A 57,671-nucleotide genomic window follows, 5' to 3' on the forward strand; every position below is an offset into this window, starting at 1 on the left:
AGTATGTTTGCCGAGATCGATACCGATCAGTGCTGACTCGCTCATGATGATGGCCTCCGAAAACAAAACACCCCGTGAAAGCGTAGCCCTCACAGGGTGTTGGGGGTGACCATCTCATTAACCGGCCACCAAGGACCGGTTTTTACATCCCCCGTCAAAACCATCCTGACGCGAGATCAATATCTGAGTGGAGCGGGTGAAGGGAATCGAACCCTCGTTATCAGCTTGGGAAGCTGGAGTAATGCCATTATACGACACCCGCTCAGAGCGGCTGACTTTGTACCAGATGTGCGCCGCGATTTGAAGTTTTTCTTTGAGAAATGTGCAGGTTGCGCGTGTTTGCGTAGGCAACGAGCCGACCGACTGTAGGAGCGGGCATGCTCGCTCCTACAGTCGGCTGTGTTTCAGAGCGCAAAGGCATGCTGCGCCTGGCCCTGGTGATAGCGCAATCGGCTGGTCTGCCGCGCGGGCTTCAGAAAGCCGACCACGGCGTCGCGGCTGTCGCGGCAGGCCGCTTTGTGCTCCATGTCCAGAAAATGCCCGGTCGCCTGGATCGTGCTGAAGCTGCTGTTTGGCACGTATTGCCCGAACTGCTGGGCATCCTCGGCGCTGGTGTATTCGTCCCATTCACCGTTCATGAACAGCACCGGCACGGTGATCTGGCGCGCGGCCTTGAGGTAGCACAGCCGGTCGCTGTTGAGTACGTGGCTGATGTGGAAGTGCATCTGCCCGTATTCGTGCTCGGCCAGGCTGCTGACGTGGCGGTAGTTGAAGCGCTTGAACAGCGACGGCAGGTGTTTGCCGATGGTGCTGTTGACCAGGTGGCCGACGCGGTCGCGGTCGAGCTTGCCGAGGTAGTCGACGCCGCGTTCGAGGTAGTCGCGCATGGGCGCGTTGATCACCGGCGAGAACGAGCTGATCACCGCCTTTTCCACGCGGCGCGGGCGCTGGGCGAGGGCGACGAGGGTGGCGGCGCCGCCCCAGGAGAAGGACAACACGTGTTCGGCGGCGAAGTGGTCGATGAGTTCCAGGAGGATCTGGCCTTCGACTTCCTTCGTCAGCATCTGCTCGTGGCGGTTATGGATTTTGGAGCGACCGGCGTAGGGCTGGTCGTACAAAACCACATTGAACTGCGGGTACAGGCTTTTCACGGTTTGGGCGAAGGAGGCCGTGGTGGCCATGGAGCCGTTGACCAGGATGATGGTCTTTTCAGCCGCGTCCGCGCGATAGAACTCCGTGTAAACCCGATACTGACCCTGTATATCCAACACAGCGATTTCTGGCCTCATGTCGTAAGACTCCTGGCAAGCGGGTAGGGCGCGCAGATCACTCTGCACGAGCTTTGTGACAGGTAGGCATACGCCTTGAAGATGAGCGCCCATGTCGCGCCGATGACGGCTGGCCGACGGGTGTTACCAGGGCGGGTTGTTTGCCGGGAAGGCCCGTGGATCAAGCGCGGGCGCGGCAAGGTGTTTCTTGGAGGTTATAGGCGACTTGCCAGTCATCTTTTGGCTGACGTTTTGATTCAAGCAGTCGGTTCGGGATGTCGCAAGTCGCAGGGATGGGTTTTAGCCATCACCGGCCGAACGGTCGTCAGACCTGGCGGATTTCATCGGCGCTCAACGCTCGATACTCACCGGGCGCCAGCGCGTCATCCAACGCCAGCGGCCCCATGCGTTCCCGATGCAAGCGCAGCACCTTGTTGTCGAAGTGCCCGAACATGCGTTTCACCTGGTGATAGCGACCTTCGATGATGCTCAAGCGTGCCAGGCGAGGCGCCAACAGCTCCAGCTGGGCCGGTTGAGTCGTCAGGTCTTCAAACGCGAAATACACGCCCGCCGCGAAGGTGGCGGCGTATTCCGCGCCGATCGGTTGTTCGGTCTCCACCAGGTAGACCTTGGGCAGTTTGGTCGTCGGTTGCGTCAGGCGTCGCGACCACTGGCCGTCGTTGGTGATCAGCATCAGCCCGGTGGTGTTGAAGTCCAGGCGGCCGGCGATGTGCAGCTCGTCCTTGTCCGGTTCGTCCAGCCAATCCAGCACGGTCGGGTGCTGGGGATCGCAGGTGGCGCTGACGCAGCCCTGGGGTTTGTGCAGCATGAAATAGCGCGCCGGTTTACCCGCCTGCAGCACCTCATCGTCCACGCACACCCGGCTGAATTCGCGCACCTCGTGGTGAGGATCGCTGACGGGCACGCCATCGACGCTCACCCGCCGTTCCACCAACAGCAGGCGCACTTGCTGGCGATTGAAGCGCGGCAGGTTGCTGAGGAATCGATCAACCCGCATTACAACGGCTCAGCCCCGCGCAACTGTGCGTCGACCTGGGCACAGCGTGGGCACAGGCAGGCTTGGTTGCGCAATGCATCGGGCAGGGCTTCGAGCACCGCCGGGTCGATGGTGACGCTGTAGCACCAGCAGGCCTGGTCGGCGGTGCGCGGGTCGGCCAGGGTGCAGTCGTTGCGGGCGCCGCAGGCGGGGCAGAGGGTGGCTGTGGTCATCGTTCGGTTCAGGCTGGATCGGGCAGGGCGCCGAAGGTCCCTGCACGATACAGCGCCGCTCAGTCCCGTTCCAGCACCACGACCCGCTGGCCGGCGCCAATCGCGCTGCCGGGCTGCACGGTGATTTCCCGCACCACTGCGGCGAACGGCGCCGGCAGCGCGATCTCCATTTTCATCGACTCCAGCACCACCAGCACATCGCCGGCCGCGACGCGTTCGCCCACCGCCACCCGGACCTGCCACAGATTGCCCGCGATATGGCTGTCGATGCTGTGCTCATTGGCCTTCAGCGGCGTGTCCTGCGCGAGCGGCGCTGGCGCTTCCTCGCTGTCGAAGTGCGCCTGGCCGCTGGCGATCCAGCGTTCGCGCTCGGCATTGAACGCCTGTTGCTGGTGGTCACGAAACGCATCGATACCGGTGGCTTCACGCGCCAGAAAATCCTGGTAGTCCGCCAGGTTCAACACGCTGTCCTCGATGTGCAACGCAAAGCGCCCCAGCGGAAAGTCCCGACGAATCTTTACCAGTTCTTCGGCACTCACCGGGTAGAAGCGGATCTGGTCGAAAAACCGCAGCAGCCACGGCTTGCCGTCGAAGGCCGCGACTTCGCGATAGCGGTTCCACATCTGCAACGTGCGCCCGACGAACTGATAGCCGCCGGGGCCTTCCATGCCGTACACGCACAAATACGCGCCGCCGATGCCCACCGAGTTCTCGGCGGTCCAGGTGCGGGCCGGGTTGTATTTGGTGGTCACCAGGCGATGACGCGGGTCCAGCGGCGTGGCCACCGGGGCGCCGAGGTAGACATCGCCCAGGCCCATCACCAGATAGCTCGCTTCGAACACGGTGTGGCGCACCGCGTCGAGGTCGGCGAGGGCGTTGATGCGGCGGATGAACTCCAGGTTGCTCGGGCACCACGGCGCGTCCTTGCGCACGGTGGTCATGTATTTGTCGATGGCCAACTGGCACGCCGGGTCATCCCAGGACAGCGGCAGGTGGACGATGCGCGAAGGCACTTGCAGGTTGGGCGTGGCGCACACGGCCGTCCATTCGCCGCTGATCAGCGCCAGCAGGTCGGCCAGGGGCAATTGTTCCGGCTGGTAGTGGACCTGCAGCGAGCGGATGCCCGGCGTCAGGTCGATCACACCGTGCCGTGCGTGGGTTTCGAGGGCCTGCATCAGCGCGTGGGCGCGAAAGCGCAGCACCAGGTCGAGCTCGGGCGCGCCGATTTCCAGCAGCAGGTGGGTGTCGCCGGCCAATCGGGCAACCAGACGCGTATCTTCCTGGCCGATATCCAACACCACAGGCGACGCGGGCCAATGTGGGCGCGGGCTTGCTCGCGATGGCATCGCCTCGGTGTTGCTGTGAGCGCGCGTCGCCTGCATCGCGGGCAAGCCTGGCTCCGGCATTTGATCCCATTTCAGCGCGAGATCGCGGGCGGTCTCGAGGCTCACCGGTTCGAAGCGCAGCTTGTCGCCGGCCTTGAGTTGCCCGAGTTGCCACAGGTCGGCTTCGATCACCGTCACCGGGCACACGAACCCACCCAGGCTCGGCCCGTCCGGCCCGAGGATCACCGGCATGTCCCCGGTGAAATCCACCGCGCCGATCGCATAAGGGTTGTCGTGGATATTCGACGGATGCAGCCCGGCCTCGCCGCCATCGGTGCGCGCCCACAACGGCTTGGGGCCGATCAACCGCACGCCGGTGCGGCTGGAGTTGAAATGCACTTCCCACTGTGTGGCGAAGAAGGTGTCGATGTACTCGGGCCGGAAGTATTCCGGCGCGCCGTGGGGGCCATAAATCACCCGTAGCGTGCGGACCTGCGCCAGCGGTTGCGCGACCAGTTGCCGGCCTGCGGTGACGTCGACCAGCGGCAACAGATGCAGCACGTCGCCCGCGCGCAACGCGCGCCCGCCATGCCCGCCGAACTGGCCCAGGGTGAAGGTGCTTTGGCTGCCCAGGTAGTCCGGCACTTGCAGCCCGCCGCGCAGGCACAGGTAACTGCGCGCGCCGGCCCCGGCGAGGGTGCCGAGGCTCAACAGCGATCCGGCTTCGATCCGCAGCGTGGTGTTCATCGGCACGGGGTGATCGTCCAGCAGCAGCGGAATATCCGCCCCGGTCACCGCCACCACGGCGGCGCAGTTGAAGCGCAACAGCGGCCCGCTCATGGTGATCTCCAAGGCTGCCGCGCCTTCGCGATTGCCCAGCAGACGATTGCCCAGGCGCAGCGCGCGGCTGTCCATCGGCCCCGACGGCGGTACGCCCACGGCCCAATAACCGAGGCGTCCGGGATAGTCCTGCACGCTGGTTTGCGTGCCCGCGCTGAGCACTTCGAACGTGTGGGCAACGTAGACCAGATCTTCCAGGCAGCGCGTCCACGGATGGCCACCGGCAAAGGGCGCGGCCAGCAGGATCTGGCGCAGGTAATCGCGGTTGGTTTCCACGCCGTAGAGCTGGCTGTCGCTCAAGGCGCGATGCAAATCCAGGCGCGCCTGTTCGCGGGTGGGCGCCCAGGTGATGAGCTTGGCGATCATCGGGTCGAAGTACGGCGGGATCTCACAACCGGCTTCAACCCAAGTGTCGATGCGCAAGCCTTCGGCCTGCGGAAAATCCACGCAGGTCAACAGCCCCGGGCTTGGCTGGAAATCGCGGCCTGGATCTTCCGCATACAAGCGTGCCTGGATCGCGTGGCCCTGGGGCTTCAACGCCAGCTCACTCAATGGCCGCATGTCTCCCGCCGCCAGTTGCACCATCCAGCGCACCAGGTCCACGCCCCACACTTGTTCGGTGACGCCGTGTTCCACCTGCAACCGCGTGTTCACTTCCAGGAAGTAGAAGCGACTGTCTGCGCTATCGAAGATGAATTCCACGGTGCCGGCGCTGCGGTAGTTGACCGCCTTGGCCAGGGTGATGGCGGCCGAGCACAGGGCCTCGGCCATGCCTTCGGGCAGGTTCGGCGCCGGGGTTTCTTCGAGGACTTTCTGGTTGCGCCGCTGCACCGAACAATCGCGCACGCCAAGGGCGATCACCTCGCCCGCGCCGTCGCCGAACACCTGCACCTCCAGGTGGCGAGCGTGCTCGATGTACTTCTCGATAAACACGCCGGCATCGCTGAAGTTGTTCTGGCCCAGGCGCTTGACGGCGTCGAAGCACTCGTTCAACTCCGCGGCGTGGCGGCATACGCGCATGCCGATGCCGCCGCCGCCGGCGGTGCTCTTGAGCATGACCGGGTAGCCCACGCGGTCGGCGGCGAGCATGGCGGCGTCGAGGTTGTCGAGCAGTTCGCTGCCTTCGAGCAAGGGGAGGTGGTGTTGCTTGGCCAGCGCCCGTGCGGTGTGCTTGAGGCCGAATACGCGCAGCTGGTGCGGGGTCGGCCCGATAAAGGCGATGCCGGCGTTTTCGCAGGCTTGCGCGAAGGCGGCGTTTTCCGAGAGAAAGCCGTAGCCGGGATGAATCGCCGTGGCGCCGCTGGCCTTGGCGATGGCGAGGATTTTGTCCACCGCCAGGTAGGTGCCGGCCGCGGCGCCTTCACCGAGGCTGTAGGCTTCGTCGGCGTGCTGGATGTGCAGGCTGGCCGCATCGGCTTCGGCATACACGGCGACGCCCTTTACATGCAGCTCGCGCAAGGTGCGCAGGATGCGGCAGGCGATGGCGCCACGGTTGGCGATCAAGAGTTTTTCGAACATGGCAAAACCCTGCGGGCCGTCCCGCAAAGTGAAGGAGCACTACGGTCGTCCGCAGTGCATGTCGTGAGTGTGGGAGGGGGGCTCCCGATGGTGGTGAGCCAGTGGGTGCGTGTTTGGCTGACTTGCCGCCATCGGGGGCAAGCCCCCTCCCCCCGGGGTTCAGTGGTTGCGCAGGCACTGCCCGCTGCGGGCCTGGCACAGGGCGAACAGCCAACTGCGCAAGCGCTTGAGTGTCAGTTCCATACGAGTAACTCCGCAGGCGTCGGGTTGTAGGCGTTGCACGGGTTGTTCAATTGCGGGCAGTTGGAGATCAGCACGATCACGTCCATCTCGGCGCGCAGGTCGACGTACTTGCCGGGGGCGGAAATGCCGTCTTCGAAGGTCAACCCGCCGTCGGCCGTGACCGGCACATTCATGAAGAAATTGATGTTCGGGCCGATGTCGCGTTTGCCCAGGCGACCGTCATGGGCGCAGGCCCGCAGGTAGTTGTCGCGGCAGCTGTGCATGTAGCGTTTTTCCAGGGCGTAGCGCACGGTGTTGCTCTCTTGGGCGCAGGCGCCGCCGAGGGTGTCGTGGCGCCCGCAGGTGTCTGCGACGAGGGTCAGCATCGGCTGGCCGAGGTTGGAATAGAGCACGCTGCCGGCGCCCAGGTACACGCTGTTCTGGCGGCGCAAGGTGCGTTGCACGTCGTAGCGCTCGCGCGGGTTTTTCACGCTGTAGAACAGCGTGTCGACCGCCTGGTTGCCCTCCAGGTCAAGGATGCGCAGGGTCTGGCCGGCCTTGACCTCCATCAGCCACGGCTCGCCGGCGGGAATGGTGGCGCGGTACACCGCCGTGTCGGGTTGTTTCAGTGCGATAGACATGGCAGCTCCTCAGGCGAACAGACGGTCGGTGTTGATAAAGCCGCGCGCGTTTTCCGGGCGCGAGGTGCGGCAGTGTTCGGCGACGCTTGGGTCGGCGTTCATCCAGCTCAGTTTCAGCGGTTGCGGGGCGTAGTCGGGGTTGGGGTCCATCGGATGCTGCAGCGCGGTGAGCACCACCAGGGTGTCCATCGGTGCGTAGAGTTCGATGTAGTCGCCCGCCTTGGAATTGCCCGGTACGAAGTGCAGGTCACCGTTGTCGTCCACGCTGACTTTGCTGAACAGGTTGAGGGTCATCAGCAGGTCGGACAGCCCCAGGCCCCACTTGCCCAATTCCACCAGCAGGTTGTCGGTGCCGTTGCGATAGAAACCGTTGCGCAGTTCCTGGTAGCGCCCCTGGCCGTACTTCTCGGCCACCTCGGCCGCGCACAGCACGCCGCCGATGCTGTCACTCCAGCCGCAGGTGTCGGCGGTGATGGCGGCCAGCACGCGGCCCATGTCCGAGTACAGGCAATGGCCGCGGGTGAGCTTGGCGGTGTGTTGGCATTTGAGGCTGTCGGGCAGGTTCAGGCGTTCGGTTTTTTCGTTCGCGTTGAGCAGGGTCAGGCTGACGTTGGCGCCGCCGCGCAGGTCGGTGAGGCGCAGCAGTTGGCCGCGCTTGAGCACGAAGGAACGGTGGCCGCCGCCGGGCAGTATTTCTTCGGCGAACGGCGGGAACAGTTGAGTCGAATCGGTCATTTGGAAGTCGCTCCAAGTTCGGCGGCGAGCGCCTTGCGCCGCTCGCCGTTCAAAGGGATGTCGTAGGTGATACGGGCGCCATAGGCGCCGGGGGCGTGGGGGTCGACGCGGACCTTGTCGAACACCAGCAGGCGCGTGCCGAGGCTGAAGCCTTCGCTGAGGTCGTGGGTGACCATGAACACCGTCAGCCGGGTTTCGCGCCACAGCTCCAGCAGCAACTGGTGCATGTCTTTGCGGATGCCCGGGTCGAGGGCGCCGAAGGGTTCGTCCAGCAGCAAGACGCGCGGTTTCATGATCAGGGCCTGGGCGATGGCCAGGCGTTGTTGCATGCCGCCGGAGAGTTGCGCCGGGTACTTGTCCAACGCGTGGCCGAGGCCGACTTTGTGCAACAGCGCGGCGGCCTGTTCGCGCGCGGCTTTTTTGGCTTTGCCGAACAGCCGTCCGAGCAACGGCGCGCGCGGCAGTTCGAGGCCGAGGGCGACGTTGTCGAGCACGCTCAGGTGCGGGAACACCGAGTAGCGCTGGAACACCACGCCACGGCTGGCATCCGGTTCGCCGGCCAGCGGTTGGCCGTCGAGCAGGATGTGGCCCTTGCTCGCGGTTTCCTGGCCCAGCAGCAGGCGCAGAAACGTCGATTTGCCGCAGCCGGAGGTGCCGACCAGGGTGCAGAATTCGCCCTCGGCGACCTGCAGATTCAAAACCTCCAGCACCACCTGATCGCCGTAGCGCTGCCACACATTGTTGACGCTGATAAAGCTCATGCCCGCGCTCCTTCATACCAGGGGAACGCGCGCCGGGTCAGGGCCTTGAGGCCCCAGTCCATCAGCCAGGCGAGCAGGGTGATCCACACCACGTAGGGCAGGATCACGTCCATCGCCAGGTAGCGGCGCACCAGGAAGATCCGGTAGCCCAGGCCGTCGGTGGAGGCGATGGCTTCGGCGGCGATCAGGAACAACCACGCCGAGCCCAGCATCAGCCGCAGCGAGATCAGCAGGCGCGGCAGCAATTGCGGCAACACCACGCGCAGCATCAGGGTCCAGGTCGACGCGCCGAGGGTCTGTGCCTTCACCAGCAGTTCCACAGGAATTTCGCGTGCGCGCTGTTCCAGGTCGCGGGCCAGGCACGGGGTGACGCCGATGACGATGAGCATCACCTTGGACAATTCCCCCAGGCCGAACACGATGAACAGGATCGGCAGGATCGCCAGCGGCGGCACCATCGACAGTACCGTCAGCAACGGCGACAACGGCGCGCCGAACAATGGCAACGTGCCGGCGGCGATGCCCAGGCACAGGCCGGCGAGGGCACTGATGCCCAGGCCGAGCGCGAGGCGGCGCAGGCTCGACGCGCTGTCCTGCCACAGCACGTATTCGCCGGTGCGGCTGTCGGCGCTCAACGCCAGGCGCTTGACCGCCTCGAGCATTTGCCCGGCGCTGGGCAGCAGTTTGTCGTTGGGGTTATCCGCCAGGCGCTCGGCCGAGCCCACGAAGTAGGCGAACAGCAGCAGGGCGAACGGCAGCAGCACCAACAACAGGCGGCTGGAGCGGTCCGGGTGACGGTTGATCAGGCGCATGGCCGGGTCCTCTTACAACGTGCCGTCGGCGGCCATCTGCACGTAGCGGGGGTCGAACTGCAGCTTGAGGTTGGCCTTGTCGCCGCTGGTCACGCCATTGGCGAAGCTCATGCCCACGGCGCTGGTGTCCTTGGCCCCTTCACCCAACAGGCCGTGTTGGAAGGAGAACTCGGCGACCTTGCGCATGGTCGCTGGCAACTGCGTGCTGGTGGCGAAGGCCAGGGCTTCCTTGGGCGTGGCGAACAACTTGGTGGTGTCCAGTTGCGACTGGAACCCCTTGAGGTCGGTGCCCGAGGCCTTGGCCATGTGTTCCAGGGCTTCGCTGCTGGCGGCGCCTTTGGCGTTCATCAGGGCGACCACTTCGAACCAGGCGCCGGTGAGGGCTTTGCCCAGGGCCGGGTTGTCTTTGAGGGTCTGGGTGTTGACCACCATCATGTCCATGATTTCGCCGGGTACTTTGCTGGAGTCGAACACCTGGGTGACGCCGGGTTTGGCGTTGATCGCAGAGAGCATCGGGTTCCAGGTCGTCACCGCTTGCACCTGGTCGGTGTTGAAGGCAGCGGCGATGTCGGCGTCGGAGGTGTTGACCACTTTCAGGTCTTTTTCGGTGAGGTCGGCCGACTCCAGCGCGCGGGCCAGCAGGTAGTGCGACACCGACAGTTCCACCAGGTTGACGTTCATGCCCTTGAGGTCGGCGACGGTCTTGCCGCTGCCTTTGATCACCACGCCATCGTTGCCGTTGGAGAAGTCGCTGACCACCAGCGCGGTGCTGTCGACGCCACCGGCGGCGGGGATGGTCAGGGCGTCCATGTTGGTCATGGTGCAGCCGTCGAACTGGCCGGCGGTGTACTGGTTGATGGACTCGACGTAGTCATTGAGTTGCACCACGTCGATGGTGATGCCGTACTTCTTGGCCCACTTGTCGAGGATGCCTTGGCTGCCGGCATACTCCCACGGCATCCAGCCGGCATAGATCGTCCAGCACACGCTGAAGTGGTCTTTGACGGCGGCCTGGGTCTGGACGCTCAGCACAGCAGCAAAGGCGGCGGCGAGCAGGGCGGGTAAACGGATTGAGGGCATGGGGCTTCTCCAGTTGATCGAGGGCGAGCAGGAGCAACGCGGCACCGTGAACGGTGGCTTGTCTCCCGGGCTTTTATCCCGCCGTGTAACCTCAACTGGAGGTCGCCGACTCTCGGACCAGCCACTCGCGTTTCGCGAGCCGGAACCCTAGTCAGCCATTGCAAATTGTGGTGCCGCGAACCTGTGATGAATCCTGCACGCAAGAGGCTAAGCGAGAGTCATGCCAAGTAGGGCGCGGGCGTGTAGGTCGCGGGTTTGCGCGCAACGCCCGACGCTCGAGTGCGTGCGGCTGCGTTGCACTGGTGCGCCGTCGCACTGCAATGAGGCATTCGGTTCGTCTGAAACAGATGTTTCAGTCTGTGTCGAAATCGCACCAGTTTCGCTTTTTGATGTCAGATATTTCGTCATTCAGCAAAAGTTGAATGCCGCCCGCCAGCGTCGCTGGCGGTGCTCTTTCGCGGTCCAGGAGGCCGCCATGTATCGACGACTGCTTCTTATCGCTGTGCTCGGTCTGTCCCTTTCTGCGTGCGTGCCCTATTACGATGGAGGCCCAGGTTATTACCGTTCCGAGGTCTATACCGCGCCCGCGCCGGTGTATTACTACGGCGGCGGCCCGGCGTATCAATATCGGCGTGACTATTACCCGGCGCCGCGTTACTACGCGCCGGCGCCGCGTTATTACCAGCCGGCGCCTCGCATGGGTTACCGGCCTTATCCAAACCAGGGTTGGGGGGATCGCTGGGGCAATGGCGGGCACGGTCGCGGTGGCGATCGTGGCGCTGGTCGCGGCGGTCATCGTTGACCGCTCTTGAAGGCAAGCGGCGCAGGCAGCGCCGCTTTTTCGTAGCATTTAGCAGTACTGTCAGATTTAACAGCTATCGTTTGGGTTTCTAGTGTATTCAACTGGGAGCGGCCGTTGTGTCTCTTCGACCGCCCAGTGAGCGAAGGAACCCCCGATGATCAGACAATTGATGTGCGTTTTACTCCTCATGGTCGGCGGCGTTGCACACGTGCAAGCGAACCAAGGCTGCCCTTATCCCTCGGCAATCAAGTACGTTGATGGCTACTTCCAGGCGACGGTAGGAACACTCGTCTGGCAAAGCCCGAAGATCGGCTATCGGGAGTTTGTCGACCAATTCATTGGCGCCATTTTTACCCCGGGCAAGGCACAGGATCGGGAAAACGGCTATGTAGACAAGTGCAGCTACCTGACCGGTGACGGTCAGAGAGTGGACTTGCGGTACGGCAAATCGGCAGAGGTGGAGACGATGTCGCTGACCGGTACTTTGCATTGGCACCTTGCCAGCGACCCCTTCGGCCTGCCGGTGTATATCTGCCAGGACAGTCAGCCGGACAATTGCGCATTCACGGTTAAAAAGCCAAAAAACTGACTGTCAAAAGTAGGAAAAATCCGCGAGCGGATGGCGGCCTTCCCAGGCTTTGTTGAAATGCGCCTGCACCACGGCCTGCGGAATGGCATTGATATCCGGCCAATGCCAATGAGGCTGCTGGTCTTTGTCGATCAACCGCGCGCGGACCCCTTCGCTGAATTCCGGGTGGCGGCAGCAATTGAGGCTCAGGGTGTATTCCATCTGGAACACCTCGGCCAGCGACAGGTGGCGGGCGCGCTGGAGCTGTTCCCACACCAGGTGCGCGGTCAGCGGGCAGCCTTCGCTGAGGGTCTTGCCGGCGCGGCTGAGCAACGGGTCGGCGTGCTCGCGCAACGGGCTCAAGGCCCGCCAGGCACTGCGCACGTCACTGACATCCAGCCACTCATCGATCTGCGCCCGGCGTGGTAGCCATTGCGCTTCGGGTTGCTGGTCGATGGCTTCCTGGGCCAAGGCCTTGAGCAGGCTGTTGAGCTGCATCGCGGTCTGTTCCTGCCAGTTCAGTTGCAACAGGCCTTCGAGCAGTTCGTCTTGCTGGTCGTCGCGCATGAAGCGGTCGGCCAGGCCCAAATCGAGCGCGTCGCGGCCGTTGATGTGCGCCCCGGTCAGGCCAAGGAACAACCCCAGTTTGCCCGGCATGCGTGACAGGAACCAACTGGCGCCCACATCCGGGTACAGGCCGATGCTGATCTCGGGCATGGCCAAGCGGCTGCTGGGGGTGACGATACGCACCGAGGCGCTTTGCAGCAGGCCCATGCCGCCGCCCAGCACATAGCCGTGACCCCAGCAGATCAACGGTTTGGGGTAGGTGTGCAGGCGATAGTCGAGGCGATATTCCGCGGCAAAAAACTGCGCGGCCAGCTCCGGCACGACGCCGGGTTGTTCACGGCAGGCCATGGCCAGGCTGCGCACTTCGCCGCCGGCGCAAAATGCCTTGGGGCCCTTGCCGCGCAACAGCACGCAGACGATGTTCGGGTCTTTGGCCCAGGCGTCCAGGCGATCGCCCAGGGCCAGGATCATCGGCAGGGAGAGGGCGTTGAGGGCCTTTTCGGCGTCCAGGCTGGCGATGCCGATGCGCGCGCCGCCGCTGCCGGTCAGCTCTTCGAAGTGCAGGTTCATCGTGACCTCAATCGGGAAGGTGAAGGTTGAGTATGATCCCTTCATGGGAAAGTGCCGGTTGTGTGTCAGATCAATTGACAAGCGGGGTCGGCTTTCCTAGGGTTCGCCTCATTCTTTTTTACAAGACCAGTCAATCATGAGCGAAGGCGACCGTATCAAACTCGAACCCAGCTGGAAACACGCCCTGCGCGATGAGTTCGAGCAGCCCTACATGGCCCAGTTGCGTGAGTTCCTGCGCCAGGAACACGCGGCCGGCAAGGAGATCTACCCGCCTGGCCCGCTGATCTTCAACGCGCTCAACTCCACGCCGCTGGACAAGGTCAAGGTGGTGATCCTCGGCCAGGACCCCTACCACGGCCCCGGCCAGGCCCACGGTCTGTGTTTCTCGGTGCAACCGGGCGTGCCGGCGCCGCCGTCGCTGGTCAATATCTATAAAGAGCTCAAGCGCGACCTGAATATCGACATCCCCAACCACGGTTGCCTGCAAAGCTGGGCCGACCAGGGCGTATTGCTGCTCAACACCACCATGACCGTGGAACGCGCCAACGCCAACGCCCATGCGGGCAAGGGCTGGCAGTTTTTTACCGATCGGATCATCGAAGTCGTCAGCGAGCACCAGCCGCACCTGGTGTTCCTGCTGTGGGGCGCGCATGCACAGAGCAAGCAGAAGCTGATCGATGCGACCAAGCATCTGGTGCTGACGTCGGTCCACCCGTCGCCGTTGTCGGCATATCGCGGCTTTCTGGGCTGCGGGCATTTCAGCCGCACCAACAAGTTTCTTGAGCAGAATGGCGAGACGCCGATTGATTGGGTGTTGCCACCCGTCTGAGGGGCCGGCGCGTTGTGTTCCCGGGTTAGCGGGAGCACACCGTCTGTGGGGGGCAACGGTCTTGTGTCCGCCCTACCTGTTACTTTTGACAGTATCCAACCACCGCGTTTCCTAATTAACTGTTCTCCCGGCCTTATCGCTCTGCTGTTCAGCAGCACGCAGCCAGCGGCCAGTCACTGAACCCAGTGTTGAGGAGAGTGGAAATGCCTAATAACACACCATCGGACAAGCGCTTATCCAAAAGCGGCCTTCCTACTCCGAAAATGGCGGCTGAACCCGTGGTACCGCCACCTTTCGCGTTGCCTTTATTGAGTGATGAAACGGCGTACACCATTCCACGTTCGGCGCAGGCGGCGGACTTGCCGGTAGAAGTCCAGACGTTATGGGCCGGTGGGGATGGGCTGGATCCTGGCGAGGTGACCGTCATCAGATTTTATTGGGATGATGAATCGACGCCGTTCGCTACCGCGTCCCGTACCGCATTTTATGATGAGAGCGACCTGCCGGTGGTCGGGCTTGTGCCGCAGATAAAACTGAACTCACCCGGCCTGCATTTGCTGCGCTACACCGTGACGTTGGTGCCGGGCGATACGGCCGGCCCGTCCAGTCCGATTCTCATTAATATCGACAAGGAGGCGCCTAATCAGAATAACCGGGGGGCACCGTTGATTTTTCCATCAGAGATAGAAAGCGGCGGAGTGACGGATGCGTACCTGGTGTCTAACGGTGATCGCGTCGTGGCACGGGTTCCGCGCTGGCCGGACATTCGGCTTGAGGATGAAGTGACGGCCGACCTGGTGCGTTTGCCCCTGAGCAAGGCCAAAGGCAAGCGTCGGGTGCTTGCGGACGGGATCGCCCGTACCACGATCACTCAGGCCCACTTGGATGGCGCTCCCATTGAGCTGATCTTTACCGGTGACGTGCTGCGCAGTCATGTCAACGCTGAATACAATGCCCGTTATTTTTTGAGCGACAGGGGCGGCAACGAAGGCCCGCCTTCACGCACTTCAGTCCTGCTGATAGACCTGACACCCACGCCGGGCACCCTCAGGGCTGTCGACGTTCCCCAATTGGCGATCGACGGGCGGATCGATCTGGAGGATGCTCGGGACCCGGGGTTTCCAGGCGGTGTGTATATACACATCCTGGAAGTGGTCGGGGCCGCGCCCGGCGATGTTCTGCAGCCATTTTGGGACTTCATTGCTCTGCCCCCGATTACCGTCGGCGTAGGCCAGGTCTGGCCGATCGTGGTGCAGATCGACTATGGAACCCTGGCCAGTGGCGGCTTCGAGTTTATCGGCGGTACGATCAGGACGGATTACACCTGGCAGCGCGGGACCGGAACGCCGAGACGTTCACTTCCCAGGTTTGCGCCGGTCAATCTGACCGTCGCAGGGCCGGTAAGCCCGAACAACCCTGACCCGGTGAACCCGTTGCTGGAACGGGTCACTGTCAAAGGCCGAGACGGCGACAACCTGTTGACGATCAGCGACCGGGGCCAGCCGGCGCGGGTTATTGTGCGACTCTATGTCGGCCCTGTTGCGAACCAGTCGTTGGAATTGATGTGGGGCAACCCTCCCGTGCTTGCCGATACCTATACCGTGCGGCCTGAAGACAGGGCGGGGGACGAGATTGCGTTCTTCGTCCCATGGGATCTGATCGAGCAAACACCGGGCGGCATTGTCCCCACGTTCTATTGGACGTTTAACGGAATCAACAGACAGCGTTCGCCCCATACGGATGTGATGGTCAATATTGTACCGATCGATGGGTTGCGCGACCCTGAATTTCCCGATGTCAACTATGGGCCTGCGCCTGATGCAGGCTTTATCAACTGCGACATGCGGCCTTGGGACAGAGGCGTCCGAGTGAGAATTCCCGGCGACAGCAGCCGGTTGTCGGAGCAGGACACGGTTGTCTTGTCTTGGGCGAGCTACGCCAATACCAACGGCAATTCAGATGGCGTCATTCCAGAAACGATCGATACGTTCTCCCATACGCTGACGCAACAAGAGGCGGAGCAGGGCTATGACTTTTGGGTGCCGTTTGACCCCTATATCCTGCTGCCGGGACTTGTAAAGCCGCCTGAGGGGCAAACCAATCCGCGCTATGGCTCGGCGGTCATACAGTATCGGCTGATCAAAAGCGGCGGAGGGGGGATAGGGGATTCCCGTCGGGAACTGGTGTTCATTTCTCTGACTCGCCTCGGCACCCTGCCGCCCTGCATCAGTGATTGAACCTGGCATGTTGTACGTGCAATCGGGAGGGCATGAAGCCTTCCCGGTTTCATTTTCAGACGTTGGATTCCTGCCTTTTTGCGCTATTTCGCAATAAAAAAAGCCGCTTGGACGGTTGTCGTCGAAGGGGCCAGTGGCGGCCTTTCGCTCAATTTTTACATATATCAACCTGTCAAGTTTGACAGTTACGAAGGCTTTTCGAAAAGAGTTTACTGCGCTTGTCAGTGTGAGTTCGTTGAGTCGTTGTGAGTGGCACTGATCAACAGCAGTACACATTTGTCGGAAGTTCCTGAAGGTCCATTCGCGGTGGGCCCTCGGCTCCGTCTACCCAGGAGTTTGTAAAAATGGCAAACCCAGCACGTTTCAAAGATGTAAAGGCGTCTAAAGCGTCTTCGAATAAACCCAACACATGGCCCACCATCCTGACCCCGCCAGCGCCGGCTGATATTCATACGCTGCCGGATGTAGTAGGGGATGACCAACTCGCTGTAGTCAGCGCCGAGCAACAGAGGGACGGGCTGCCCGCGACGATACGGCTCTGGCCGAATGCTGCCGAGTTTCCGGGAGAGTTCGATATCTTGACGGTTTCGCTTGAAGGACAGGCAGTTCAACTTCAAGAGATCGAAGGTCCTATCACGGCTGACGTGGATATTGTGATCAAGTCGGGCCGTCTTAGAACCCATGGACCGAAAGATATTACCTACTCCGTTACGCTAAGCGGCTTACCCGCTGGCGAGTTTTCCTTGCCGCAGACCGTCTTTGTCGATGCGATCGACCCCAATGGCAATAACCGGCCGGGTGCCCTCACGCTGCCGGTTGATTTGCCATCGGAAGGGGTGACACCTGCGTATCTGGCGGCACATGGTGGCGTCACGCTGACCTTCCCCCGGCCAGTGGATTCAAGACCTGGGGATACTCTTGTGGTGTTTTTTGGCGAGACGGACGATACGGGCAAGATGATTAACGTTCCGCCCACAGGGCCGATTACCCTCACGTATAACACGCTTGAAATTCAGGGCTTCGGAGAGGGCGATTTTTTAATCAGCTATCAGATCTCCGACAGGGCAGGAAATGCCACACAAGTGTCGATACCCCGCACGCTCTCGGTTAGAACGAGCAATCCACCTGTGCTGCTGGCCCCGCTGGTTCCCAATGCAGGCGCTCTGATCGACAAGGAAGAGGCGCGTGATGGGGTGCTGGTGACTGTGCCCACCATCGACAACTTCCACCCCAACGACTGGGTACATATCTTTATGAACGGCATTGAGTTTGGTAGTCAGCGCCTTGGCGTCACGCCAGTATTTGCGTTGCCGTTTGTCGTTGGTTACTCCACCCTGCGCGCAGGTGGCGTGCTGTATACCGCCAGTTTCAAATATGAAGTTCGTCGTGGTCTGGATACATACCCCTCTCCGGAGACCGACGTCCCCGTCGACTTTGTGGAGCCCGGCACGCCGATCCCCGGGGAGGGGCCGGTGGATACAGCGCTGGCATTGCCTGTGGTGAGAGGCGATTCGGCGGTTGATAACTCGTTGATTGCGTCCGACCTGGACGGTACGATTCGTGCGACCTTTCCCATCTATGCGGGGCGTACAACGACTCCGGGCACTGAGTTCATCGATCTCTATTACGGGTTCATGGACGGGACGGCTGTCGGTACGTATGGAGTCACGGGTACGGAACCTGAAGGGACCATGATATCGATAACTATCGCGTCGGATATCATTGAAAGCTACGGGAACGGTGAAGTTCCTTGTTGGTATCGGGTACGCAATGCTAACAATTACAAAGAGTCCCGTAAGCAGAACGTGAATGTTAACGTCTTTTCGCTTGACGGGTTGGCGGACCCTGTCTTTACCAACCTGTTCACGCCGCCACCGCCTTCCACCGACGCGCCCTTCATTTCCTGTGAGCAAATACCTTGGGTCGGCGTGCCCATCAGGATTTTTGATCCGGTGACGCTCCAGGATGGTGACACCGTCGTTATTCACGCTGTGCGGTATCTCTATTCAGGTGTGACAAAGCCTCCAACGCCGGTGGCGGGCAGTGAGATAAACAGTCCTCCTATAGGGATTGGGCCGTCTGAAAGGATCAACGGTTTCACCTATAATTTTGCCTTGAATTCTTACTTCGACGGCGATACGGCAAGGCGGCGCGGTTGGCTGGAAGTCAGTTGGAGCATCATCCGCTCGGGGCCGCCGCCAGAGAGTGGAACGTCGGACCCTGTTGCGGTGAAGTGGGATATCCGCAGCAGCGCTTCAACAGGGACTTGTGCCCCCATCACCCTAAGAAACGGCTCGTTGGCCTAGGCCTTCATACGCACCTATTCGGGCCTCCAGGTAATCAAAAGTCCCCTCTCGTTGAGGGGATTTTTGTAGGTATTAGATAAGGAATATCCTACATATCCTTTCTTTTTGGATCTTTAGTCTCTGCGGCTCTTGAAAACGGAACCTGCTCGATACGGCTCCGGTTTCGAACTGGAACTTTTTTCTGAGAGTCGCAAAACATGATCCATACCTCTACTCACCCACGTTTTCGTTGTACGCGTTTGTCCACCGCGATCAAGCTCATTGCAGCCGCCCCTCTGTGCCTGTTGGGCGAGCAAGCCTTTGCCGTAAAAGTCATTGATGGGCAAACTGGCCCGGCTTATTTCGACGTCGTCCCTGGCTCGCACACCGACAATTATATTGTGCAACGCGAAGGCGTCTTGAATGTGAAGCCAGGTGGTGTCACGCGTGAGATTCTCGTGACCGGCGCCTCCACCCTCAACATGGATGGAGGCCGCGTTGACGGCTACTCCACTCTCGATGCAGCCATACTTCTGAATCGAAGCAACGCCACCATTGCCAACTCACAGATTACCAGCTACTCCAAGGGTGGCCTGGATATGTCCCGCAGCCTGTCGGAGGATATCGGCTCCGAAGCCGTAGTGAGCAACAGCCAGATCACGGGTGCCACCTACGGCGCTACGGTCACGGCGTTCAGCCATCTGCAGTTGCTCGACGGCTCGACGCTGACCGGCGGCAGCCAGGAAGGCCTGAAGTTGATGGGCGGCAAGGCCACCGTGGTGGGCAGTACCATTACCGGGGCGACTAATGGCGTCACGATGACCCGCGAGCATCGCACGGTAAACGAATCTCCCGTGTTGGTGCTGGAAGGTTCGCGTGTCGAAGGCGTGAGCGGCCCGGCCATTCTGGTGAATCAGACCATTACCGCCGAGATCGATGTAAACAACGGCTCCACGCTGATCGGCGGCAACGGCAACATGCTGGAGCTGACCGGCGGCGGCAATGCCAACATGCGTGTCAACAACAGCGCCCTGGCCGGCAACATCCAGGTAGGCACCGACAGCGCCCTCGACCTGAGCCTTGATGGCGCCATCATGAAGGGCGATGTGATCAACAATGGCGGTAGCGCCAGTGTCGGTCTGAACAACGGCTCGGTCCTCACCGGGCGCCTGGAGCACGTCGATAAACTGGCGATCAACAGCGACGCCACCTGGGTGATGGTCGACCATCAGCAGGTGGGTGACTTGTCCCTGAGCGGCGGCAACGTCAAGTTCGGCGAGACCGGTACGTTCTACCAGCTGGACGTGGCCAACCTGTCGGGCAACGGCACCTTCATCATGAGCGCGGATTTCGCCACCCTGAGCAGCGATTTCCTTAATGTGACCGGCACGTCGTCGGGCGACCACAAACTGCTGATCGCCAGCAGCGGTGCCGACCCGTTGAGCGATGACCGCCTGCATGTCGTACACACCGCCGACGGTGGCGCCCAGTTCAGCCTGATCGGCGATCGCGTGGATGTCGGGACCTATTCCTACAGCCTGATCAATGACAACGACGGCAAGGACTGGCTGCTCGACCCAGGCAGCAAGGTGATCAGCCCGAGCACCAACTCGGTGTTGGCATTGTTCAACGCAGCCCCCACTGTATTGCTGGGCGAAATGACCACCCTGCGCACCCGCATGGGTGAACTGCGCTTCAGCGAGGGTCAGTCGGCTGGGCTGTGGACCCGCGCCTATGGCAACAAGTATGAGGTGTCCAACGACAAGACCGGCTTGGGTTACAGCCAGTCGCAACGCGGCTTCGCGCTCGGTGCCGACGCGCCGGTATCGGGTGGTGACGGCCAGTGGCTGATCGGTGCAATGGTCGGTCACAGCACCTCGGACCTGGACCTGAACCGTGGCAGCAGTGCAACTATCGACAGCTACTATGTCGGCGGTTATGCCACCTGGCTGGATGTCGAGAGCGGGTTCTACTTTGACGGTGTGCTCAAGTTCAACCGCATGCACAACGAGTCCAATGTGGCCATGAGCGACGGCAAGAAAGGCAAGGGCAACTATGCGCAAAACGCAATGGGCGCGTCGGCGGAAGTCGGTCGCCACATCACGCTGGACGACGGTTTCTTCGTTGAACCATATGGCCAGTTGTCTGCGGTGATTACCCAGGGCCAGAGCTACACGCTGGACAATGGCCTGGACGCCAAGGGTGACCGCTCCAGTACGGTGATCGGTGAACTCGGTACTACCGTGGGGCGCAATATCCAGCTGGAAAGCGGCGGCGTCTTGCAGCCGTACTTGAAGGCGGCGGTGGCCCACGAGTTCGATCAGAGCAACAAAGTGTTCGTCAACGACAACTCGTTCAACAACGACTTGTCGGGTTCGCGCCTGAAGCTGGGTGCGGGTGTGGCGATGTCGGTATCGCAGAACCTGAAGTTGCATGCGGATCTGGAACACAGCACGGGCAAGAACATCAAGCAGCCGTATGGGGTTAACCTGGGCTTGCGCTACGATTTTTAACGGGCTGGATGTATAGCGCGGTAGCGGTATAAACCGTGCGGGTAATGAAAATGCCCCGTCTCGAAAGAGGCGGGGCATTTTTTTGCTTTAAGGCAGGGCGGGGTGGTTTTAAATGCTCACCACCGCCACGGTCGTGTTGCCAGAGTTGCAGACCAGTAAGTATTGGCCATCGGGAGTACAAGCCAGCCCGTTAGGCTGATCAAAACCGTTAATCGTGCCAATCAGTGTCTCACTGTTCATGTCAATGACTCGGACGCGGTTACCGGCAAGTTCTGAAACATACGCCAATGGTCGAGTTGGATGAAAGGCAATACCTCGTGGATCACTGAGGCCTGTGAGGGATTTGATGAATGTGAGGCTATCGTTTTCGGTGTTGTAAATATCAAGTTTGTTTAAGCCTGATACGGACACATAGAGTCGTTCGAGCGGTGCATCAAACCCGGTGTGGGCAAGTTCCTGAGCAACTGCGCCGTTAACGACAGTATGGGTGCGGACTCCACTGCTGAGTGTGTACCGTTCCGTGTTGTAGCCTGTTGTAAATATGGCTGTGCCTTGTGGATTAGTTACTATCGCTCGGGGGCCAGCTGTTCCACCGAAATTTGTCACATATTGGCCACTTGTTGTGTCAAAGACGGAAAAAGCCAAAGAGCTGCCGCTAGCGAGTAGGCCTATAAACATTCGCGACCCGGTGGGGTTTATGCCTATTGCGTAGGCCGCTGAGTAACTGAAGGCGAAGGGGTAACTAAACGTGAAAGTACTGAGATTGAGGACTGGAGCTTGGTAATTAGCGCCAAGTCCGGTGTTGGCCGAGAGAAAGAGCCTTGGCTCCGTAGGGTGCAATGCAAGTCTATAAACATAGTTATAAGCTAGTGTTCTGATCGCGCCACTTGCGAAATTAATGACCGAAACCGAATAGGCACGCGCATTCAGGACACACACTGTGTTGCCATCTCGACTGATTGCGATTTGATTCGGACCGTTCCCCACAGTGATGTGACGAATGATCTCGCCTGACCCCTTACGCGTCACATAAGTAGGCACCTTGAAGTACTTGGCCGTCTCCAGGCTGTTGGAACCGTCCAGCGATACCCAGGCTTTGACCGCAACCTCGCTGTTGTTCTCCAAGCCTGACAAATAGCTGGCGGGTATCAGGTCGAGCGTGCGTCCGGCATTGAATTCCGCGGATGTCACGCCGACCGCAAGCCGCAGGTCGCGATTGGTCGTGCTGAGTAACTGAATCCACACGGGTTGCCCGGCTCTGAAGAACGGCCATTTATCAATCCGCACGTTGTTCGCCACTGCCGTATTGATCGCCCCACCCGAGGCTTCGGGGATACTGACCAGTTCGAATTCCTGCTCTGGCAGCTCTTCGACCTCCAGGGTCAATTCCCGCGACTGGGTGATGGCGTTGTCGCGGGTCACCTCGAAAAATACCCGGCACTTGCGACCCAGGTTCGCCCCCACGAATACGTTGGACGTGGTGAACGTGATGTACTCCTCCCCCGCATCAGGGATGCCGGGTTTCATCGGGATATTCGGTGTTCCAATCCCAGTGCCGCTTTCTCCGATGATATGTACTTTGACGTTATCGCTGGCGAGCATGGCATAGGTCACGCGGACAGTGACAACGGCAGGACGCGGCGGCAGGACATGTAGGGGGTTGATCGAGGCGAGGCTGGGCGGCTTGATCGGGGTAGACTCCAGTACGACCGGTTCTGGCAACTCCAGTGCGCTGCCTATCGTAATCACCAGATCATGGGAGATGAGTTGGCGTGGCTGTCCAGGCGCATCGACCGTGTAGTAAAGGCGTGCCGAGCCGTTCAGGTTGTTCAGGACGATAGTTCGAGGAATCGTGAAGGGCAGGTCTGCCCCCAACCAGTTTGAATCGATCAGGAAGGCGATTGGCGGATTGCTGCCGCCCGCCTTGCTCCCTTCAAAGTGCAGGGTAACTACGGCATTCAGTACAAAACTGGCATGGTGGTGAACGGTGACGTTCAGGTTGGCCTTGCTGACGAGCGGGTCGAACACATGATTTGGCGGCACAGCCTGCCGGGTGGTCGGGGCACGCAGTGAGGCCTGGGTCTCGCCGATACTCAGCTCGAGGCGACGTGACGGCGGCCGATTGTTGACTTTGTAATAGGTAATGAGAGAGCCACCTTCCAACTGGGCGATGGGCCCGCCGGGTCCGTTGGGCAAGTCAAAGTAAATGTCACCGATGCCTGCCATATCGCTGTATTCGGCGTAATAAGACCTGCCATTGGCGAAGGTACCTTCCAGTACCAGCGTGACGCGATCATTGGATAGCTGGCCGGGGTAGGTCTTGATGAGCACTTCAAACGGATTGACGGTGGGATCAGGCAGCGTGCCACCCATGGCCGCCTCGACAATGGGCGCTGCCAGGCCGACCTCGCCAGGCGTGCCGACGATGTTGACGTTGGCACCTCTGGAGTCGCGCGGTAGAACGCCTGTGCGTATGCGCTGATAGGTCAACTGAATGCGACCGTTGACCAGCGGCAGGATGTCTGCGAACGGCCAGGGGATCTTCGCGGTGACGATGGTCGGTGATACGACAGGGAAATCGTAAAATGTGATGATCCGGATACCCTCAGCGGTGAGGCCGTTGACCCTCACACGAATCGTATCGCCGGAGATATAACCTTCATTGCGCACGGGAACAATAATGGTCGCCGGTTCGCCACCGAGGCCATCGGCATCGAGTTGATCGTTACCGTCGGGATCCTGTTCGGCCTCATCAATATAGGCTTCACGCAGCAGCGGCTGCGCCCCATCGTCAAGGCGCACCGTCAGTTCTTGTTCGGGTGAGAACCCGAGGGACGCGTTGCCTACCTCGTCGAATAGGTTGTATTCACAGATTTTTACCCCGCTGCCCACGGTGGCCCAGGTGTTCGCGTAGACCCATATGGTAATGGGCGCAGTACCCGCTGCTTCAAATTCGCTGACACGGTGTTCAACCACGACTCCGCCTATGCTCAGGCGAATGCGATCTCGCACCTTGCGGCGGTTGGCGACGGGCGCCGAGGAATCCACCGGGTAATAGTCGATGATCACCGGTACGCCTTTACCCGCGGTGTCGCTGTCCACGCCAAATTGTATGACGTCGTCGGGAAATATCGGTTTGGGCAGGTTTTCGTTTTGCCATGTGCTGGCTATCGGGTCGCGTCCACCGGGGTGTTCGATATCAACTTTGATGTTGAAGCGTTTGGTCTGTTGAGTGTTGCCTCCCAAAGGAGTTACGAATGCCTGTAGTGCATTGCCTGCCTCGCTGATGAAATGCTTGCTGGGCACATACAGGACAATTTGTGTGCCTTTGAGGGCTTCGTCTTCGGTCACGGTGTGAAAAACAACCCGTTCGTCGTTGAGCATCAACTCGATGAAGTCGTTTTCTGCCTGGTTCAGGTAGCTGAACAAAATGCACGTGACACCTTTTTCATTCACCTCCAGCGCCGCCCGGTTGAGCCCGCCGTCGAAACTGACGACAGGGGTGCTCAGCGTCGGCAGGTACAGGGGAAGATCGGCGAACGGCGTCTGGCGAAACGATTGAGGGGTCAATGTCGAGCCGTCGACCTGAGGCAGCGTGAAACCTTCCGATCGCGGCTCGTCCGGTTCGCGGGCACTGAATTCATCGCTTGGAGGATCGTAGGGCAACACGGGCAAAGCGTTGTCGGCGGGGATGAGCGCTTGATCATCGGAGTCTGTGGCCATGATCGTAATCCTGTCTGAGCAGTTGATTGGACGACTGACGCGAGGCGTCGGCACGCTCAATTCAACGTCCTGAACCCGGGACTGCCTAGCTGTGAGAAATGACAGTGCCGACGAATGGTGAACCCGACTTGTCCGTCAGCTAAAACACCACCAACGACACTGAATCCCCGCCGATATTGGCCACGTAGCCGTGGGAATCGTCTGGAGCCACCACCAGCCCGCGCGGCTTGTTAAACCCGGCATAGCTGCCAATCACCTGTCGCGAGCGCGTATCGATAATGCCCAGCAGGTCGCCATCGGTCTGCGACACGTAGGCCCGATCACGCCCGCGTTCGAAGGCGATGTCGTAGGGGCCCAGCAACCCGGTCAAGGTCTGCTCGATGCGCTGGGTCGAGGTGTTGCCGATCGTGACGCTGCCGCCTTCGCGCGCGCTGATATACACCTGAGAGCCACGGGGGTTATGGGCAATGGCGACGGGGGCGGAGCGGGTGTCGGCGCTGTTGATCAGGCTGTTGGTCGGCAGATTGATGATGGACCAGTCGAAGAATGTGGCCACGTGTGCGCGGTTGTTATCAGGGCTGACGGCGACATCAATGGGCGCGCGCACCGGGATCGAAGCCACGCGTTGGTGGTTGCTTGTGTCGATGACGACCAGGCGCGATGCACCTTCATCGGCCACATACAGGCGCGAGCCGTTGGCATTGAAGCGAATGCCTCGGACGGTGGTGAACCCGGTCAGCGTGTCGATCAGCGAATAGTCCCGCGTGCTGTAGAGGCGAATCGGGGTGTTGGTGGCGCTGCTGTTGTCGGTCACATACAGACGCTCGGCCGTTGGATGAATGGCCAGGCGCAACGGCGAGCCCGGCACCTCGAAGCTGTCGATGACGCGGTTACGCAGGGTGTCGATGACCCAGATCGAAGTGCGGCCGAAGGTGCAGGCGACGTAGAGCCGCGTACCGTCCGGGCTGAGCGCCAGGGCGTTCGGCGAATTGCCCACCGGGATTGTGGCGAAGATGCCCACGGTGTTGCTTATGCGGTAGTCGACAGGGCGAAAGGCGATGGCGAAATCCTTATGGGCGCTGCCGTTCAGCGATACCCGCGCCTCAACCCGCAGGGTGCTCTGGGTCGGCAAGGATTGCAGATAATCGGCGGGTAAGCGGACTTCCACGCGTTTGGCATTGAACTCCGCGGCGCTCAGCGGCGTGCCGTCGCGCAGCACCCGATTGGCCGCGGCCTTGATTTCGAGCCACACCGGCTGCCCGGTCCGCATGAACGGCCATGCCTGAATCACTGCACTATGCGCCACGTTGGCGTTGATGATGCCGTTCGACGCCTGGGGCACGTTGACCAGGTCCAGCACTTGTTCGGCCAGCGGGTCGATGGTCAAGGTCAACACCTGGGAGATGCTGGTGGCACCGGCACGGGTCACGGTATAGGACAATGCAGCGTCTCTGCCCAGGTTGGCGGCAATCACCCGATTACTGATGATGAAGTCGACATAACCTTTCATCGGGTCGCCTGGCCGTGGATTGATGACGGGCGTTCCGAGCCCGTAGGTGCCGGTGAATCTGGGCTGGATATCATCGCTGGCCAGCATCGGCTTGTAGCTCACCCGAAACGTGCAGACCGGCGGCTCCAGCACATGTTGCGGGTTGAGCCGGGCGGTGGAGGGGTCGGCGATGTTGATCGTGCTTTCCAGAATATGCGGCACCGGCAGTTGCAGACCGCTGCCGACGCTCATCACCAACGCCTGGGAATAACGGGTGCGCTGGCCGGCGTGCTCCACCCGATAGTAAATGCGCGCCGAGCCGTTGAGGTTGGCCACGACAAACACCCGTGCGATGACAAACGCCAGGTCCTGCCCGACCCACGGCCGGGTGATAGGGAACCGGTCCGGTGGGGCGCTGCCGCCCATGGCGCTGCCTTCGACGTACAGGGTGACCGTGGCGCCTTCCGTGAAAGCGGCATGCGCCGCAACCCTCACGTTGGCATTGCCTCGGGATTGCTCGGGGTCGAAGTTGAAGGCAGGGGCGGGTGCTTGCAACACCTCAGGCGCGGGCAGGGCGTCCTGGGGCTCGCCGATGTTGAGTTGCAGAATGGCCGACGGTGGGCGCCCCCCGGCGGTGTTGATGTAGTAGTAGAGCATCAGCTCGCCGCCATCGAGCTGGCGGATGTCACCGTCGATCCCATTGTGCAGTTCGAACACGACGCTGCCTTCGCCGGCCGGCAACCCGTGCTCCTGATAAAAACGGTGGCCGTTGGCGTAGGTGCCTTCCAGCACCAGCGTGACGCGGTCAAAGGGCTTTTGGCCGGTGTAAGCCGCGATCGTAACGGTCACCGGGTCGGTCAAGGGATGCAGAACGCCGCCGCTGGCGGCCGGCACTTGCGGTGCCACGAGGCCGGTTTGTTCGGGGGTTCCGCTCACTTGGACGAAGGTGTTTTCCGAGGGGCGGTTGACTTGCCCTGTGCGAATTCGCTCATAACTCAGTTGGATCAAGGCGCCGATAAGCATACGCACGTCAGCATTGGGCCATGGGACGTCGACGAAAGGCGTTGTGGTCGATGTGATACTGGCATTGTAGGTCTGTTCGACATCGACACCTTCCGGCAAACGCCCGCGAATGGTCAGTCGAAGACCGTCGCCCGACGCCCAGCCTTTTCCCTCGACAGCCACCCTGAGGGTTGCGTCTTTGCCTGCCAGCGTGTCCGCATCCAGCGTGCCGGTCGGTGCTTCGACAATCTGGGCGGCGTCCAGCAACCGTTCGTTGGGATCCAGCCGCACTTCGATCAGTTGCATCGGCGAGCGCCCCGACGCGTAGTTGCCGACCTCATCGATGACATCGTAGGCGCAGGCCTGAAAGCCACTGCCGATGCGCAGCCAGGTGCCGTAATAGACCGTGATTGAAATCGGGTTGCGGCTGCTGGCCTCATTCTCTGTGACGATGTGCTCGATGATTTGCCCACCGATGATCAAGCGAATGCGATCGCGTACCGCCCGGTAGGTACTGGGAGGCCGGTTGAGGTCCAGCGGGTAAAAGGGGATTCTCACCACCACCCCACGCCCGGCTGCGGCCGAATCGATCAGGACCTGCGCCGGTTGCGGTCGCGACAGTTGTTCATTGACCCAGGGCGGGCGGGTAACGGGGTCGCTGCCGGTTGGCGCCACGGTGTCGATCTTGAGGGTCAGGCGTTGGGTTTCTTCTACGCGGTGATCGAGGTGCGTCACCCGGAAAAATACGGGCCCGGCGGCGCCGTCGACCAAGCGGGCCAGGGAGATGTGCAGGGTAATCGCCTTTGCTTCGCGCGCTTCTTGCTCGGTTACGGTATGGAAGTCGACCGGGACCAGCAGGTCGCTACAGAACAACTCGATGAAATCGCCTTCAAGCTGGCCTGCGTAGGCGCGCAAGATGCAAATCAGGCCCGCGCTGCCATGGCTCTCCAGCAGCAGTTGATACACGCCGCCGGAGAAGCCCACGACCGGGGTCGTCAGGCCGGGAATATAAGGCGACAACTGCGCGACGAAAGGGGGCGCGTTGCGGTCTGGAGCCATGGTTTTCACCTCGTGCTGGGCCAAGGAGCCGAAAAGGTCCGGGGCACACAAGGATTGAACGCAGAAGGGCTGCGAGCAGGCTAGCTGTTAGAAATGACAGTGCCGACAGGCGGTAGCGGCCCTCGGCAGCCGCTAGCCTTGGCGGTTCCAATGCCTGAACAGCGGCTCCGCCAGAAACAACACGAACAACAAGCGCATCACCTGCATTGCCGTCACCAACGGCACCGACAGTTGCAGGGTTTCCGCGGTCAAGCTCATCTCGGCAATACCACCGGGCATCATGCCCAGGGTCAATGAGCGCAGGTCCAGTTGGGTCATCGCACTCAAGCCCACGGCGGCCAGCGTCGCCAGCACCATGGTCAAGGCGGTGCCGATCAAGGTGCGCGCCATGAACGACGGCGCACTGCGGAAGAACTGACGATTGAAGTGGCAGCCCAACCCGCTGCCGATCAGCCACTGGCCGATCTGGCTGCCGCCGTCGGGCAGGCCGATGTGCAGGTCCCACGCCACACTGGCGGTGGCACTGACCAACAGTGGCCCGAACAACCATGGGTTCGGCTGACGCAAGCGTTGCCAGCCCCAGGCCACCAGCGCACCGGCGGGAAACAGCAGCGCCAGCCAGGCCCAGCTCACCGGGGCGGGATGAAACTGCGGCGCGCCACCGTCCAGCACGTACTTGAAGATCGCCGGTACGCACAGCACCACCACCAACACCCGCAGGCTTTGCCCCGCCGCGACCCGGCTGAGCACCGCGCCATTGCGTGCGCCGAGGTTGACCATCTCGCCGGAACCGCCTGGCATGCTGGAGAAAAACGCGGTGGCGCGGTCTTCGCCGCTGCGGCGCATCAACCACACGCCGACCACGCTCGACAGGCTGGTGACCAGCGCGCCGAAGAAGATCAAACCGAAGTGGCTCATCACCTGTTCGATCACCAGCGGAGTGAAGTGCAGGCCGATACCGATGCCCACCACCCATTGGCCGCCTTTGCGCCCGCCGGGAATCTCCGCCAACTGCCACGGCGTGAGGCAGCGCACGAGGATGATCGCCAGTAGCGAACCGACCATATACGGCAACGGCCAGCCGATCTGGCTGGCCAGGTAACCGCCGGCCAGGCCGACCAGCGGTGTTCCCCACCAGTGTTTAAAGCTGGCCTCAGACATCGGCCACGGCACGACGCTGCAACGCACGTTTGCGGTAGATGCGCGCCAGCGGTAACAGCAGCATCACGGCGGTCAATACCCAGACGCCGAAGGTGATCGGGCTGGACCACAGGATCTCCAGCGCACCGTTGGAGATCGACAGCGCGCGGCGCAGGTTCTGCTCCATCAGGCCGCCGAGGATAAAGCCCAGCAACACCGGCGACAGCGGGAAGTCGAGCTTGCGCAGGATGTAGCCAAAGATGCCGATACCGATCATCAGGAACAGATCGAACGTGGTGGCGTGAACCGCGTACACGCCGATCGCGGTAATGATCGCGATCACCGGCACCAGCGCCCAGTTCGGCACGGCGAGGATGCGCGTGAAGATGCGGATCATCGGGATGTTGAGGATCACCAGCATGATGTTGGCGATGAACAACGAGGCGATCAGGCCCCAGACGATATCCGGTTGCTGTTGGAACAACAGCGGGCCCGGCGTGATGTTGTACAGCGACAGGGCGCCGATCATCACCGCGGTGGTGCCCGAACCCGGCACGCCCAGGGTCAGCATCGGCACCAGCGCGCCGCAGGCGGAGGCGCCGATGGCGGTTTCCGGTGCCGCCAGACCGCGCATGTCACCCTGCCCGAATTTACCGCTGGCCCCGGCCAGGCGTTTCTCGGTCATGTAGGCCACGGCTGACGCCAACGTCGCGCCGGCGCCGGGCAATACGCCCATGATGAAACCCAGCAGGCCGCACCGGATGTTCACCACAAATACCGACGAGGCTTCCTTCAGGTTAAACATCATCCGCCCGGTGGCTTTCACTGCTTCCTGGCCACGGTGGGTTTTTTCCAGCAGCAACAGGATCTCGCTGATGGAGAACAGGCCCAGCACCAACACCACGAACTGGATGCCGTCGGTCAGGTGGATGTTATCGCCGGTAAAGCGGTACACGCCGCTGTTGGCGTCGATGCCCACCGCCGACAGGAACAGGCCGATCAGCGCCGCGACAAAGGTCTTCAGCGGTTTATCGCCGGCCATGCCGCCGAGGCAGACAATCGCGAACACCATCAGTACGAAATATTCCGCCGGGCCGAAGGCAATCGCCCACTTGGCCAGCAGCGGGGCAAACAGCACCATGCCGCAGGTGGCGATAAACGCGCCGATGAACGAACTCCACGCCGACAACGACAAGGCCACACCGGCCAGGCCTTTGCGGGCCATCGGGTAACCGTCGAGGGTGGTCATCACGGTGGAGGCTTCGCCCGGGATGTTCAGCAGGATCGAACTGATACGCCCACCGTATTCGCAGCCCAGGTACACGGCCGCCAGCAGGATCAACGCCGACTCCGGCGGCAGGCCCAGGGCGAACGCGATGGGGATCAGCAGCGCCACGCCGTTGATCGGGCCCAGGCCCGGCAGCAGGCCGACCACGGTGCCGATCAAGGTGCCGCACAGCGCGGTCACCAGGTTGTAGGGGGACAGTGCCACGCCGAAGCCCTGGCCCAAATAGCCGAAAGTATCCATATCAGTTCTCCAGAACGTCGAGCAGGCCGAGGGGCAGCGGAACATCCATGGCTTTATCGAACAGCAGATAAAGGCCGACGCTCATCAAGGTGATGATCACCGCACCGGGCAACCAGCGGCCGCCATACAGCCGTGCCATCGGAATGCCGATCAACATGCTGCTGAGAATGAAACCGAGGGATTCGAAGGTGGCGGCAAACACGATCAACAGCGCCACGCAGATGCCGATCTTGATCAGGGTGGCGCGGTCCAGCGCGGGTTCTTCCTCAGTGTGTTTGGTCGGCTGCGGGCGAAACAGCATGTAGATCAGCGCCAGGCTCATCAGCCCAAGCATCAGCAGCGGGTAGGCCCGAGGCCCCACGGGTTCGTAGGAAAACGACGCCTGGTAGGGCCAGGCCATCAAGGCCAGGCCCGCGCAGGCCAGCAGCAGCGCGGCGGCGAATATGCGTTGTAAGAGCATGTTGAACTCCTGGGCCACGCCCCTGGTTCAGCAGGGCGTGGCCGCGCGACAGAGGGGCGATTACTGGATCAGGCCGAACTCTTTGGCCAGCACTTTGTAGTCCGCTACCTGCTTCTTCACGTAGGTGTCCAGCTCCGGGCCGGTCATGGCGAACGGGAACAGCTCGCGCTGGTCACGCAGCTTGGCGAAGTCTTCGGAGGCCAGCAGTTTGTCGAAGGCGTCTTTCCACCAGGCGTAGTCGGCATCGCTGACTTTTGGCCCAAGGTAGAAACCGCGCACCACTGGCCAGACGATGTCGTAGCCTTGCTCTCTGGCGGTCGGAATATCCTTCATTTCCGGCTCGTCCAGGCGCGCTTCGGAGAACACCGCGAGCAAGCGCATGTCTCCACTCTGGATATGGGGCATGGAATCGGAGATGTCGGTACTGCCCACCTGGATGTGGTTGCCCATCAGCGCGGTGACAATTTCACCGCCACCTTCCAGCGCCACATAGCGCAGGTCGCGCGGGTTGATCCCGGCGGCCTTGGCGATCAGCGCGGTTTGCATCCAGTCCTGGCTACCCACGGTGCCGCCGGAACCGATGACCACTTTGCTCGGATCTTTCTTCAGTGCCTGCACCAGGTCGTCGAGATTTTTGTAAGGCGAATCGCTTTTCACCGCGATGGCGCCGTAGCTGGTGCCGACCGCCGCCAGCCAACGCACGGCGCTTTCATCGAAGCGCCCGAACTTGCCCTGGGCCAGGTTCAACAGCGAGCCGCTGGACCAGGCCACCAGGGTGCCGCCGTCTGCAGGGCGCTGTGCGACCACGGCGTTGTAGGCCACTGCGCCCACGCCACCGGGCATGTAGGTCACGCGCATCGGCTTGCTCAGCAGCTTCTGGTTGACCAGCGCGCTTTGCGCCAGTTTGCAGGTCAGGTCAAAACCACCGCCAGGGGAGGCCGGGGCGATGCATTCCGGGCGCTTGGGTTCGTCGGCGGCCAGCAGTTGGCCGGCGAACAGCATGCAGCCGGCGGCGAGGGCGAATTTACGCAATGAAAGGGTCATGGTTATCTCCATCGTTGTTGTTATGAGTGGCTATTACCAGGCACTGCTTACCAGAGCGCGACGCTGTAACTGACCAGCAGGCGTACTTCATCCGCATCACGCGCTGAATAGTTGGAACGATAGGTCGCATTGCGCAGGCGCACGGCGACATCCTTGAACGTGCCGCTTTGCACCACGTACTTGATCTCGCTGTTGCGTTCCCACTCCTTGCCGGTCTCGCCGTTCTTGAGCTTGATATGGTCACCCGACAGGTAACGGCTCATGAAACTCAGGCCGGGAATCCCCAGCTTGGCGAAGTCATAGTCGTAGCGTGCCTGCCAGGAGCGTTCCTCAGCGCCGGCAAAGTCGTTGATCTGCACGAAGTTGACCAGGTACGGGTCGCTGCCATCCACATACGGAAACGCACTGTCGCCGGACATGTGCTGGTAGCCGGCGCTGAGCTTATGGCCATTGAGGGCATAGCTGAACAGGCCGTTGAGGGAGGTGTTGTCGATCTTGCCGCCGCGGGCGGCGCCGGTGTCGTCGCTGATCGCCAGGCGCAGATCGGTGGCGAAGGTGCCGGGGCCCATCGGGCGCGCAGCCACCAGGCCGAGGAAGTGCTGGCGGTACACGTCGTCGAGTTGGGCGAAGTGATAGCTGCCGGTGATCTTGTCGGCGAACTTGTAGTCCACGCCGCCGAAATTGAAGTGCTTGCCGGTGGCGCCGCTGAGGAAACGGCTGTTCTTGTTGTTGAGGGCGATGTCCTCGTAGTTGGTGTCGTCGCGGTCCTTGGCCTTGTCGAGACGGCCACCGGTGAACACCAGGTTCTTGAACTCTTTCGAGGTGATCAGGCCGCCGTTGAAGGTTTGCGGCAGGATGCGGCCGTCGTTGGGCTTGAGGATCGGCAGCTCGGGGATCAGCGCGCCGACTTTCAGTTCGGTGGCGGAGATCTTCACTTTGCCGGTCAGGCCCAGCTTGGAATACTCGTTGGCGGCGCGGCCATCGTCGTGGGTGGGCAGCAGGCCAGTGCCGGTGCGGTCGGGGCTGGAGTCGAGCTTGACGCCGAGCATGCCCAGCGCATCCACGCCAAAGCCGACGGTGCCATCGGTGTAGCCCGATTGCAGGTTGAGCATGAAGCCCTGGGCCCATTCGTCGCGCTTGGATTGCTGGGCGCTGGTGCCGTCGCGAAAGTCGCGGTTGAAGTACATGTTGCGGGTTTCCAGGGTCGCGCTGCTGTCTTCGAAGAAGGCGGCTTGGGCAAGCGGCGAAAAGCCGGCAAGGGTGGCGGCGCTGGCAAGGGCGGTTTGGGTCAGGCGGGAAAAACGCACAGGCGTGCAAGCCTGGGGCTGTGTCGACAGCATCGTTGAGTACTCCGTTATTGTTCTTATTTGACGAAAACGCTTCGAGGCGTTTTTCGGGCGCTACGGATCAGGCAGCTCGGCGGGCATGGCCTACCGTGGCTGGATGCTAAAGGGTGAAGCTTTCACTAACCTTTCAGTTGCCTTTCAATGTTTTCGGGCTTCACAGCCCAGGCGGCGCCTGTAAACTGCCTCGCAGAGCGTGGCGCCGACCACCCCCGAATGAGGTAGAAATCCATGCGTGTCCTCCTGGTTGAAGACCATTTGCAACTGGCCGAAAGTGTCGCCCAGGCGCTCAAGAGCACGGGTCTGACCGTCGATGTGCTGCACGACGGAGTGGCCGCGGACCTGGCCTTGGGCAGTGAGGAATACGCCGCGGCGATCCTCGATGTGGGCTTGCCGCGCATGGACGGTTTCGAGGTGTTGGCGCGCTTGCGGGCGCGTGGGAAAAATCTGCCGGTGCTGATGCTGACGGCGCGCAGTGATGTGAAAGACCGTGTGCATGGCCTGAACCTGGGCGCCGACGATTACCTGGCCAAGCCGTTCGAGCTGACGGAACTGGAGGCGCGGGTCAAGGCGCTGTTGCGGCGCAGCGTGCTCGGCGGCGAGCGCCAGCAGGCGTGCGGCGTGCTGGTCTACGACCTCGACACCCGCCGCTTCACGGTCGGCGGCGAGCTGCTGACCCTCACGTCCCGCGAGCAAGCCGTGCTTGAAGCGCTGATCGCGCGCCCGGGCCGGGTGATGAGCAAGGAGCAACTGGCCGCCCAGGTGTTCGGCCTCGATGAAGAAGCCAGCCCGGATGCGATCGAAATCTACATACACCGCCTGCGCAAGAAACTCGACGGCCAGCCCATCGCCATCGTCACCTTCCGTGGCCTCGGCTACCTGCTGGAAGCGCGCGATGCATAAGCCCAGCAGTCTGCGCTGGCGGCTGCTGTGGAACCTGGCGTTGTTGCTGGTGCTGTTGATGGTCGCCAGCGGCATGAGCGCCTACTGGAACGGCCGCGAAGCCGCCGACACCGCCTATGACCGCACCTTGCTGGCCTCTGCACGCACGATTGCCGCCGGCCTGACCGAGGTCGACGGCAGCTTGAGCGCGAATGTGCCGTATGTGGCCCTGGACACCTTTGCCTACGACAGCGCCGGGCGGATTTATTACCAGGTCAATGACATCGACCAGAAGCTGATTTCCGGTTACGAAAACCTCCCCGGCCCGCCGCCTGGCACGCCGCGCACCGATGATTACCCGGCATTGGCACGGTTTTACAACGCCACGTACCAGGGCCAGGCCGTGCGCGTGGTGAGCCTGCTCAAGGCGGTTTCCGAACCGAACATGAACGGCATGGCGGAAATCCGCGTGGCCGAGACCGATGAAGCCCGCGTCAGCATGGCCCGCAGCCTGATGGCCGACACCTTGCTGCGCCTGGGCATGCTCGCCATCGGCGCGCTATTGCTGGTGTGGTTTGCCGTGAGCGCGGCGTTGCGCCCGCTGGAGCGCTTGCGCACGGCGGTGGAAGAGCGCCAGCCCGACGATCTGCGGCCGTTGCCGCTGGTCGAGGTGCAGCTCGAGTTCGGCCCGCTGGTGCGTTCCATCAACCATTTCACCGAACGCCTGCGGGGCCAGTTCGAGCGCCAGGCACAGTTTATCGCCGATGCGGCCCACGAACTGCGCACGCCGCTGGCCGCGCTCAAGGCGCGCCTGGAACTCGGCCTGCGCGCCGAAGACCCGGCCACCTGGCGCAGCACCCTGGAAACCGCCGCGCAAGGCACCGACCGCCTGACCCATCTGGCCAATCAATTGTTGTCCTTGGCGCGCATCGAAAACGGCGCACGGGCGATTGCCGAAGGCGGGGCGCAATTGCTCGACCTCAGCCAACTGGCCCGCGAACTGGGCATGGCCATGGCGCCGTTGGCCCATGCGCGTGGGGTCGCGCTGGCGCTGGAAGCCGACGAGCCGGTGTGGCTGCGCGGCGAACCGACGCTGCTCAACGAGCTGTTGAGTAACCTGGTGGATAACGCCCTGGCGCATACGCCGCCTGGCGGCAATGTGATCCTGCGCGTGACGGCACCGGCGGTGCTGGAAGTGGAAGATGATGGCCCGGGCATTCCGCTGGACGAGCGCGACCGCGTGTTCGAACGCTTCTATCGCCGCAGTCAGCAGGGCCTGGGCTCCGGTCTGGGCCTGGCGATTGTCGGCGAAATCTGTCGCGCGCATCTGGCCCAGATCAGTCTGCATGATGGTGAACCGACGGGCTTGAAAGTGCGCGTCAGTTTTGTCGCCGGTTGATCAGTAGAACATCGACCGCGCTTCATCCAGTTCCGCACGCACGCTGTCGCTGTAAAGGTCCAGGCGCAGTTTCTTGACTGCCGGCAGGTTGGTGATCGGTACATCCGCCAGTGGATGCGCGGTGCCGCGATGGCAATACAGCACGGCGACTTGCACCAGGTCGATATAGTCGAGGCTGGCGGAGTCGCGTTCCAGGTCCAGGTATTGGCCCGGCAGCTTCACCAGCATCTCCGGGAAGTCCCAGCCACGCAGGAGTTTGTCGCCGAGCATTGGGTGGCTTTTCTCGATCATATGGTTGAGGCTGACCGGGTCAGAGAGCAACTCGTAATGGTCTTCGGCATAGGTCAGGATCGGCAGCACACCGATCTGGTGCACCAGGCCTCCGAGCGCTGCCTGGTCCGGCTTGAGCTGGCTGTGGCTGCGGCACAGCGCGTAGCTGACGCCCGCCACTTCCAGGCTGCGGCGCCAGACGTCGCGCATTTTCTGTTCGATCACTTCGGAACGGGCGTGGAAGATCTGCTCCATCACCAGGCCGATCGCCAGGTTGCTGCTGTAGTTGGTGCCCAGCCGGGTGATGGCGGTGTGCAGGTCGGTGACTTCCTGCGTCGCCCGCAACAACGGGCTGTTGACCACTTTGATCAAGCGCGCCGACAGCGCGGTGTCGCGACCGATCACTTTGCTCAAGTGGCTGATGCCGATTTCCGGGTCTTCGGCGGCCTGACGAATGCTCAGGGCCACTTCCGGTAATGTCGGCAGAACCAGGTCATCGTTGTCGATGGCCGCAATCAAAGCCTGTTGGACTTTTTCCGCCAGCTCGTTCATTCATGCTCTCTAAGGTGTTGCAAAGGGGTGCGACGATCAGTGCTGGATCTCTCGATCACGATCCAATTGGTAGGGCAGGTCAAGTAGTTGCAAACCGGGACCTTCGAGGGTGCCTAAATGCACATCACCACTCTCGGCTGCTTCGGCTTGCAGAACCGCCAGAAGTTCCACCATTTGGTCAGCTTTTGCCGCGATCACCACTTCGCCGATCGAGCTGTTGTGGCTGGGAGAAAACAGCGGCGTGCCGGGCTCGGGCAATTCAGCGGCATTCAGGCTCAGGCGGTACAGGCGACGCTTGAGTTTGCCCAGGTATTGCATACGCGCGACGATTTCCTGGCCGGTGTAGCAGCCTTTCTTGAAACTGACGCCGCCCACGGCCTGCAGGTTGAGCATCTGCGGGATAAACAGCTCGCGGGTCTGCGGCATGACCTGGCCGATACCGGCGCGCACCTGGCCCAGCAGCCAGTCATTCAAGTCAGCCGTTTGCAACTGCGCGGCCAATTGGCTGCGCACAGCTTCGGCTTGCTCGACGGGCGCCCAGAGTTCGACGCGACCAGGGGATACGCGGATGGCGATCAATTGTTCGCTGCGGACGACGCTGTCGGTCGCGGCCGGCAGCTCCAGGCCCAGGCTCGCCAGGGCCTGATCCGCGTTCGCCAGGCCGAAACGTGCCCAGGCGGCGCTTTCGTCGGTGAGTTTGGATTTGGAGAACACCGCGTATTTCTTCAGGTCGGCCAGTTGCGGTTCCAGCAGCTCGGTGGCCATGGCCAAGAGCACGCCATCACCTTGCAGCAGGATGCGAAAGCTCGACTGCATGCGCCCTTTTTGCGTGCAGCGCGCGCCGAGGCTGGCCTGGGTGTCGCTCAGGTAGTTGAGGTTGCAGGTGAGTTGGCCCTGCAGGAACTTGGCAGCGTCGGCGCCGCGGACGGCGAGAACGCCTTCGTGGGTCAGTGGGCAGAAGAAAGCAGAGTCGGCCATGGGTCATCGCAGGTCAAAAAGTCTAGGTGCATCATAGAGGGGCGCCCGACAAATGGATAGTTTCTGTAGGGGGCGACCAAAGCCGACTGTTCCGCTGCCTTGGGGCCTGTATACTTGCAATCTATTTGAGGAGCGTTCCATGGTCGAAGATGTAGAACTCAATCGCCTCTACTGGCACAGCCGTCGCGGCATGCTTGAGCTGGACGTGTTGCTGGTGCCATTCGTCAGAGAGGTTTACTCGACCCTTAACGAGGTGGATCGCAAGTGTTACGTGCGCCTGCTGGAATGCGAAGACCAGGACATGTTCGGCTGGTTCATGGAACGCGCTGAATCGGAAGACCCGGAGCTGCAGCGCATGGTTCGGATGATCCTGGATCGTGTCCAGCCCAAGTAATCCCGCCTTCGAATGCCGCTGGCAGGCCTCGCGGCTGTTGCTGGCGGCCTATCTCCTGGCCCAGTCGTCCGCACTGGGTGCGCTGCTGCTTGTCGATTTGCCTTATTCAAGCCTTGGCCTGTTGCTGTGCCTGGCTCACGCCGCCTGGGTTATCCCGCGCCATATCCGGCTGACTCACCGTTCGTCGATTCGCGGCCTGCGCCGTGACGAAAGCGGGTGGCAGTTGTGGAGCGAAGCGCGCGGCTGGCACCGCGTGCAACTGCGTCCCGACAGCCTGGCGTTGCCGTTGATCGTGGTGCTGCGCTATCGGGTGCAGGGCGAATGGGCGGTGCGGTCGATCTGTGTGCCCAAGGATTCGCAGGCCGCCGATGTACACCGGCGCCTGCGGGTTCGCCTGAAGTTCAGTCGGCGTAGGTGGTTGGCACCAGAATAGTATCGCGGGCCTCGGGCAGCATCTGCGGGTAGTCGAGGGTGTAATGCAGGCCCCGGCTTTCCTTGCGCTCCATGGCCGAGCGGATCATCAGCTCCGCCACTTGGGCCAGGTTGCGCAATTCGATCAGGTCGCGGCTGACTTTGTAGTTGCTGTAGAACTCGTCGATCTCATCCAGCAACAGTCGCACGCGGTGTTGTGCGCGTTGCAGGCGTTTGTTGGTCCGCACGATCCCTACGTAGTCCCACATGAAGCGTCGCAGTTCGTCCCAGTTGTGGGCGATGATCACGTCTTCGTCCGAATCGGTCACCTGGCTCGCGTCCCAGCGGGGCAGGGCGGCCGGGACGGGGATCTGCGGCAGTTGTTCAAGGATGTCTGCCGCCGCCGAACGCGCATAGACGAAACATTCGAGCAGCGAGTTGCTGGCCATGCGGTTGGCGCCGTGCAGGCCGGTGAAGCTGGTTTCGCCGATCGCGTACAGGCCGGGCACGTCGGTGCGCCCGTGTTGGTCGACCATCACGCCGCCGCAGGTGTAGTGCGCGGCCGGCACCACCGGGATCGGGCCTTTGGTGATGTCGATGTTGAAGGCCAGGCAGCGCTCGTAGACCGTCGGGAAGTGAGTCTTGATGAACGCTTCGGGCTTGTGGCTGATGTCCAGGTAGACGCAGTCGATGCCCAGGCGCTTCATTTCATGGTCGATGGCGCGGGCGACGATATCGCGCGGGGCCAGTTCGGCGCGCGGGTCGAAGCGTTGCATGAAGCGCTCGCCATTCGGCAGTTTCAGGTGCGCGCCTTCGCCGCGCAGGGCTTCGGTGATCAGGAAACTCTTGGCCAGCGGGTGATACAGGCAGGTGGGGTGGAACTGGTTGAATTCCAGGTTGGCCACCCGGCAGCCCGAGCGCCAGGCCATGGCGATGCCGTCGCCACAGGCACCGTCGGGGTTGCTGGTATAGAGGTAGACCTTGGCCGCGCCGCCCGAGGCGAGAATGGTGAAGCGCGCGCCGTAGGTGTCGACTTCGCCGCTGTTGCGGTTGAGTACATAGGCGCCGAGGCAGCGCTCGCCCGACAGGCCCAGGCGTTTCTCGGTGATCAGGTCGACGGCGACCCGTTGCTCAAGCAGTTCGATATTCGGGCGTTGGCGGGCTTGTTCGAGCAGGGTCCTGAAGATCGCGGCCCCGGTGGCGTCGGCGGCGTGGATGATGCGGCGATGGCTGTGCCCGCCTTCGCGGGTCAGGTGGAACTCGAAGCCGCCGTCATCGCTGCCGGCGTGATCGTCACGGGTAAACGGCACGCCCTGGTCGATCAGCCATTGAATGGCTTCGCGGCTATGTTCGACGGTAAAGCGCACCGCATCTTCGTGGCACAGGCCGCCGCCGGCGTTGAGGGTGTCTTCGACGTGGGACTGCACCGTGTCGGTGTCGTCCAGCACGGCGGCAACACCGCCCTGGGCCCAGAATGTCGAGCCATTGGCCAGGTCGCCTTTGCTCAGCACCGCAATGCGCAGGTGGCTGGGGAGGGTCAGCGCAAGGCTCAGGCCGGCTGCGCCGCTGCCGATCACCAGGACATCGTGTTGAAACTGTTGGCTCATTTGAAGGATTCCGCAAAAAGCGATCCACAGGGGCTGGCGCAAACAGGACGCCTGGATCGGCGAATCAAAGGGTCACACGGGCTACTAGTATATAGAGGGGGGGAGCGGCACAATAGCCGCGCATTCGTGGCAATGTGAAATTACGGTGCACGGCCAAGGTAAATGGACCGGTTATTGAAGTGGGAACTTTTTGCATAAGCCCCGACTCAATAGCAGGTTGCCCGAAAGCTGGGAAAACGTTGAGTTTATTGGCCCGTCGGGAGCATTGGACGCGTCAGGAAACCGGCGACAAGATTATTCGCGCAGCCGGCATTGCCCGCGCTGCGTTTTTCGTGTGTGCCAAATCAGTGCATGCCGGAAACTTGCTTGGAGGGGAGAACTTTTGCGGAAAGTCCGAGTCTATGTTTGCAAGCCTGATCGTTCAGTTATGCAAGCCTCCTTCAAGTACAACGAGGAGTGTTCATGCTAACCCAGGAAGAGGATCAGCAGCTGGTCGAGCGCGTTCAACGCGGCGACAAGCGAGCTTTTGATCTGCTAGTGCTGAAATACCAGCACAAAATTCTCGGGTTGATCGTGCGGTTTGTGCACGACACCCATGAAGCGCAGGACGTTGCACAGGAAGCCTTTATCAAGGCATACCGTGCGCTGGGCAATTTCCGCGGTGACAGCGCGTTTTACACGTGGCTCTACCGCATCGCCATCAACACGGCGAAGAACTATCTGGTGTCTCGCGGACGCCGCCCACCAGATAGTGATGTCAGTTCGGAAGATGCAGAATTTTACGATGGTGATCACGGCCTCAAAGATCTCGAGTCGCCGGAGCGTGCATTGCTGCGCGACGAGATCGAAGGCACCGTTCATCGCACTATTCAGCAACTGCCAGAAGATTTACGGACGGCGTTAACTTTACGTGAATTCGATGGTCTGAGTTATGAAGACATTGCGAGCGTCATGCAGTGTCCGGTGGGGACTGTAAGGTCACGGATTTTCCGGGCCCGGGAAGCCATCGATAAAGCCTTGCAACCGTTGTTGCAGGAAAACTAAAGACAGCGGCGACAGCCAAGAGAGGAACCGCCATGAGTCGTGATGCCCTGCAGGAATCGCTGTCCGCAGTGATGGATAACGAAGCGGATGAACTGGAACTTCGTCGGGTGCTCAATGCATTCGGTGATGCCGAAACCCGTGATACCTGGTCTCGTTACCAAGTCGCTCGGGCGGTGATGCACAAGGATCTTCTAATCCCTCGTCTGGATATTGCTGCGGCCGTTTCTGCTGCACTGGCTGATGAAGCCGTTCCGGCAAAAGCTGCGCGGGGGCCATGGCGTAGCCTGGGTCGCCTGGCAGTGGCCGCTTCGGTGACTGTTGCCGTTCTGGCTGGTGTTCGCCTGTACAACCAGGACGAAATCGCCGGTGCCGAACTGGCCCAGCAGACTCAGCAACCGATCATGGCTGGCCCGCAAGTCAAGGGCCCCGCCGTACTGGCAGGCTACAAGGAAAGCTCCGACACTACCGGCCCGATGGCGAACGGTGTGCTTCAAGGGCAATCCGGCTGGCAGGATCAGCGTCTTCCAGGCTACCTGCGCCAACACGCACAGGAATCGGCCTTGAAAGGCACTGAAAGCGCTCTGCCTTATGCTCGCGCGGCAAGCCTGGAAAACCGTTGAACCGTTGAGGAGCACTATGCGCGCCATACCGCTCCTTACGCTTTTGCTCAGTGGTTGGTTTGCACTCCCCGCCCACGCCGATGATGCCCAAGACTGGTTGACTCGACTTGGGCGTGCTGAGCAACAGCAAAGCTTCCAAGGTACGTTCGTCTACGAGCGTAACGGCAATTTTTCTACCCACGACATCTGGCATCGTGTCCAGGACGGTCAGGTTCGCGAGCGGCTTTTGCAGCTCGACGGTTCGGCTCAGGAAGTCGTGCGGGTAGACGGTCGGACGCAATGCGTCAGCGGCACTCTTGTCGCCGGCCTCGGCAATTCGCGTGATGCCCCTTCACGTGCGCTTGATCCGCAAAAAATCGCGCAATTCTATGAACTGGCCGTCATCGGTAAATCTCGCGTGGCCGGTCGAAATGCGGTGATTGTGTCGATCACTCCGCGTGACCAATACCGCTATGGTTTTGAGTTGCACCTGGACCGCGAAACTGCGTTGCCCCTTAAATCCCTGCTGGTGAACGATCAGGGGCAGTTGCTGGAGCGTTTCCAGTTCACGCGATTGAACACCTCGGTCACGCCGGATGATCGCGACTTGCAACCCACTGGCGATTGCACGCCTATTGCAGTGGCCACGGCTAAAGCGCCCGAGGTGCAACCTGCCCAGGACTGGCATCTGGAATGGTTGCCGCCGGGTTTCCAGTTGACCAGCAGCAATGCGCGCAAAGACACCCAGACCAAAGCGACGGTCGACAGTCGGATGTATGAAGATGGGCTGGCACGGTTTTCGGTATTTCTTGAGCCGATCGGCGAATCCGGCGTTACTGAAACCCGTACCCAGTTGGGCCCGACGGTGGCGGTGTCGCGTCGGCTGAATACGGTGGATGGCGAAATGATGGTCACGGTAGTGGGCGAAATCCCCATGGGCACCGCCGAGCGCATCGCGCTGTCGGTGCGCGGTGAAAAAAAACCAGCCGCCAAGCCGTGAATCGTTAATCTTATGTTCATCCTGGCCTTTCACCCTACGTCCATGCGAGGTTGGCTGCCGAGCATCATGAAATGTCTGGTCCAGCATTTTCACTTGCAAAAATCTCTCATATTTTTTATAGGTCAGGGCTTGTCGGCGCTGACCATGTTTTGTTCGCGGAACGGAGATGTCGGTCACAGTTTCCGGCGTTTCCAGAACCCTGTCGCCCAACCCTGCTCGTCGTAACGGGAGCTGTATGTCGATACCACGCTTGAAGTCCTATTTATCCATAGTCGCCACATTGTTGGTGTTGGGTCAGGCCGTGCCCGCGCAAGCGGTCGAGCTGCCTGATTTCACCCAATTGGTCGAGCAGGCCTCGCCTGCCGTGGTGAACATCAGTACCACGCAAAAACTGCCCGAGCGCAAAGTCTCCAACCAGCAGATGCCGGACCTGGAAGGCCTGCCGCCGATGCTGCGCGAGTTCTTCGAGCGTGGCATGCCGCAACAACGCGCGCCCCGTGGTGGTGGCGGTGGCCAGCGTGAAGCGCAGTCCTTGGGCTCAGGCTTCATCATCTCGCCCGATGGCTACATCCTGACCAACAACCATGTGATTGCCGACGCTGACGAGATCCTCGTCCGTCTGGCTGACCGCAGCGAGTTGAAAGCCAAGCTGGTCGGCACCGACCCACGTTCCGACGTGGCGTTGCTGAAGATCGACGGCAAGGACCTGCCTGTGCTGAAACTGGGCAAGTCCCAGGACCTGAAGGCCGGGCAATGGGTCGTGGCGATCGGTTCGCCGTTTGGCTTTGACCACACCGTGACCCAAGGCATCGTCAGCGCCATCGGCCGCAGCCTGCCCAACGAAAACTACGTGCCGTTCATCCAGACCGACGTACCGATCAACCCGGGTAACTCCGGTGGCCCGCTGTTCAACCTGAATGGCGAGGTGGTCGGCATCAACTCGCAGATCTACACGCGCTCCGGTGGCTTCATGGGCGTGTCGTTCGCCATCCCGATCGACGTGGCCATGGACGTTTCCAACCAACTCAAAAGCGGCGGCAAAGTCAGCCGTGGCTGGTTGGGCGTGGTGATCCAGGAAGTGAACAAGGACCTGGCCGAGTCCTTCGGCCTCGACAAGCCGGCCGGTGCGCTGGTCGCTCAGATCCAGGACGACGGCCCGGCAGCCAAGGGCGGCCTGCAAGTCGGCGACGTGATTCTGAGCATGAACGGCCAGCCGATCGTCATGTCGGCAGACCTGCCGCATTTGGTGGGCGCGCTCAAGGCGGGCAGCAAAGCCAAGCTGGAAGTGATCCGTGAAGGCAAACGCCAGAACGTTGAACTGACCGTCGGCGCCATTCCGGAAGAAGGCGCGACCCTCGATGCCCTCGGTAGCGCCAAGCCGGGCGCCGAGCGCAGCAGCAATCGCCTGGGTATTGCCGTGGCCGAGCTGACGGACGAGCAGAAGAAGGCCTTCGACCTGAAAAGCGGCGTGGTGATCAAGGAAGTGCAGGACGGTCCTGCCGCGTTGATCGGCCTGCAGCCAGGCGATGTGATCACTCACCTGAACAATCAGGCCATCGACAGCACCAAGCAGTTCACCGACATCGCCAAGGCGCTGCCGAAGAACCGTTCGGTCTCGATGCGCGTCCTGCGTCAGGGCCGTGCCAGCTTCATTACCTTCAAGTTGGCTGAGTAACACCGGCGCATAAAAAAGCCCCGCCTTCGTTTAACGAGGGCGGGGCTTTTTTGTGGGCGGTGGGTTTAGCCCATCATTCCTTTCACCAAGCGTTCCTGTTCGATCAGCTCACGCTGGCGTGCGTCGATACGTGACGACAGTGGGAAGTTGCTGCCGGCACGGCGCTTGGCGAAGTCCAGTTGTTGAATGGCTTGCTGGAAGTCGCCGACCAGGGCGAAGTACTCGGCGCGCGCCTGGTGCAGGCCGATGATATTGCCGGACAAGCCGCGCGTTTCGGCGACCTGGTACCACACGTCCGGATCGTCCGGGCGCGACTTGAGCAAACCGTCCAGGGCCTTTTCCGCATCGGCGGTGCGGTTCTGTTTGAGTAAAAGGTCCACTCGCACCTGGTTCAGCGGATAGTTGCCGGGGTACTGGGTGAGCATCCGGTCAGTGCGTTGCTGGGCATCCGGCAAGCGGTTGTTGGTGATGTCCAGTTCGATCTGCGCCAGGTTGTAGGTAATGTCGTTGGGCGACTTGGCTAACAACGGGGCCAGGTTTTCCCGGGCTTCCTTGAGCTTGGTCCCCTTGATTTGGGCGATGGCCAGACCATAGCGCGCCACGTCGCTTTTCGGGTTTTCGTCCAGTTGGGCCTGGAAGCGCTTGGCGGCGAGGCCTGGCGTGTCTTCGTATTTCAGCTGCACCCGTGCGCGAATCAATTGATAACGCAGGCTGTCTTCGGTGCCGCCGAGCTTGGCCTGTTCGGCACGGTTGCGGGTGTCGGCGATGCGCGATTCGGTCACCGGGTGAGTCAGCAGGAATTCCGGCGGCTTGGCGTCGAAGCGGTATTGACGCATCAGGCGCTCGAACATGGTCGGCATGGAGCGTGGGTCGTAACCGGCTTTCTCCAGGTTGAGGATGCCGATGCGGTCGGCCTCTTGTTCATTCTGGCGCGAGAACCGCCGTTGTTCCTGGATCGCCGCGGCCTGGGTGCCGGCAATTGCAGCAATGCCGGCGTCGCCCGCACCGGCTGCGGCGGCAATGATGCCGCCGAGCATCGCGGCCATCATCGGGATCTGCATGCGCTGTTGCGCTTCGACGCCGCGCGCGAAGTGGCGTTGGGACAAGTGAGCCAATTCGTGGGCCAGCACCGAGGCGTATTCACCTTCGGTCTGAGCGTTGAGGAACAGCCCGCCGTTGACCCCGACGATACCGCCAGGCGCGGCAAAAGCGTTGAGCTGCGGGCTGTCGATCAGGATGAACTCCAGGCGACGGTCATTGACCTGGCTGGTCTCCACCAGTTTGTACACGCTGGTTTCGACGTAATCCTTGAGCTGCGGATCGTTGAGCTGCGCCACCTGGCCGCGTAAGTAGGCAAGCCAGGCGCGACCCAGTTGGTATTCCTGTTGTGGCGAGACAATGGCTGAGCTGGCGTCGCCAAGTGACGGCAGGTCGTCGGCAAAGGCCGGGGAGGCCAGCAGGCAGGCCAGCGTCAGCAGGGTGGGGCGCAAAAAAGTCATGCACAGAGCCTTTCGACAAAGAGCTTACTGTAGCCGGACACTGAGCGTCGGACCAGATATTCTAAGCAACCTGAACGCTTGCCCGGAGTAAAACCATGACCGACGCTGTAGCCTTTGATGCCGAACTCGATGCCAGCGGCCTCAATTGCCCGTTGCCTTTGCTCAAGGCCAAACTCGAACTCAATCGATTGGCCAGCGGCGCGGTGCTCAAAGTCATCGCCACGGATGCCGGTTCCCAGCGTGATTTCCGCACCTTTGCCAGGCTGGCCGGTCATACCCTGGTGCATGAAGAAGACGCCGCCGGTGTCTACCGTTATTGGTTGCGCAAGGCCTGAAGCGTCCGCTTCCCACCACCCGAGGTTGATTGATGTTCAAAGTGTTACGAGACTGGATTCAGCGCTACTTCTCCGACGAGGAAGCCGTGGTGCTGGCGGTCCTGCTGTTCCTGGCCTTTACCGCCGTCCTCACCCTGGGCGGCATGCTCGCTCCGGTGCTGGCGGGGATGGTGCTGGCCTACCTGATGCAGGGGTTGGTCACCACCCTGGAGCGTCTGCGCTTACCGGGCGCGGCGGCAGTGGGGCTGGTATTTGCTTTGTTCATGGGGCTGTTGCTGGTATTTATCGTGGTGGTCGTGCCACTGCTGTGGCACCAGTTGATCACCCTGTTCAATGAGTTGCCCGGCATGCTCGCCAAATGGCAGTCTCTATTGCTGCTGTTGCCGGAGCGCTACCCGCATCTGGTGTCGGATGAGCAGGTATTGCAAGCCATCGAAGTGGCACGCGGCGAGATCGGAAAGTTCGGGCAGTGGGCGGTGACCTTTTCCCTGTCCAGCCTGCCGTTGCTGGTCAACATCATGATCTACCTGGTGCTGGTGCCGATCCTGGTGTTTTTCTTCCTCAAGGACCGCGCGATGATCGGCCGCTGGGTAAGTGGCTATCTGCCGCGTGAGCGTGCGCTGATCACCCGGGTGGCCGAGGAGATGAACCGGCAGATCGCCAACTACATTCGCGGCAAGGTGATCGAGATCATCATCTGTGGCGGCGTGACCTACATCGCCTTTATTGCCCTGGACCTGAACTACGCGGCGCTGCTGGCATTGTTGGTGGGCATTTCAGTGGTGGTGCCGTATGTCGGCGCGGTGGTGGTGACGGTGCCGGTCACGTTGATCGCCTTGTTCCAGTGGGGCTGGAGCGACCAGTTTATCTACCTGATGGCGGTGTACGGCATCATCCAGACCCTGGACGGCAACGTACTGGTGCCGCTGCTGTTCTCGGAGGCGGTCAACCTGCATCCGGTGGCGATCATCTGCGCGGTATTGTTGTTCGGCGGGTTGTGGGGGTTCTGGGGCGTGTTCTTTGCGATCCCTCTGGCGACGCTGTTCAAGGCGGTGCTGGATGCATGGCCGCGGCAGGAACCGGTGGTGGCGCCCTTACTCTGAAGCGAGGGGAGGGCGCGTGCGCCCTCTCCCGATGATGCTCACGCGTTATGCAAAGCCTGGGCGGCCGCCAGCACGGCGTCCACATGCCCTGGCACTTTCACGCCACGCCATTCCTGGCGCAGCACGCCATCCTTGTCGATCAGGAAGGTGCTGCGATCCACGCCCAGGTATTCCTTGCCATACAGCTTCTTCAGCTTGATCACATCAAACAGCTGGCAAACCGCTTCGTCCTTGTCGCTGATCAGCTCGAACGGGAATTCCTGCTTGCCCTTGAAGTTCTCATGGGACTTCACGCTGTCGCGCGACACGCCAAACACTTCGGTGTTGGCTGCCTTGAACGCTGCGTACTGGTCACGGAAACCCTGGCCTTCGGTGGTGCAACCCGGGGTGCTGTCCTTCGGGTAGAAGTAGATCACCACTTGCTTGCCCTTGAGGGCAGCGAGGCTGAAGGTCTGGCCGCTGGTGGCCTGGGCTTCGAAATCGGCTACGGGTTTGTCGATGACTACCGCCATGGGGGCTTCCTTACATTGGGTTCTGTGGGCGCCACGGCTCGATCAATGCGTCGAGGTTCAGGGCATCGGCGAAGTCGAGGAACTGGTCGCGCAGCCAACTGATCTGCACGCCGGCCGGCAAGGTCACGGTAAACGTGGCGTTGAGCATGGTGCCGCCGGTTTGCGGTGCCTGGTAGGTGTCGCAGGTGAGGTTTTCCAGCTCGACGTTATGGTCGATGAAGAACTGGCACAACTCGTTGACGATGTCCGAGCGGTAGGCCGAACTGACATATGCCACATAAGGCAGGGCCTGCGGGCGGTTTTCCAGCGCGGCACTGCGTACCACATTGACGGTGAAGTCGTGCTTCTTGGCCAGGCCCGGCAGGCCGGTCTCCAGGCGTGCCAGGGCGTCCCAGGTGCCGGAAATCTGCAGCACCAGCGCACTGCACTCGCCATGGCGGGTGAGACGGGAGGTGACGACGGCGCAGCGGTTTTCATGGCTGGCGCGGCACAGGACGTTGGTCAGCTCCATGGGGTTGGCGCCGAGGGCACTGATAACAAGGAATTGTTCGCGAACTGTGGGGGTGGACATGCAGCCTTCCTAAAACGATGAGCGGTCGATACGGTGAGGGCTGTATCGATCAAAGCATGAAGGGTAGCGAAAAGCGTCGCCAAGGGATAGGAGGTGGCGTTTTCATTGCGTGATCGGCGGGTTTTTACCCCGTCTCGGCCCGCACTTTCGCGCAATGATGGCAATGCCCGTCGTTTAGTTGCGCCAGAACGCATCCTCAGGCGGTACTTCGCTTGTACAAGCATCTTGGCGCCAGTACCATTACGGCTCTCTTTTTCCGGCAGGAGCGGTTGCATGATTGCGGGCAGTATGGTGGCACTGGTCACACCCATGGATGCACAAGGTCGTCTCGACTGGGATAGCCTGGGCAAACTGGTGGACTTCCACCTGCAAGAGGGCACCAACGCCATTGTGGCGGTCGGCACCACAGGTGAGTCGGCCACTCTCGACGTGGAAGAACACATCCAGGTCATCGAGTTCGTGGTCAAGCGTGTCGCGGGCCGTATCGCCGTGATCGCCGGTACGGGCGCCAACTCGACGCGTGAAGCGATCGAGCTGACCAGGAACGCCAAGAAAGCCGGCGCCGACGCCTGCCTGCTGGTGACCCCGTACTACAACAAGCCGACCCAGGAAGGCCTGTACCAGCACTTCCGCACCATTGCCGAAGCGGTCGATATCCCGCAGATCCTCTATAACGTGCCAGGTCGCACCGCGTGCGACATGAAGGCCGAGACCGTGATCCGCCTGTCCACCGTGCCGAACATCATCGGTATCAAGGAAGCCACCGGCGACCTGCAGCGCGCCAAGGACATCCTGGCAGGCGTGAGCAGCGACTTCCTGGTGTATTCCGGCGACGATGCCACTGCTGTCGAGCTGATCCTGCTGGGCGGCAAGGGCAACATCTCGGTGACCGCCAACGTGGCCCCGCGTGCCATGAGCGACATGTGCGCCGCCGCCCTCGCCGGCGATGCCGTGACCGCGCGTGCGATTCACGAAAAACTGATGCCGCTCAACAAGACACTGTTTATCGAATCCAACCCTATTCCCGTGAAATGGGCGCTGTTCGAGATGGGCATGATGCCGGACGGTATCCGTCTGCCGCTCACCCGCCTCAGCGAAGCCTGTCACGAACCGCTGCGACAGGCCCTGCGCCAGTCCGGCGTCCTGGTTTAATTGAGGAAGCACTACGCATGAAGCGATTGGCCGGACTTTCCGCACTTGCCTTGATTATCTCCAGCACCAGCGGCTGCGGTTGGATCTGGGGCCCGGAAGGCTACTTCCGTGACCGCGGCAGCGATTACCTGGAAGCACAAGCAACCAAACCGATGCAATTGCCGCCGGACGTCAACGTCGCCAAGCGCCTTGACCCGTTGCTGCCGATTCCGCGCAATGTCGCCGACGACACCGCCAAGGGTGAGTACGTGGTGCCGCGTCCACAGCCGATCTCGGCCGTGGCGAATACCAGCGACTACAGCCTGCAGAAGAGCGGCGATTCGCGTTGGATCGTGGCACAGCGCCCACCTGCCGAAGTCTGGCCGGTGGCGGTGCAGTTCTTCCAGGACAATGGCTTTCGCATCGACGAGCAGCGCCCGCAGACCGGTGAGTTCACCACGGCGTGGCAGCAGGGCAGCGAGCTGTCCGCCAGCATGGCCAAGCGTTTGCAGTCCGGCGGTATCGCCGCTGACAGCGAAGCCCGTGTACGTGTACGCATCGAGCCTGGCGTGCAGCGCAATACCAGTGAAGTCTATGTGGTCAGCGCCGAGCGTCCTGCCGGCAGCACGTCCAACGTCGAGTTCACCAATCGCTCGGTCAACACCGGCGTCGACGCCGCACTGGTCGACGAGATGCTGGCCAGCATGAGCCGTATTTCCGAGAAGGGCGGTTCGATCTCCCTGCTCGCCGCACGCGATTACGACACCCCGAGCCGCGTCAGCCTCACCGAAGACGGCAGCGGCAACGTGGTGCTGAACCTGGGTGAAGACCTGGACCGTGCCTGGGCCAGTGTCGGTCGCGCGTTGGAACAAGGCCCTTGGCGTGTTGAAGACATCAACCGCAGCCTGGGCCTGTACTACATCAACGTGGCGGAAAAAGCCGAGAAGAAAGACGCCGAGCCAGGTTTCTTCAGCAAATTGTTCGGCAGCGCGCCGACCAAGGAAGAGATCGAAACCCGCGCCGAGCGTTATCAGATTCGTTTGAGCAAGGTTGGCGACAGCGTGCAAGTCACCGTCGAGAAGAACATCAACACCGTTGCGCCAGCTGAAACAGCGCGCAAAGTGTTGGGCGTGATTCAGGACAACCTGGGCTGATCCGATGCGTTTTGCCGTTCTCGGCAGCGGTAGCCAAGGGAACGGCACGCTGGTCGCTCAAGACGACACGTATGTGCTGGTGGATTGTGGTTTCTCGTTAAGGGAAACCGAGCGGCGCCTGCTGCGCCTGGGGGTTCACCCCTCGCAGCTGAGCGCAATTCTGGTGACCCACGAACATGCCGACCATGTGCATGGCGTGGGTTTGCTGTCTCGGCGCTACAATCTTCCGGTGTACCTGAGTCGCGGCACCTTGCGCGGGATGCGCAAACCCATTGAACCCGCAGGCTTCCTGGCCGGTGGCGAGCAGTTGCAGATCGGTGCCTTGAGCATCGATGTGATTGCCGTGGCGCATGACGCCCAGGAGCCGACGCAGTATGTATTCAGTGGCGGCGAGCGACGTTTCGGCGTACTCACCGACCTGGGCTCCTACTGCGCCAAGGTGCTGGACGGTTACCGGGATCTCGATGCATTGATGATCGAGTCCAACCACTGCCGAGACCTGTTGGCTCGCGGTCATTACCCGTACTTTCTCAAGCAACGGGTGGGCGGCGAACTCGGGCATTTGAACAACCACCAGGCGGCGTACCTGGTGTATGAGTTGGGCTGGCAAGACCTGCAACACCTGGTCCTGGCCCACCTGAGCAGCAAGAACAACCTGCCGCAGCTGGCCCGGCAATGTTTTGTCGATACCCTTGGGTGCGACCCGGACTGGCTGCAACTGGCCGATCAAGATTCAGGGCTCGACTGGCGACACATCGCCTAGCCCACCTCACTCAAAGCGGAGCCCATCATGGAAAAACGTGAAGAACTCTACCGCGGCAAAGCCAAGTCGGTATACAAGACCGACGACGCCAACCGCCTGATCCTGCTGTTTCGCAACGACACTTCGGCGTTCGACGGCAAGCGCATCGAACAACTGGATCGCAAGGGCATGGTGAACAACAAGTTCAACGCCTTCATCATGCAGAAACTCGAAGCGGCCGGCATTCCGACCCAATTCGATAAACTGCTGAGCGACAACGAGTGCCTGGTCAAGAAGCTGGACATGATCCCGGTCGAATGCGTCGTGCGTAACTACGCCGCCGGCAGCCTGGTCAAGCGCCTGGGCGTGGAGGAGGGCCTCAAGCTCAACCCTTACACGTTCGAGCTGTTCCTGAAGGACGACGCCAAGGGCGACCCGTTCATCAACGAATCTCACGTCGTGGCGTTCGGCTGGGGCACCGCCGAGCAACTGGCGCGCATGAAGGAACTGTCCCTCAAGGTCAACGACGTGCTGAGCAAGCTGTTCGACGCCGCCGGCCTCTTGCTGGTCGACTTCAAGCTTGAATTCGGCGTGTTCCACGACGGCTCCATCGTCCTGGGCGACGAATTCAGCCCGGACGGCTGCCGCCTGTGGGACAAAGACACCAAGAAGAAGATGGACAAAGACCGCTTCCGCCAAGGCCTCGGTGATGTGATCGAAGCCTACGAAGAAGTCGCCAAGCGCCTCGGCGTACCGCTGTAATCGACGCAAGCATCTGATAGCACGGAAAAAAATCGCTTCGGCGCTTTGCTTTCCAGAGACAGGCTGTTATGATGCGCGCCGTTGGAGAGATGCCAGAGTGGCCGAATGGGACGGATTCGAAATCCGTTGTACCTTCACCGGTACCTAGGGTTCGAATCCCTATCTCTCCGCCATTATTGAATACGACTAAGCCCCTGAAATGGTTGAACATTTCAGGGGCTTTTTCGTTGTTGGGGTTTGGTTTAGGGTAATTCTCAAGGCTCGCCCAGCAGCCTTCCATCACTCATAAGGATTTGGTGATGCGATACCCGCTACCGCGCCTTGTTGCGCGGCTCTCCCGCCGCTGCCTACTCAAGCAATGTGGTGGTCTCCGTAGAAGGCACAGCAGGCGTTATTCAGTACGCCGAAGCGCGCACGTACCTGCAGCTTTTGGATCGGGGTGAAAAAACCATGAACTCCCCCGAAAGCGAATATCACTTCGAGCTGAAAGATGCTTACTTTGTTCGAGTCCGTGTTGATGCTGCCAAACGCGCACCGATTCTCTTTCGAATGTCTTGCCAAAACTGGGGGGGGGGCCGTGGTACGCCGGGCTCGAGGGATCTACTCGTGGGAGCCGGTCCCGATCACATGGCACGCGAGGTGGAAGCCGCATTGGCCTGGTTGCAACATCAAGGTGAGTAGGGCCAGCGGTTAGCCAAATTTGCGAGCGGGAGCTATCCGTTGCTGAGCAGATGCGGCAGCTGGGACTGGAGCCATCGGCGGATAGGACTTATCGCAACTGGGTCCAGCGACTGCATGATCGAATGATTGCTGAGTTATCGAGACGCTCTGAGAGACGCGGTACTTGACCAGCTGTCAGCTGATAGTGCGTCAAAGTTTTATCACTGTGTCGTTGTGGAAAAACACTTGAAACGCCTACTTTGTAGGTTTTCTGTTAGAGAGTAAAAAGATCTCAGGTTGGTTGCTGCATCCCCGCATAGGACGGATCCCCATCGCTATCGAGTTATAAAGGTTGGACGAGTGATGTCATATTTTGTTGAGGTTGACCAAATAAGAGAGCGCCTTTAGATCCTTCGGGATTTCAGTCGCTGTAAATAGTTTTGCAGGTTCAAGGCTAATGAAACCCAATGCTTCTTTGATGACCTGACTTTTGTCTCCTGCTAGTAAAGCACTGGCCAACGAAAAAGTGCTTTCGATGTTAAGGCTGATGTTGAAGCTGGAAGCAACTCTTCGTAGTAGGCCTTTCGTAGCTGAGGCATTGACGTTGGTTATGGATTTTTTGAGGTTTGCTATTGCTGTCACTAAACCTCTCTCGGTGTCTGGCTGAGAAAGAATCAGTTGGTAGATGTCGTCTAGATGATTTCGAAATTCTAATAGTTCATCTTTTCTCTTGTCTTTGTAGTTTAATATGTCGTCGAAAGATGATTCTGGGCTTGGAATCGGTAGGCATTCATAAATTTTTATTTCGATCCCTGGGTTCTTCGTAAGCTGGTTCTCGCTCGGAGAGAGCTTGTGATTCGCCAGGCTCCACTGCCCAGGTTGGACACTATGGCGTATCTTCAGGGCATTTTCGATTAGGTTTAGTTTTGTGTGCTTTGGCTGAAATGTAGAGCCCTCGTCGTGCAGCGTGTGCTCTAAGATCCCAGCGCTCTCGAGAAATTTATCGTCAGGTGTTGATTCAAAACCTATTCTGGTAGTTTTTGGGATGTCAATTTTGTCAAAGTAAAGTAAGTATTTTTTAAAGGTGTCAGGGTGAATGGTTCCTAAGTAGCTAATATTTTTATGTGCGTCGAGATCTAGTGAGGGTGCTATAACTATCCCTCTCATGTTGTTTTCAATAGTCATGTTGTGTGTACTTTATAAGTTGGGTCTGATTTTAAGTTAAGTTATCAGGGGTTGCTGATTGAGTCTAGTGAAGGCTTTTAAAAGTTCTAATTGATAACGTTTCGCACGCATCAAATTTCCCCGGCGATGAGCGAGAGTAAACCCAGGCTCTATAGCTACCACTGGCAAAATACTCGACTCGGCTGGCTCCGGGATCATCCACTTTGTGCTGAATGCTCTCGTCGCGGTCGCACCGGCGCCGCAGTGATCGTGGACCCTTTGATCCCCACCACGGCGACGTACATCTCTTCTGTGGCCGCGACGGCTTCTCCACAACCCGATCATGGCGGGTGTCTGACTGCAAAATTTTTTTATGATTTCAGTTTGGCGTTTCTGAGTGTGGGGGAGTATCAGGACACGGCAAACAGATGAAACGCACTTGTGTGAGTCCCACCGTGGGACTAGGATCATTCTATGAGAATCATCGCGATCAGCCAGCTCAAGACTTTTTGGCAGAAATATCCGGATTCAGAGCAATCCCTCCTTGCCTGGATTGACGAGGTCAAGAAAGCGAACTGGCAGACGCCCGCAGACATCAAAGGCCAATTTCGCCATGCGAGCGTTCTCAAGAGCCGCCGGGTCGTGTTCAACATCAAGGGCAATGACTACCGGCTAGTGGTCGCTGTGGCCTACCGCTACAGCGCTCTCTATATCAAATTTGTCGGCACACATAAGCAGTACGACGCCGTTGACGCAGATACTGTTGAAATGGAGTAACCCATGAACATTCGCCCCATTCGTACCGAACAGGATTACCAAGAAGCGCTGAAGGCTGTCTCGCCGCTGTTCGATAATGAGCCAGAGCCAGGGACTCCTGAAGGGGATTACCTAGAGGTAATGATTACGCTGATCGAAGCTTATGAAGCGAAACACTTCCCGGTTGACCTGCCCAACCCGGTGGATGCCATACGTTTCAGGATGGAGCAGTCCGGTTTGTCAGCGACAGACCTTGTGCCTGCCATCGGGCGCAAGAATCGGGTTTATGAGGTTCTGAACGGGAAGCGAGCTCTTACGCTGCCGATGATTTGGAAACTGCATGAGATGTTTGGGATTCCGGCGGAGAGTTTGATTAAGCCGGTAAAAACTCTGTAGTACTGAGCTAGTTTGATTTGCTGAAAAATCCGGGCTTCTGATAGGAGTGCCGGATTTTTTTGCCTGCCGTTCATGGCTGACCGACATCGGTGGCCGCAAGGGCTTCTTCAACAACCCGATCATGGCGGGCGTCTGACCGTGAAACGCTGGAAACCCGGACGGCTGCGCGCCGCCTTGCAGCAGTGGCTCGGCGTGCCCATCGGCTTGGCTGAAAGGGCCTTCTGGCAAGAGTGGTTCAGCACCTCCAGCAGTGGCAACGCCGTGTCGGTCGATTCCGCCATGCGGCTGGACAGCATCTTCGGAGCTTCGCTGTCAGCGGAAGAGGCCGCAGCGAAGGTCTTCGCCAAACGTTCTATGAGCCTGCTCGTAGTCTAGAAAAGGCATTAGATAGGTTTCGGGGTGTGATCAATCCAGCGAGGCGACTCTAACGGTGTAATGTAAGAGTCGCAAAGCTATTCAGCTGGATGGGTTATTTTTTGAAAATTTGTTTTTTGGGCGGATGAATTTTTTCGTGGAGTTTTTTTGCAACATCTGATCTGGATATTCGCACCAATATACAGAACACGGAGAAAATCGAAATTGCGACGATTGCCAGAAGAAGCCCTCGTTGCCCCTTGAGCCCATTGTTTACATGCTCACGGTATTTGTCCTCGCCAAAGAGCGAGCAGATGATGTTGATATTTTTTTCTGAGAACTCGTGATTGATAAATTTTTTAAGTGATTCCGGTGACTGGCACTCTTTCTCTGTTAGCGTTGGGTTGGATTTGAAAAAGCTGAATTTAGCATCGCCCTCGGATAGGTAAAATGACGGAGCTTCCGGAGCGTCTTTCAATGAAACCATCAGGTATTTTGCGTTCGTAAGTGGTACTGAAATGCTGATAATTACGAAGAAAAATAAGAGTAGCGCAAAAAACGCACATTGAGCTTTTTTCGAAAACAGGGCCTCTTTAAATTTTAGGCTGTTAAAGTTTTTCCAGTCTATATATTTTCTTGCTCGTGCAACATCTCTATGGCAGAAGCCATTTTTCTTGATCCATTCTTCGGCGAGTTTGGTGTCAGCCAAGTTCTGTGCGGGTATGTTGAACTCGAATCGGTAGTATTCAACTTCCCTGAGGTTTTTTCGTACTTGTTCGTAGTCTTCGGTTTCAAATTTTGTGGAGCCGCCGAAAAAGCGCCACATTAAGTCGCGTAGGAATATCAGTGAGCCTGAACGTGAATAAATGTACAAAGCTAACAAGCAGATGGCGATACCGCTACCTAAGCTTGCCAGTGTTGCATAGTTTTCAAATGTCCAGTTTACGATGTTGTCGTTGAAGTTTTGCTGTGACACAGAGTCATCCTTGATTTAGTTCTGATGGAAGGTTTAATTGGCTTTTTAGCCATTAAGCAATAGGCATTTTTAACTCGTCCTTAAGTTTTTTGTGTCTGCGGCGATAGAGGTCTATACCCTACAGGGAGGATAACCCATGTCCGACACCACCCGTGACCAGTTCAAACAGGTTTCTCCGGGCTGGAGTGTGCCTCCGGCGCCTTCAGTAAACAAGCCAAGGAGACCATGAGCGAAGCGCGCAAGGCTGGCGGTTTATCCGAGCAAACCAAGGCCACCGTGCCTGAGGAATCCGTTGCCTGGATCTCTGGGCTACATTGACCAGAAAATGCAAGGACGCTTCCAGATTTAGCCACTTTGCACCGGGTTGGATATTAGAGAAACCTTGCGAAGGTCTGCACTTCAGTCAGCGCTCGACATTGAATTTTTGACATGCCACGAACCATTCAATTGTCTTTGAGCCAATTATCTATGTGCGAATGATGCATGGGCTGCGAAAAGTAATAACCTTGGACAAAAAAACAACCCAGGCTAATCAAGGATTCCAATTCCTCGCGAGTTTCCACGCCCTCGGCTATACATTCCAGTTGCATGTCACTGCTCAAAGCAACTAGAGACTTTACAATTTTGTAGCTGGTGGGGTTTTCGTCAATGCCAGTAATAAAGGTTCGATCTATTTTTATTTTAGTGAGCGCCAGCGAAAGTAGTTGGCTAAGGCTGGAGTATCCAGTGCCGAAATCGTCAAGGGCCACTCCGCAACCTAGCCGACAGAGCCTGTCAATAGTATGTTGCACTTTAACAACATCCTGCATGATCGCTGTTTCGGTTATTTCCAGGTCCAGTCGCCTGGCGTCGAAATGGCTGGCCTTGATGATTTCGATTATTTGTCCGGCGATTTCGTCTGAAGCACAGTCGTGCGCGGACAAGTTAAAAGAAAGGCAAATGTGACGGGGCCAATCAGAGGCAATCAGCAATGCCTTGCCGAGCAGGTGAGTGGTCAGGCGATTTATCAGGCCGATCTGCTCGGCAATCGGAATGAACTGGCCGGGAGGCACGTCACCTAGCTCTGGGCTGTTCCAGCGTGCCAATGCTTCGAACGCTACGGTGCGCCAGCTGCGCAAATCAATCACCGGCTGAAAAACCAGGCTGAATTCGTG

The 57,671-nt window shown here is 60.2% G+C and carries 48 protein-coding genes, 2 tRNA genes, 1 pseudogene and 1 riboswitch (1 of these 52 running past the window's edge); of the genes and pseudogenes, 24 read left to right on the forward strand and 27 right to left on the reverse strand.

The features are described 5' to 3' along the window. Positions 1 to 188: 188 nt before the first annotated feature. The 10 genes from TU80_RS16975 to TU80_RS17020 form a co-directional block, all read right to left on the reverse strand. Positions 189 to 262 (reverse strand) — tRNA-Gly (locus TU80_RS16975). Between the two features lie 142 nt (positions 263 to 404). Then, a complete protein-coding gene (locus TU80_RS16980; RefSeq protein WP_057004957.1) occupies positions 405 to 1,289 on the reverse strand; it encodes an alpha/beta fold hydrolase in 885 nt (294 codons plus the stop codon). 304 nt (positions 1,290 to 1,593) lie between these two features. Next, positions 1,594 to 2,286: a pseudouridine synthase gene (locus TU80_RS16985; RefSeq protein WP_017844881.1), complete on the reverse strand. Its 693-nt coding sequence runs from the start codon at positions 2,284 to 2,286 to the stop codon at positions 1,594 to 1,596. Continuing rightward, positions 2,286 to 2,498 carry a cysteine-rich CWC family protein gene (locus tag TU80_RS16990; protein ID WP_017844882.1) on the reverse strand — a complete coding sequence of 71 codons (213 nt, stop codon included), beginning with the start codon at positions 2,496 to 2,498 and terminating at the stop codon, positions 2,286 to 2,288. The genes TU80_RS16985 and TU80_RS16990 overlap by 1 nt, the downstream gene beginning before the upstream one ends. A 59-nt stretch (positions 2,499 to 2,557) precedes the next feature. Continuing rightward, complete coding sequence (uca, locus tag TU80_RS16995; protein WP_057004958.1) at positions 2,558 to 6,181, reverse strand: urea carboxylase; 3,624 nt, start codon at positions 6,179 to 6,181, stop codon at positions 2,558 to 2,560. A 233-nt stretch (positions 6,182 to 6,414) separates the two neighbouring features. Next, the gene (locus TU80_RS17000) at positions 6,415 to 7,044 is read right to left on the reverse strand and encodes an urea amidolyase associated protein UAAP2 (protein ID WP_046384385.1); all 630 of its coding nucleotides are present in this window, start codon (positions 7,042 to 7,044) and stop codon (positions 6,415 to 6,417) included. Between the two features lie 9 nt (positions 7,045 to 7,053). Beyond that, a complete protein-coding gene (locus TU80_RS17005; protein ID WP_057004959.1) occupies positions 7,054 to 7,779 on the reverse strand; it encodes an urea amidolyase associated protein UAAP1 in 726 nt (241 codons plus the stop codon). Further along, entirely contained in the window at positions 7,776 to 8,540 is a 765-nt protein-coding gene (locus TU80_RS17010) for an ABC transporter ATP-binding protein (RefSeq protein WP_057004960.1), read from the reverse strand. Before TU80_RS17010 ends, TU80_RS17005 begins: the two co-directional genes overlap by 4 nt. Further along, entirely contained in the window at positions 8,537 to 9,352 is an 816-nt protein-coding gene (locus TU80_RS17015) for an ABC transporter permease (RefSeq protein WP_046384383.1), read from the reverse strand. Before TU80_RS17015 ends, TU80_RS17010 begins: the two co-directional genes overlap by 4 nt. 12 nt (positions 9,353 to 9,364) lie before the next feature. Then, positions 9,365 to 10,432 carry a putative urea ABC transporter substrate-binding protein gene (locus TU80_RS17020; protein ID WP_057004961.1) on the reverse strand — a complete coding sequence of 356 codons (1,068 nt, stop codon included), beginning with the start codon at positions 10,430 to 10,432 and terminating at the stop codon, positions 9,365 to 9,367. A 60-nt stretch (positions 10,433 to 10,492) separates the two neighbouring features. Next, a riboswitch (guanidine-I (ykkC/yxkD leader) is annotated at positions 10,493 to 10,594 on the reverse strand. A gap of 313 nt (positions 10,595 to 10,907) precedes the next feature. Here TU80_RS17020 and TU80_RS31715 point away from each other — a divergent pair. Together TU80_RS31715 and TU80_RS17030 are read left to right on the forward strand one after the other, a co-directional pair. Beyond that, on the forward strand, positions 10,908 to 11,234 hold the full coding sequence (locus TU80_RS31715; RefSeq protein ID WP_082643854.1) for a hypothetical protein: 327 nt from the start codon (positions 10,908 to 10,910) through the stop codon (positions 11,232 to 11,234). A 154-nt stretch (positions 11,235 to 11,388) separates the two neighbouring features. Further along, entirely contained in the window at positions 11,389 to 11,823 is a 435-nt protein-coding gene (locus tag TU80_RS17030) for a DUF3757 domain-containing protein (RefSeq protein WP_046384380.1), read from the forward strand. Positions 11,824 to 11,826: 3 nt separating this feature from the next. On the opposite strand, the gene TU80_RS17035 is transcribed toward TU80_RS17030, so the two are convergent. Continuing rightward, entirely contained in the window at positions 11,827 to 12,939 is a 1,113-nt protein-coding gene (locus TU80_RS17035; RefSeq protein ID WP_017844891.1) for an enoyl-CoA hydratase/isomerase family protein, read from the reverse strand. Positions 12,940 to 13,075: 136 nt separating this feature from the next. Here TU80_RS17035 and ung point away from each other — a divergent pair, with 136 nt between their 5' ends. From ung to TU80_RS17055, 4 genes are all read left to right on the forward strand, one after another. Then, positions 13,076 to 13,768, forward strand: a complete 693-nt coding sequence (gene ung, locus TU80_RS17040) for a uracil-DNA glycosylase (RefSeq protein WP_017844892.1) — start codon at positions 13,076 to 13,078, stop codon at positions 13,766 to 13,768. A gap of 203 nt (positions 13,769 to 13,971) precedes the next feature. Then, positions 13,972 to 16,005, forward strand: a complete 2,034-nt coding sequence (locus TU80_RS17045) for a hypothetical protein (RefSeq protein WP_057004963.1) — start codon at positions 13,972 to 13,974, stop codon at positions 16,003 to 16,005. Between the two features lie 344 nt (positions 16,006 to 16,349). Next, entirely contained in the window at positions 16,350 to 18,311 is a 1,962-nt protein-coding gene (locus tag TU80_RS17050; RefSeq protein ID WP_057004964.1) for a hypothetical protein, read from the forward strand. Positions 18,312 to 18,508: 197 nt separating this feature from the next. Beyond that, on the forward strand, positions 18,509 to 20,803 hold the full coding sequence (locus TU80_RS17055; protein ID WP_057004965.1) for an autotransporter outer membrane beta-barrel domain-containing protein: 2,295 nt from the start codon (positions 18,509 to 18,511) through the stop codon (positions 20,801 to 20,803). A gap of 108 nt (positions 20,804 to 20,911) precedes the next feature. Here the strand turns inward: TU80_RS17055 and TU80_RS17060 are convergent, their stop codons facing one another. The 7 genes from TU80_RS17060 to TU80_RS17090 form a co-directional block, all read right to left on the reverse strand. Beyond that, complete coding sequence (locus tag TU80_RS17060) at positions 20,912 to 24,526, reverse strand: YncE family protein (RefSeq protein ID WP_057004966.1); 3,615 nt, start codon at positions 24,524 to 24,526, stop codon at positions 20,912 to 20,914. Positions 24,527 to 24,665: 139 nt separating this feature from the next. Continuing rightward, positions 24,666 to 28,076: a YncE family protein gene (locus TU80_RS17065; protein WP_057004967.1), complete on the reverse strand. Its 3,411-nt coding sequence runs from the start codon at positions 28,074 to 28,076 to the stop codon at positions 24,666 to 24,668. A 132-nt stretch (positions 28,077 to 28,208) separates the two neighbouring features. Further along, on the reverse strand, positions 28,209 to 29,237 hold the full coding sequence (locus TU80_RS17070) for an AbrB family transcriptional regulator (RefSeq protein WP_057005007.1): 1,029 nt from the start codon (positions 29,235 to 29,237) through the stop codon (positions 28,209 to 28,211). Further along, the gene (locus tag TU80_RS17075; protein WP_046384377.1) at positions 29,230 to 30,744 is read right to left on the reverse strand and encodes a tripartite tricarboxylate transporter permease; all 1,515 of its coding nucleotides are present in this window, start codon (positions 30,742 to 30,744) and stop codon (positions 29,230 to 29,232) included. The genes TU80_RS17070 and TU80_RS17075 overlap by 8 nt, the downstream gene beginning before the upstream one ends. Position 30,745: 1 nt before the next feature. Further along, a complete protein-coding gene (locus tag TU80_RS17080; RefSeq protein ID WP_046384376.1) occupies positions 30,746 to 31,204 on the reverse strand; it encodes a tripartite tricarboxylate transporter TctB family protein in 459 nt (152 codons plus the stop codon). A 60-nt stretch (positions 31,205 to 31,264) separates the two neighbouring features. Beyond that, positions 31,265 to 32,254 carry a Bug family tripartite tricarboxylate transporter substrate binding protein gene (locus TU80_RS17085; RefSeq protein ID WP_164887021.1) on the reverse strand — a complete coding sequence of 330 codons (990 nt, stop codon included), beginning with the start codon at positions 32,252 to 32,254 and terminating at the stop codon, positions 31,265 to 31,267. A 41-nt stretch (positions 32,255 to 32,295) separates the two neighbouring features. Further along, entirely contained in the window at positions 32,296 to 33,588 is a 1,293-nt protein-coding gene (locus TU80_RS17090) for an OprD family porin (RefSeq protein WP_046384374.1), read from the reverse strand. A 234-nt stretch (positions 33,589 to 33,822) separates the two neighbouring features. Here TU80_RS17090 and TU80_RS17095 point away from each other — a divergent pair, with 234 nt between their 5' ends. Both TU80_RS17095 and TU80_RS17100 read left to right on the forward strand, forming a co-directional pair. Then, positions 33,823 to 34,494 (forward strand): response regulator, encoded by a 672-nt coding sequence (locus tag TU80_RS17095; protein WP_017844905.1) that lies wholly within the window; start codon positions 33,823 to 33,825, stop codon positions 34,492 to 34,494. Continuing rightward, entirely contained in the window at positions 34,487 to 35,872 is a 1,386-nt protein-coding gene (locus TU80_RS17100) for a sensor histidine kinase (protein WP_017844906.1), read from the forward strand. Before TU80_RS17095 ends, TU80_RS17100 begins: the two co-directional genes overlap by 8 nt. On the opposite strand, the gene TU80_RS17105 is transcribed toward TU80_RS17100, so the two are convergent. Both TU80_RS17105 and ygfZ read right to left on the reverse strand, forming a co-directional pair. Then, positions 35,873 to 36,694, reverse strand: a complete 822-nt coding sequence (locus tag TU80_RS17105; RefSeq protein ID WP_017844907.1) for an HDOD domain-containing protein — start codon at positions 36,692 to 36,694, stop codon at positions 35,873 to 35,875. A 36-nt stretch (positions 36,695 to 36,730) separates the two neighbouring features. Continuing rightward, positions 36,731 to 37,672 carry a CAF17-like 4Fe-4S cluster assembly/insertion protein YgfZ gene (gene ygfZ / locus TU80_RS17110; protein ID WP_057004968.1) on the reverse strand — a complete coding sequence of 314 codons (942 nt, stop codon included), beginning with the start codon at positions 37,670 to 37,672 and terminating at the stop codon, positions 36,731 to 36,733. A 139-nt stretch (positions 37,673 to 37,811) separates the two neighbouring features. Here ygfZ and TU80_RS17115 point away from each other — a divergent pair, with 139 nt between their 5' ends. Further along, positions 37,812 to 38,066 (forward strand): FAD assembly factor SdhE, encoded by a 255-nt coding sequence (locus tag TU80_RS17115; RefSeq protein ID WP_057004969.1) that lies wholly within the window; start codon positions 37,812 to 37,814, stop codon positions 38,064 to 38,066. Then, complete coding sequence (locus TU80_RS17120; RefSeq protein ID WP_017844909.1) at positions 38,050 to 38,499, forward strand: protein YgfX; 450 nt, start codon at positions 38,050 to 38,052, stop codon at positions 38,497 to 38,499. Before TU80_RS17115 ends, TU80_RS17120 begins: the two co-directional genes overlap by 17 nt. Here TU80_RS17120 and nadB read toward each other — a convergent pair. Then, a complete protein-coding gene (nadB, locus tag TU80_RS17125) occupies positions 38,468 to 40,084 on the reverse strand; it encodes an L-aspartate oxidase (RefSeq protein WP_017844910.1) in 1,617 nt (538 codons plus the stop codon). The two genes, TU80_RS17120 and nadB, sit on opposite strands and share 32 nt — an antisense overlap. A gap of 462 nt (positions 40,085 to 40,546) precedes the next feature. On the opposite strand from nadB, the gene rpoE reads away from it, so the two are divergent. The 4 genes from rpoE to TU80_RS17145 all read left to right on the forward strand — a co-directional run bounded on the left by rpoE (position 40,547) and on the right by TU80_RS17145 (position 44,402). Continuing rightward, entirely contained in the window at positions 40,547 to 41,128 is a 582-nt protein-coding gene (rpoE, locus tag TU80_RS17130; protein WP_003172477.1) for an RNA polymerase sigma factor RpoE/AlgU, read from the forward strand. 32 nt (positions 41,129 to 41,160) lie between these two features. Further along, positions 41,161 to 41,748: a sigma-E factor negative regulatory protein gene (locus TU80_RS17135; protein WP_046384370.1), complete on the forward strand. Its 588-nt coding sequence runs from the start codon at positions 41,161 to 41,163 to the stop codon at positions 41,746 to 41,748. A gap of 16 nt (positions 41,749 to 41,764) precedes the next feature. Continuing rightward, positions 41,765 to 42,727 carry a MucB/RseB C-terminal domain-containing protein gene (locus TU80_RS17140; protein WP_046384369.1) on the forward strand — a complete coding sequence of 321 codons (963 nt, stop codon included), beginning with the start codon at positions 41,765 to 41,767 and terminating at the stop codon, positions 42,725 to 42,727. Between the two features lie 235 nt (positions 42,728 to 42,962). Continuing rightward, positions 42,963 to 44,402 (forward strand): DegQ family serine endoprotease, encoded by a 1,440-nt coding sequence (locus TU80_RS17145; RefSeq protein WP_057004970.1) that lies wholly within the window; start codon positions 42,963 to 42,965, stop codon positions 44,400 to 44,402. A gap of 65 nt (positions 44,403 to 44,467) precedes the next feature. Here TU80_RS17145 and TU80_RS17150 read toward each other — a convergent pair whose 3' ends face one another. Next, positions 44,468 to 45,901 carry a M48 family metalloprotease gene (locus tag TU80_RS17150; protein ID WP_057004971.1) on the reverse strand — a complete coding sequence of 478 codons (1,434 nt, stop codon included), beginning with the start codon at positions 45,899 to 45,901 and terminating at the stop codon, positions 44,468 to 44,470. Between the two features lie 95 nt (positions 45,902 to 45,996). On the opposite strand from TU80_RS17150, the gene TU80_RS17155 reads away from it, so the two are divergent. Both TU80_RS17155 and TU80_RS17160 read left to right on the forward strand, forming a co-directional pair. Next, a complete protein-coding gene (locus tag TU80_RS17155; protein ID WP_017844915.1) occupies positions 45,997 to 46,236 on the forward strand; it encodes a sulfurtransferase TusA family protein in 240 nt (79 codons plus the stop codon). Between the two features lie 32 nt (positions 46,237 to 46,268). Then, positions 46,269 to 47,339 carry an AI-2E family transporter gene (locus TU80_RS17160; RefSeq protein ID WP_017844916.1) on the forward strand — a complete coding sequence of 357 codons (1,071 nt, stop codon included), beginning with the start codon at positions 46,269 to 46,271 and terminating at the stop codon, positions 47,337 to 47,339. Positions 47,340 to 47,377: 38 nt separating this feature from the next. Here TU80_RS17160 and TU80_RS17165 read toward each other — a convergent pair whose 3' ends face one another. After that, positions 47,378 to 47,851, reverse strand: coding sequence for a peroxiredoxin (locus TU80_RS17165; RefSeq protein WP_046384366.1), 474 nt, complete (start codon positions 47,849 to 47,851; stop codon positions 47,378 to 47,380). Between the two features lie 10 nt (positions 47,852 to 47,861). Continuing rightward, the gene (locus tag TU80_RS17170) at positions 47,862 to 48,422 is read right to left on the reverse strand and encodes a glycine cleavage system transcriptional repressor (RefSeq protein WP_003172487.1); all 561 of its coding nucleotides are present in this window, start codon (positions 48,420 to 48,422) and stop codon (positions 47,862 to 47,864) included. 273 nt (positions 48,423 to 48,695) lie between these two features. On the opposite strand from TU80_RS17170, the gene dapA reads away from it, so the two are divergent. The 5 genes from dapA (at position 48,696) to TU80_RS17195 (ending at position 52,384) form a co-directional block, all read left to right on the forward strand. After that, positions 48,696 to 49,574: a 4-hydroxy-tetrahydrodipicolinate synthase gene (gene dapA, locus TU80_RS17175; protein WP_017844918.1), complete on the forward strand. Its 879-nt coding sequence runs from the start codon at positions 48,696 to 48,698 to the stop codon at positions 49,572 to 49,574. A 17-nt stretch (positions 49,575 to 49,591) separates the two neighbouring features. Next, positions 49,592 to 50,707, forward strand: a complete 1,116-nt coding sequence (bamC, locus tag TU80_RS17180) for an NlpB/DapX family lipoprotein (RefSeq protein ID WP_046384365.1) — start codon at positions 49,592 to 49,594, stop codon at positions 50,705 to 50,707. 4 nt (positions 50,708 to 50,711) lie between these two features. Next, positions 50,712 to 51,470: an MBL fold metallo-hydrolase gene (locus tag TU80_RS17185; RefSeq protein WP_017844920.1), complete on the forward strand. Its 759-nt coding sequence runs from the start codon at positions 50,712 to 50,714 to the stop codon at positions 51,468 to 51,470. Positions 51,471 to 51,497: 27 nt separating this feature from the next. After that, positions 51,498 to 52,211, forward strand: a complete 714-nt coding sequence (gene purC / locus TU80_RS17190; protein WP_057004972.1) for a phosphoribosylaminoimidazolesuccinocarboxamide synthase — start codon at positions 51,498 to 51,500, stop codon at positions 52,209 to 52,211. An 83-nt stretch (positions 52,212 to 52,294) separates the two neighbouring features. Next, a tRNA-Ser gene (locus TU80_RS17195) sits at positions 52,295 to 52,384 on the forward strand. 853 nt (positions 52,385 to 53,237) lie between these two features. Here TU80_RS17195 and TU80_RS17205 read toward each other — a convergent pair. Beyond that, on the reverse strand, positions 53,238 to 54,056 hold the full coding sequence (locus tag TU80_RS17205; protein ID WP_134939600.1) for a DUF6236 family protein: 819 nt from the start codon (positions 54,054 to 54,056) through the stop codon (positions 53,238 to 53,240). Between the two features lie 453 nt (positions 54,057 to 54,509). Between TU80_RS17205 and TU80_RS17210 the strand changes: the two genes are divergently transcribed. The 3 genes from TU80_RS17210 (at position 54,510) to TU80_RS17220 (ending at position 55,562) form a co-directional block, all read left to right on the forward strand. Then, entirely contained in the window at positions 54,510 to 54,812 is a 303-nt protein-coding gene (locus tag TU80_RS17210) for a type II toxin-antitoxin system HigB family toxin (RefSeq protein ID WP_046384363.1), read from the forward strand. A gap of 3 nt (positions 54,813 to 54,815) precedes the next feature. Further along, on the forward strand, positions 54,816 to 55,187 hold the full coding sequence (locus tag TU80_RS17215) for a helix-turn-helix domain-containing protein (protein ID WP_057004975.1): 372 nt from the start codon (positions 54,816 to 54,818) through the stop codon (positions 55,185 to 55,187). Between the two features lie 138 nt (positions 55,188 to 55,325). Further along, entirely contained in the window at positions 55,326 to 55,562 is a 237-nt protein-coding gene (locus tag TU80_RS17220; RefSeq protein ID WP_057004976.1) for a hypothetical protein, read from the forward strand. Between the two features lie 94 nt (positions 55,563 to 55,656). Here TU80_RS17220 and TU80_RS17225 read toward each other — a convergent pair whose 3' ends face one another. Both TU80_RS17225 and TU80_RS17230 read right to left on the reverse strand, forming a co-directional pair. Then, a complete protein-coding gene (locus TU80_RS17225; RefSeq protein WP_057004977.1) occupies positions 55,657 to 56,517 on the reverse strand; it encodes a DUF6216 family protein in 861 nt (286 codons plus the stop codon). A gap of 443 nt (positions 56,518 to 56,960) precedes the next feature. Then, a pseudogene (locus TU80_RS17230) lies at positions 56,961 to 57,671 on the reverse strand (EAL domain-containing protein); its annotated part runs 84 nt beyond the window's last position; the annotation flags it as partial.

The organism is Pseudomonas veronii (genome assembly GCF_001439695.1).
Lineage (GTDB): Bacteria > Pseudomonadota > Gammaproteobacteria > Pseudomonadales > Pseudomonadaceae > Aquipseudomonas > Aquipseudomonas veronii.

Bases quoted from the DNA above. Each gene is read 5' to 3' on its own strand.
- TU80_RS16980 (WP_057004957.1), bottom strand. From the start codon at position 1,289: ATGAGGCCAGAAATCGCTGTGTTGGATATACAGGGTCAGTATCGGGTT.
- TU80_RS16985 (WP_017844881.1), bottom strand. From the start codon at position 2,286: ATGCGGGTTGATCGATTCCTCAGCAACCTGCCGCGCTTCAATCGCCAG.
- TU80_RS16990 (WP_017844882.1), bottom strand. From the start codon at position 2,498: ATGACCACAGCCACCCTCTGCCCCGCCTGCGGCGCCCGCAACGACTGC.
- uca (WP_057004958.1), bottom strand. From the start codon at position 6,181: ATGTTCGAAAAACTCTTGATCGCCAACCGTGGCGCCATCGCCTGCCGC.
- TU80_RS17000 (WP_046384385.1), bottom strand. From the start codon at position 7,044: ATGTCTATCGCACTGAAACAACCCGACACGGCGGTGTACCGCGCCACC.
- TU80_RS17005 (WP_057004959.1), bottom strand. From the start codon at position 7,779: ATGACCGATTCGACTCAACTGTTCCCGCCGTTCGCCGAAGAAATACTG.
- TU80_RS17010 (WP_057004960.1), bottom strand. From the start codon at position 8,540: ATGAGCTTTATCAGCGTCAACAATGTGTGGCAGCGCTACGGCGATCAG.
- TU80_RS17015 (WP_046384383.1), bottom strand. From the start codon at position 9,352: ATGCGCCTGATCAACCGTCACCCGGACCGCTCCAGCCGCCTGTTGTTG.
- TU80_RS17020 (WP_057004961.1), bottom strand. From the start codon at position 10,432: ATGCCCTCAATCCGTTTACCCGCCCTGCTCGCCGCCGCCTTTGCTGCT.
- TU80_RS31715 (WP_082643854.1), top strand. From the start codon at position 10,908: ATGTATCGACGACTGCTTCTTATCGCTGTGCTCGGTCTGTCCCTTTCT.
- TU80_RS17030 (WP_046384380.1), top strand. From the start codon at position 11,389: ATGATCAGACAATTGATGTGCGTTTTACTCCTCATGGTCGGCGGCGTT.
- TU80_RS17035 (WP_017844891.1), bottom strand. From the start codon at position 12,939: ATGAACCTGCACTTCGAAGAGCTGACCGGCAGCGGCGGCGCGCGCATC.
- ung (WP_017844892.1), top strand. From the start codon at position 13,076: ATGAGCGAAGGCGACCGTATCAAACTCGAACCCAGCTGGAAACACGCC.
- TU80_RS17045 (WP_057004963.1), top strand. From the start codon at position 13,972: ATGCCTAATAACACACCATCGGACAAGCGCTTATCCAAAAGCGGCCTT.
- TU80_RS17050 (WP_057004964.1), top strand. From the start codon at position 16,350: ATGGCAAACCCAGCACGTTTCAAAGATGTAAAGGCGTCTAAAGCGTCT.
- TU80_RS17055 (WP_057004965.1), top strand. From the start codon at position 18,509: ATGATCCATACCTCTACTCACCCACGTTTTCGTTGTACGCGTTTGTCC.
- TU80_RS17060 (WP_057004966.1), bottom strand. From the start codon at position 24,526: ATGGCCACAGACTCCGATGATCAAGCGCTCATCCCCGCCGACAACGCT.
- TU80_RS17065 (WP_057004967.1), bottom strand. From the start codon at position 28,076: ATGGCTCCAGACCGCAACGCGCCCCCTTTCGTCGCGCAGTTGTCGCCT.
- TU80_RS17070 (WP_057005007.1), bottom strand. From the start codon at position 29,237: ATGTCTGAGGCCAGCTTTAAACACTGGTGGGGAACACCGCTGGTCGGC.
- TU80_RS17075 (WP_046384377.1), bottom strand. From the start codon at position 30,744: ATGGATACTTTCGGCTATTTGGGCCAGGGCTTCGGCGTGGCACTGTCC.
- TU80_RS17080 (WP_046384376.1), bottom strand. From the start codon at position 31,204: ATGCTCTTACAACGCATATTCGCCGCCGCGCTGCTGCTGGCCTGCGCG.
- TU80_RS17090 (WP_046384374.1), bottom strand. From the start codon at position 33,588: ATGCTGTCGACACAGCCCCAGGCTTGCACGCCTGTGCGTTTTTCCCGC.
- TU80_RS17095 (WP_017844905.1), top strand. From the start codon at position 33,823: ATGCGTGTCCTCCTGGTTGAAGACCATTTGCAACTGGCCGAAAGTGTC.
- TU80_RS17100 (WP_017844906.1), top strand. From the start codon at position 34,487: ATGCATAAGCCCAGCAGTCTGCGCTGGCGGCTGCTGTGGAACCTGGCG.
- TU80_RS17105 (WP_017844907.1), bottom strand. From the start codon at position 36,694: ATGAACGAGCTGGCGGAAAAAGTCCAACAGGCTTTGATTGCGGCCATC.
- ygfZ (WP_057004968.1), bottom strand. From the start codon at position 37,672: ATGGCCGACTCTGCTTTCTTCTGCCCACTGACCCACGAAGGCGTTCTC.
- TU80_RS17115 (WP_057004969.1), top strand. From the start codon at position 37,812: ATGGTCGAAGATGTAGAACTCAATCGCCTCTACTGGCACAGCCGTCGC.
- nadB (WP_017844910.1), bottom strand. From the start codon at position 40,084: ATGAGCCAACAGTTTCAACACGATGTCCTGGTGATCGGCAGCGGCGCA.
- rpoE (WP_003172477.1), top strand. From the start codon at position 40,547: ATGCTAACCCAGGAAGAGGATCAGCAGCTGGTCGAGCGCGTTCAACGC.
- TU80_RS17135 (WP_046384370.1), top strand. From the start codon at position 41,161: ATGAGTCGTGATGCCCTGCAGGAATCGCTGTCCGCAGTGATGGATAAC.
- TU80_RS17140 (WP_046384369.1), top strand. From the start codon at position 41,765: ATGCGCGCCATACCGCTCCTTACGCTTTTGCTCAGTGGTTGGTTTGCA.
- TU80_RS17145 (WP_057004970.1), top strand. From the start codon at position 42,963: ATGTCGATACCACGCTTGAAGTCCTATTTATCCATAGTCGCCACATTG.
- TU80_RS17150 (WP_057004971.1), bottom strand. From the start codon at position 45,901: ATGACTTTTTTGCGCCCCACCCTGCTGACGCTGGCCTGCCTGCTGGCC.
- TU80_RS17155 (WP_017844915.1), top strand. From the start codon at position 45,997: ATGACCGACGCTGTAGCCTTTGATGCCGAACTCGATGCCAGCGGCCTC.
- TU80_RS17160 (WP_017844916.1), top strand. From the start codon at position 46,269: ATGTTCAAAGTGTTACGAGACTGGATTCAGCGCTACTTCTCCGACGAG.
- TU80_RS17165 (WP_046384366.1), bottom strand. From the start codon at position 47,851: ATGGCGGTAGTCATCGACAAACCCGTAGCCGATTTCGAAGCCCAGGCC.
- TU80_RS17170 (WP_003172487.1), bottom strand. From the start codon at position 48,422: ATGTCCACCCCCACAGTTCGCGAACAATTCCTTGTTATCAGTGCCCTC.
- dapA (WP_017844918.1), top strand. From the start codon at position 48,696: ATGATTGCGGGCAGTATGGTGGCACTGGTCACACCCATGGATGCACAA.
- bamC (WP_046384365.1), top strand. From the start codon at position 49,592: ATGAAGCGATTGGCCGGACTTTCCGCACTTGCCTTGATTATCTCCAGC.
- TU80_RS17185 (WP_017844920.1), top strand. From the start codon at position 50,712: ATGCGTTTTGCCGTTCTCGGCAGCGGTAGCCAAGGGAACGGCACGCTG.
- purC (WP_057004972.1), top strand. From the start codon at position 51,498: ATGGAAAAACGTGAAGAACTCTACCGCGGCAAAGCCAAGTCGGTATAC.
- TU80_RS17205 (WP_134939600.1), bottom strand. From the start codon at position 54,056: ATGACTATTGAAAACAACATGAGAGGGATAGTTATAGCACCCTCACTA.
- TU80_RS17210 (WP_046384363.1), top strand. From the start codon at position 54,510: ATGAGAATCATCGCGATCAGCCAGCTCAAGACTTTTTGGCAGAAATAT.
- TU80_RS17215 (WP_057004975.1), top strand. From the start codon at position 54,816: ATGAACATTCGCCCCATTCGTACCGAACAGGATTACCAAGAAGCGCTG.